Source organism: Aggregatibacter sp. oral taxon 458 str. W10330, from assembly GCF_000466335.1.
GTDB lineage: Bacteria > Pseudomonadota > Gammaproteobacteria > Enterobacterales > Pasteurellaceae > Aggregatibacter.
The window spans coordinates 1-57671 of the sequence record NZ_KE952613.1; the positions used below are offsets into that span (position 1 = coordinate 1).

The following is a 57671-nucleotide window of genomic DNA, read 5'->3' on the forward strand; positions in this document are numbered from 1 at the left end:
GGGCTTGTGAAGTATAGGCCCTTATAGGGGAGCCAAAAAACCGCACGTTTTATGTGCGGATTGTTATTGGTGTTGGTGGGAAAGATGAAAAGGCGGTCTGATTCTTTTTTGCAACGAAAAATGTCGCCAAAAAGCACCGCACTTTTCAGATCCATCGTCCCAAATGCAATTCCACAATATCTACAATGTGTTTTAAGAAGGTGGTGTCTTGTCCGTTATGGAATCGAGCCGTATCTCGGGAGGTAAATAATAAAAGTGCGATGGGTTTGTGGCTTGTTTTTGCGCCAAGCAGACAAATTGCCACGGAGCCAATGGGAAATTCCTCCGGCAGAAACATCAGGTGTTTTTCTTTGTTGCTTAAATCGCCCAAGTAAAATTGGCGCAAGCCGAGACGTTCCAAGCGAATCAGTTCAAACGCCTTGCGATCAATCCAATATTGTTCGGGAATAGATTCATTTGTTTGCCACGCATCTCGAAACAGCAATATTTTGGCGCCGTCCAATTCATAGGACTGCACCCATTGTTTCAGTTTTTCTTCGCCCCGTTGGAAATCTTCCGCTTGAAACAATTTCTTTTGTAAAGGCATGAGTGCGTAGAAAATGTCTGCCTCTTGATAGGCAAGTTGATGGAATTTTTCCAAGAATGCCGTCAGGGTTTTGATGTGTTGGCGTTGCTGTTCCAACTGTGCTTCAACCAAAGATAGCGTGCCTTTTTGCGGATGAACCACAGATAGTTTGGCGAGCAATTCGGGGTGGGTAGTGAAAAAATCGGTGTGTTCACGCAAATAAGTAATGATGTTTTGTTCCTGCTCATTCATAAAAAACTCTCCAAAAAAGAACCGCACTTTGATACTTCAAAAGTGCGGTCATTTTTCTATGTGTTTTTACGCAGCAAACGGATCTTGCAAAATCATGGTTTGTACACGATCCGGTCCGGTTGATAGGATAGAAACCGGTACGCCGGTGACTTCTTCGATACGTTTGATGTAATTACGGCAAGTTTGCGGTAATTGATTCACATCAGTGACACCGAAGGTATTTTCTTTCCAACCCGGCATAGTTTCATAAATTGGCTCAACACCTTCCCAGTCTTTCGCGGCAAGTGGTGCGTATTCTACAATGTCGCCGTTTGGCATTTTGTAGCCCACGCAGATTTTCACTTCATCGAAGCCATCTAACACGTCTAATTTCGTCATGCAGAAACCGGAAATAGAGTTTAATTGAATTGCGCGACGAATGGCGACCGCGTCGAACCAACCGCAACGACGTGGACGACCGGTGACCGCACCAAATTCGTTCCCTTTACGGGCAATTTCTGCACCGACTTCATCAAACAATTCGGTCGTGAATGGGCCGCCACCCACGCGGGTACAATAGGCTTTGATGATACCCAACACATAATCCAAATTACGTGGACCAAAACCGGAACCGGTAGCAACGCCACCGGCAGTGGTGTTGGAGCTGGTCACATATGGATAGGTACCGTGGTCGATATCCAACATGGTGCCTTGTGCGCCTTCAAATAAAATGTTGTCGCCATTTTTACGGGCGGTATCTAAAATGGTGGTGATGTCGGCGACCATGCCGGTGATAATATCAGAAACGGCGAACACGTCATCTAAGGTTTTTTGATAATCAACCGGTTCGACTTTGTAGTAGTTCACCAATTGGAAGTTGTAGTAATCAAGGATATTTTTGAGTTTTTCGGCAAAGGCTTCGCGATTAAATAAATCACCTACGCGCAAACCGCGGCGAGCGACTTTGTCTTCATAAGCCGGGCCGATACCACGACCGGTGGTACCGATGGCTTTTTTGCCAAGTGCCGCTTCACGAGCGTGGTCCATCGCAACGTGGTAAGGCAGAATTAATGGGCAAGCTTCGGAGATTAATAAACGGTCACGTACGTTCACGCCACGATTTTCTAATTCGCCCATTTCTTGCATGAGGGCAGCTGGGGAAAGTACAACGCCATTACCGATTAAACAGGTGACGTTATCGCGTAAGATACCTGATGGAATTAAACGTAAAACGGTTTTCTCACCGTTGATGATTAAGGTGTGACCGGCATTATGACCGCCCTGATAACGAACCACATATTTGACGCGGTCGGTGAGCAAATCAACGATTTTTCCTTTTCCTTCATCGCCCCATTGCGCGCCGAGAACAACAACACTTTTACCCATAGTTTTCCGCCTTTTTTAAGCTAGTTTATAAAAATCAACGGTTGCTTACTTTACTATTTTCAACGTTGAATCTCAATGTTATTCCTTTATTTATTCGCTAAAATGACCGCTCTTTTCGGGGCAGGATAGCCTTCGATGGTTTTGCTATGATCATTTGGATCGAGAAAATCAATTAAGGATTCATTTTCTAACCAATCGGTTTTGCGCTGTTCCTCTAATGAGGTGACGGCGACATCCACACAACGCACATTTTTAAAGCCGGTTTTTTGCAGCCAATGAATCAATGCAGCAACGGACGGAATGAAATACACGTTTTTCATTTTGGCGTAACGATCCATCGGCACCAATACCGTGTTTTCATCGCCGTCCACCACTAAGGTTTCGAGCACCAATTCGCCGCCATTAACCAATTGCGCGCGCAGTTGGGAAAGATGATCTAGGGGCGATTTGCGGTGATATAACACCCCCATAGAAAACACCGTATCAAACGCCGCAAGCGGTTGCATTTGCTCGATGCCGAGCGGAATCAAATTGGCACGGCGATCGTCATTTAAGAGTTTGCGAACCACTTCAAATTGACATAAGAACAATTCCGTCGGGTCGATGCCCACCACCATTTTCGCGCCTTCGCCCACCATGCGCCACATATGATAGCCACTGCCGCAACCCACATCTAAAATTGTGCGATCTTGCAACGGCGCTAAATGCGGTAGCACGCGATCCCATTTAAAATCAGAGCGCCATTCGCAATCCACATGAATACCAAGCAAATGATAAGGCCCTTTGCGCCATGGCATGAGTTGTTTTAAATGGTGAATAATGCGCTGGCGTTCGCCATCGGAAAGCGCAGAATCACACTCAGATTTGACCGCACTTTTTAGATCAATACGGGAAGCCGGCAAGTGCGGTAGAAATTCCACGACTTTTGCCCATTTGGCATATTCCCCGTGGGTTTGCTGTTGCCATTGTTTCATTTGTAATGGCAAGGTTTCCAACCAAGGGGAAAGAGGGGTCGTAGCAATTTGTTGATAAAAAGGGCGAAAATCGATCATATCGTTATCTCGGTGAATTAAGGTTACAGCGCATCATAATACGCTTTTTGGGCTTTCTCAAAGGTGTCGGTAATGGTCGCGTCCGGTTTTGCGGATAAGAGAGACACAATAATAATGGCGATGGCGGCGAACATAAAGCCCGGAATCATTTCATACACTTGCGCCCATTCGCTTTCTTGCGGTAAACATTCTTTCCAAGCAAACACCGTTATTGCGCCAGTGAGCATGCCTGCCATGGCACCGGAAGAGGTCATGCGTTTCCAAAAGAGTGAAAGTAAAACCACCGGGCCAAAGGCGCTACCAAACCCCGCCCAAGCAAATTCCACGAGTTTCAACACCTTACTGTTTTGGTCTTGTGCAATCCAAATGGCAACGGCGGCAATCACCAACACCATGATGCGACCTAACCAAACTAATTCTTTTTCAGATGCTTTCGGACGGATAAAGCCTTTGTAAAAGTCTTCCGTGATCGCACTGGAAGAAATTAACAACTGGCAACTTAAGGTACTCATCACCGCAGCAAGAATGGCGGAAAGTAAAATACCGGCAATCCACGGATTAAATAATAGTCGGGATAATTCAATAAAAACTTGCTCCGGCTCATGGTTTACCAAAGCGGCGGAAGCGGTGTTTGCATTTGCATAGAAATACGCCATGCCAAAGAAACCGATGGCAACGGCACCCACTAAGCAAAGCACCATCCATGTCATGCTGATTTTGCGCGCTTTATTGAGGGAACGCACAGAGTCTGCCGCCATGAAGCGAGCGAGAATGTGTGGTTGACCGAAATAACCTAAGCCCCAGGCTGCAAGGCTTAACAAGCCCATAATGGTGGTGCCACGGAATAAGTCGGTAAATTCTTTTTGCGCGCTCATTTCGGCTTGTTGTATGACATTTTGTAGATCATCAACGCCGCCGATAGAGATCACCACAAAAACAGGGGTAAGCAATAAGGCGAAAATCATCAGTGTGGCTTGAATCGTATCCGTCCAGCTCACGGCAAGAAAGCCACCGATAAAGGTATAGGCGATTGTGGCAAGTGCGCCGTACCAAAGTGCGGTGGAATAATCAATTGAAAAGAGGTTTTGGAATAATTTTGCCCCCGCCACCACACCTGAGGCGCAATAAATGGTGAAGAATACCAAAATAATGGAGGCGGAAACGATTTTTAACGCATTGTGACGCGTGCCAAAGCGATGATGAAAATATTCAGGCAGGGTTAAGGCATTATGATTGAATTCGGTGTAAACCCGTAAACGTCCGGCAACGAAGAGCCAGTTTAAATAGGCTCCCAAAGTCAAACCGATGGCAATCCAGCCTTCGACCAAACCGGATAAATACACGGCACCCGGCAATCCCATCAATAACCAACCGGACATATCCGAAGCACCGGCAGACATTGCTGTGACGAAACTGCCTAAGCGACGCCCACCCAAAATGTAATCGGATAAATCTTTGGTGTAATAATAGGCGGCAACCCCAATGCCAATCATGCCGAAAATATAAATAGTAAATGTAACAATTGTCGGATCTAAACCAAACATCCTATCAATCCTAAAAATAGTTCTTATATTCAAAAAAAGGGGGGCATTTTACCTTATTTGCCCCTGTTATTCTATTTTCCTTTTCGTTAGACTAATCGGCAAAATCAATAACAATGACATTTTGGATAAGATATTTTATGGATTCTGTTGAATTATTGGTCAATGTGACACCAAATGAAACGCGCATTGCCTTAGTGGAAACCGGTTTGCTCAAAGAAGTGCATATTGAACGCCAAGGCAAACGCGGTATTGTCGGAAATATTTATAAAGGCCGCGTCACCCGTGTATTACCGGGAATGCAATCGGCATTTGTGGACATCGGGCTGGAAAAAGCCGCCTTTTTACATGCGTCAGATATTGTATCGCACACCGAATGTGTAGAAGAAAGTGAACAAAAGCAATTTGTGGTGAAAGACATTTCCCAACTGGTACATGAAGGGCAGGACATTGTGGTGCAAGTGGTAAAAGATCCGCTTGGCACGAAAGGCGCGCGACTCACTACCGATATTACCTTGCCTTCCCGTTACTTAGTGTTTATGCCGGAAAATAGCCATGTGGGCGTGTCACAACGCATTGAAAGCGAGGAAGAGCGTAATCGCTTGAAAGAACTCACCTTACCTTTATGTGATGAATTGGGCGGTTTTATTATCCGTACTGCGGCCGAAGGGGCGACTGAACTGGATTTACAACAAGATGCCGATTTCTTAAAACGCTTGTGGCGAAAAGTGCTAGAACGCCGTGCGAAATACCCAACTCGTTCTATGCTTTACGGCGAATTGGCGCTGACACAGCGCATTCTGCGCGACTTTATCGGGGGCAAATTGGATCGCATTCACATTGACTCCCGACTTTGTTTCAATGACGTGAAACAATTCACCGAAGAATTCATCCCCAACCTCACCGACAAACTGATTTTATACACGGGAAATCAACCGCTCTTTGATGTTTACAGTGTGGAAAAGGGGATCCATCACGCGTTAGATAGACGAGTGAATCTCAAATCCGGTGGCTATTTGATCATTGAGCAAACAGAAGCCATGACCACGATCGACATCAATACCGGTGCATTCGTAGGGCATCGTAATTTAGAAGAAACCATTTTCAACACTAATATTGAAGCCACCAAAACCATCGCGCAACAACTTCAACTGCGCAATCTCGGCGGCATGATTATCATTGATTTCATCGATATGCAAAGTGAAGAACATCGCAATCGCGTGTTGGAATCCTTGCAAGATGCCTTATCGCGTGATCCGGTGAAAACAAATGTGAATGGCTTCACGCAATTAGGTTTGGTAGAAATGACCCGTAAACGTACGCGGGAAAGTTTGGAACATGTATTGTGTTGCGAATGCCCAACCTGCCAAGGCCGCGGGCGGGTAAAAACTGTGGAAACCGTGTGCTATGAAATCATGCGCGAAATTATCCGTGTGCATCATTTATTTTCTAGCGAACAATTTGTGGTTTATGCCTCCCACGCGGTTGCGGACTATTTAATCAACGAAGAATCCCACGGTTTGTTAGCCGAGTTGGAAGTCTTTATTGGCAAACAAATCCAAGTAAAAACCGAACCGTTTTACACACAGGAACAGTTTGATGTGGTGGTGATGTAAAAAGTGCGGTGGGAAAACAATCTATTTTTCGAACGTTTTCGTTTTTATGTCATCGAATGTTGTTTTCTCCCTCACTACAATAACCGTCCTGAGCAACGTATCGTTGTATTGGGATAACGCAATTTAATTCTTATCCCCGACAATATGTTGGGGATTTTTACATAACAACGCTGAGAAACAATATGGCAAAAGAATCCAATTCCCTATATTTACAATTAGAAATTTTACGTTTAATTCCAAAACGCAGTTACATCAGCACGCATGAAATCCAACAGAAGTTAGAGGACATTGGTTTTTTTCGAGATATTCGTAGTATTCAACGCCAGTTAAAAAGCCTGTCAGAACAGTTTGATATTGAATGTAATACCCTCAGCAAGCCTTACAGTTATCGCTGGAAAGAAAATGCTAAAGGACTCGATTTGCCGATTTTAAACGAGCAACAATCTTTGGTATTAATGTTAGCGAAGCAATATTTGAAAGGCATTTTGCCTGCAAATATCCTCAATTCCATGGAATCCTTTTTTAAGCAGGCAGAATATAATTTGGTTTATGATACCAATAAAAAATCCGGTTCCGAATGGCTGAACAAAGTGGCGATTGCGCCAACCAGTCAACCGTTATTGCCGGCGAAAATTGAGCCTGACATTTTTGCTCAAATCAGTACCGCACTTTATCAAAACCGATTTCTACAGGTGCATTACCGAAGTATTCACGGCAAAGAGCACAAAGCACAAGTTAAACCACTTGCTTTGGTGCAACAAGGCCCGAGTAGTTATTTAGTCGCGCAATATGAACATGGTGATATTTTGCATCTTGCGTTGCATCGTTTGCTTGAGGTTACTGTGAGTACCATGCAATTTGATCGCCCGGATTTTAATTTGAAAGCTTATGTTGAAAGCCAAAAATTCGGTTTTAGTTATGGCAGAAAAATTCGCTTAACGTTTAGAGTGGATAAAGCGATTGGAGGATTTTTGACAGAAACGCCGTTATCAGTCGATCAAACGGTGAAAGATTGTGGCAGTGAATATGAAATTTCAGCCACGGTCATTGAGAGTGAAATGTTGAACTGGTGGATTGCGCATTTTGGCGAAAATTATCAAGAAATTGAGCGTGTATATCTCGAGGAAATTTCCTAACGACACACATTGTCGTTTTATGTTTTATGATAAAGCCATCAACAGAGAGGACATTAAGATGAATTCTTATCAATCACCTGATAAACCGGGAATATTTTGGGGCATGGTGGCGAAAGATAGACGGATTGATAAGATTTCAAAAATGAGAGGAGAGAAAAAGCATGACAACGAAAAATAAACCAATTTGCGTCGTATTAACCGGTGCGGGGATTAGTGCTGAAAGTGGCATTCCTACCTTCAGAGCGGAAGACGGTTTGTGGGCAGGGCACAAAGTCGAAGAAGTGTGTACGCCGGAAGCCTTACAAAAGAACCGTGCGAAAGTGCTCGATTTCTATAATCAACGCCGTAAAAATGCCGCCGCAGCTAAGCCAAACGCTGCGCATCTTGCCTTAGTTGAATTGGAAAAAGCCTATGATGTGAGAATCATCACGCAAAATGTGGATGATTTACATGAGCGAGCAGGAAGCTCAACTGTTTTACATTTACACGGCGAATTAAACAAAGCGCGCAGTAGCTTTGATGAAAGTTATATCGTGGATTGTTTTGGCGATCAGAAATTAGACGATAAAGATCCAAGCGGACATCCGATGCGTCCTTATATCGTCTTTTTTGGTGAAATGGTGCCGATGCTAGAACGAGCCATTGAGATTGTAGAACAAGCGGATGTGGTATTAGTGATTGGCACCTCTTTGCAAGTGTATCCTGCCAATGGCTTAGTCAATGAAGCCCCACGCAATACGTCGATTTACTTAATCGATCCGAATCCCAATACAGGCTTTGTACGCAAGCAAGTGATTACAATAAAAGAAAAAGCCGGGACAGGCGTGCCGAAAGTAGTGGCAGAGTTATTGGAGAACGTTAAAAACTTATAGAAAAACGACCGCACTTTTCACGCAAATAGCGACTTTGGTCGCTATTTGTTGTTATTCCCCTTGCTTAAGCATATGCATAATAAGCCTAATGAGCGTTTCTTTTTGTTTGGGATCAGATTCGGCAACTAATAACGTGAGTGCAGCAAGCCCGGTATCATTGATAACCGGATGACCATTATGATCAAACAAACGGCCATTTCGATGTAAGAAATCCACAAACAAAAACGCTCCGCTACGTTTATTACCGTCTGAAAAAGGATGGTTTTTGACTACGAAATACAGTAAATGTGCGGCTTTTGCTTCAATGCTTGGGTAGGCAGGTTCACCAAACACACTTTGATCTAAATTGCCTAAAATAGCAGATAAGCCATCATCTCGTTCACGTCCAAACAGATCACTTGCTTCGCCTTTTGCCATAAGCTGTGCTTTTAACTCAGCCAGTGCAGAACAAGCTTCGGAATAGGTGCGCAACATGCCGCCTTGCTGGGTTTTCGGTTCGGCAAGTAAACCTTCATCATATTGTTGTAGCCATAAAAATGTATGCGTATAACGGCTGACAATATCCACTAATCCACGACCGCTTTCTAGCGTTAATTCCGATGAATTTGCCGTTTTTTGAATAAGCGCAAGTGCTTGTTCTAATTCGTGAGCATTTTGCTGTAAACGTTTTTGATTAATGGTATAGCCTTGAGTAAAGTACTCTTTTAAACGAGCGGTTGCCCAAATTCTAAATTTAGTCCCTAAAATAGAATTGACTCTATAACCCACAGATATAATCACATCAAGATTATAGTATTCGATTATTCGATTAATCTGTCTTTTGCCCTCAATTTGAACCGTTGCATTTTTTGCAACAGTTGATTTTCTATCTAACTCTCCATCACTATAAATATTTCGTAAATGGCGTGAAATAACAGATTTATCGCGCCCAAATAAATCAGCCATCTGTTGTAAACTCAGCCAAACCGTATCCTTTTCAAATCTAACTTCTACTTGTGTCGTGCCATCTTGCGCTTGGTAAATTTCAATTGGGTTTTGGTTATTCATATTCTTCCTTTGAAATAATAAGATATATGTATATATAAACAGGTAAAGAAATGTATTGCAATACTGTATAACCTTAATTTTCAAAAAATCTTCTCAAAAGAATTGCGCGTTAAATTTCCTAGCGACACGAATTGTCGCTTATTTCCGTATCATTTTTTATAAAAGAGAGATTTTTTACTTTTTACAATTCTCTCAATCCATTTATCGTCGCAACATAGGAGAAAAATCATGCCAATGAAAGTCACTTTTAATCGAGATCCGCTTTTTGAGGATGTAAAAAAATTTGTACAACAACAAAAAATGGCGTCTTGCTCAATGATTCAACGGCGATTTAGGTTAGGTTTTAATCGAGCAGGGCAAATTTTAGAGCAATTAGAAGAAGCCGGTGTTATTTCAACAATGAAAAATGGGCAGAGAAAAGTATTATGAAAAATGATTTGAACTATGCCGTGGAGCTTATCCGCAAAGCAGATGGCATTTTGATTACTGCCGGTGCGGGTATGAGTGTGGATTCAGGTTTACCGGATTTTAGAAGTAGTGGAGGATTTTGGAATGCCTATCCGGCATTTCGTGAACATAACTTGAATTTTCAGGATATTGCGACACCGATGTCCTTTGAAACGCACACAGAGCTGATCTATTGGTTTTACGGACACCGTCTAGTGCAATATCGTAACACTACGCCACATGAAGGTTACCAAATTCTAAAACGCTGGGCATCGGAAAAACCGTACGGTTATTTTGTGTTTACCAGTAACGTGGATGGTCATTTTCAAAAAGCCGGATTTGAAGAAAAACGGGTTTATGAAGTGCATGGCACGCTAGAACGTATGCAATGTGTTCATGATTGCCATCATCAAAGCTGGACGGCGAAGGATTTTCAACCGGAAGTGGATAACGTTAACTTGCGCTTAACGAGCCCTTATCCGCGCTGCCCTTTTTGTGGTGGTTTAGCGAGACAAAATGTCTTAATGTTTGACGACTGGTTTTACAATCGCAATTATCAAGATTTGAAACGAACCTCCTTAGATCAATGGATTAAAGGCGTGCCGAATTTAGTGGTGATTGAACTTGGTGCAGGCAAAGCGATTCCAACGGTTCGATATTTTTCCGAACGCACGGCAAAAGCCAAGAAAGCCGGCTTTATTCGCATTAATCCGCAAGACGGTGGCGTATCAAAACATCATTTTTTAGGGCTGGATATGACCGCACTTGAGGCTTTAAAAGCAATAGATGCTTTATTAAATCAATCAACATAAGGAAACCAATATGCAAAATGTCTGCCAAATCACCTTTTGTCAGCAAATTGGAAAAAATAAAAAGCACAATCAAGATGCGTTGTTTAATGGTGAAACGGTTTTTCAGTTTAAATTAAAAACAGCAGAAAAACGCCTTGAAAATCGACCGCACTTTATCATTGGCATTGCCGATGGTATTTCCAATAGCAATCATGCGGAAAAAGCCAGTAAGTGTGTCATGTCGGCGTTGCAAAAGATTCAAACATTAAGTCGAAACACCATTCCCTATTTGCAAGATAAATTATCGGAACAGTTGGCAGACTCCTATTTTGGTTCGGCAACCACATTCGTCGCCGCGGAAATTGATCAAGTCAATCAAAAAGCCAAAATTCTCAGTGTGGGCGACAGTCGTGCTTATTTAATTGATGCTCAAGGTAAATGGCGACAAATTACAAAGGATCATTCTATTTTGTCCGAATTGTTAGAACTATCGCCTCATCAAAAAGAAGAGGATTTCGCCACAATTTATGGCGGCGTTTCTTCTTGTTTAGTCGCCGATTATTCCGAATTCCAAGATAAAATTTTTTATCAGGAAATTGAAATTAAACAGGGTGAAAGTCTATTACTTTGTTCTGACGGCTTGACCGACTGGCTTTCAGATGAAATGCGCGAAAAAATTTGGCAGAAATATCCCGATGATAAAGCTCGCCTCACAGTTTGTCGTAAGATGATTGAGAAGCAATCGTTTTCGGATGATTTGTCGGTAGTGGTTTGTAGATTAAAACTGTATAATTAAACACTCTATTTTACATTTTATAAGGAAAAAATTATGTCTTATCAAGGAATTTCGATCCGCGAGGTTTTAGATAAAATTAATGCCAATACAAACGGTTGGTATTTGCCGGAAGTGCAACGCCAGTATGTTTGGGGAAATCGCAATAATTCTGAAGATTATGTGTGCTTATTATTAGATTCTTTATTGCAAGGTTATCCTATCGGCGCGATTGTTGTATGGGAAAATTCAGCTAAAGTACCTTTCCGACTATTCTTAACTGATTACGCATCAAATAAATTCAATAAGTCGGTTGAAGAAGGTAGATGGGGTCAAAGTAAATCGTTAGTTTATGATGGGCAGCAACGATTACAAACTTTATATTCTGTACTGAAATATACATTTAATGATCGGGTTTTACATTATGATTTATTTTTTGATGCTAAAAATGCAAATGCAGATGAAACAGGTTTCTTATTTAGAAATAAGGATGCAGTCCCTGAATTACGTTATTTAAAGTTGACAGAGCTTTGTTCGATATCTTGTTCAGAAGAGTCAGAAGCAAAATATATCATCGAGGATCGGTTAGTTCCTTTATATGAGAATGATAAAGAAAAAAGATCTATTGTTCGTCAAAATCTTAATAGATTATGGGATATCTTTGTAAAAGATAATGAAAAACAAATTGCTTATTTCCCAATTAAAGCAAATAGTCCTGATACGGCAAATGAAGTTTTTCGTCGATTAAATATTGGAGGAGTTTCGTTGACTTCAGTAGAATTAGTTTTAAGTAAAATAAAGGCAAAATATTATGATTTTGAAGAGAAATTATGGGAGCTTTCGAATAAAATTAAAAAATATGATATTGAATTTTCTTCAGAACAGCTATTGCAATTACTTTATCTTTTGATTAAGGGAACAATTCGCGTAGATGATCGCTACTTCAAGGGAACTGATGAGGAACTTGATCTATTTAATAGTAAATTAGAAGATGTAGAGATTCCTCTTCTTGATTTTTTTAATTATTTAAGAAGCGAGTTTAATATAAACCATAATTATATCATACCTAGATGGGCAGCTATATTGCCAATGATAATTTATTTAATTAGACGAAACGAGATTAATCATAATTATAAATGGAGTGATAATTATAATGATGAACATAAAAAGCAAATGAAAGCTGTTCATCAATACTTTTTATCTTCACAAATTTTGGATTGGAATACGCAGACAATGGTCAACGAATTTTCTCGTTTGGCTACAGAAGCAGCAAAAAATCAACATGAATTTCCTCTAAGTGAAATCAAAGCATTTGCAGTATCCAAAAATCGTGTAGGTGAATTAAATGAAAGTAACTTTACTTGGCAGCCTTGGTTTGCTTTAAAAATGTTACAACCAGGAAGAGCATTTAATTTTACGGAAAATAAACCTCATATTGATCATATATTCCCAATGAATAGAGGTAGTGATAATGAGAACTATCAAAATGAAGTTGATGTATTATGGAATTTCCAAATATTACCTGCAGGTGTAAATCTTTATAAATGGAATAAATCTCCGAAAGAGTTTTTATTAGCTCATCCAGAACTTAAAGAGAAATTTGATTTTATGCCTGATTTAGAAAGTGAAGTATGGAATAGTCATACGGACTTCATTCAATATCGCAAGAAATTAATGATTACATATTTAAAAGATAGGTATGATATCTCATTAAATCTATAACGACACCTTTTGTCGCACCCCTCACTAAAATACTCCTTACCAACCCAGTAAGGAGTATTTTTTTATGTCTGAATATAAATTAAACCCACCGACGGTGTCTTCTTATACTGAAAATATGATGCTTAAAGTTTTATTTGAGCATAAAGGTTTTTCCGAAGTGTTTCGGGAGAGCAGCTGGCGAAGTGATGAAATTGCCAGTGCATTTGGGCTGCCTGAAGAATTAGAGAATGATAAAAATTTACGCACGGTTGCTCGTCGGCTTTTAAAAGAGCGGTATAAAACACTTCAAAAATCCACCGCACTTTTACCGGAGTTATGGAAACAGGCGTATGAAAATTTGGCAACGTTGGCAGAATTTTTGCAGCTGAATCCCGTTGAACAGGAACTTCTTCGCTTTGCCATGCATTTACGCAGTGAAGGGCCTATGCGAGATTTGTTTGAGTACTTGCCGAAATCGGATTTACAAAGAACGGCTGCGATCATGGCGGATTTACTTAAACAGCCGAAAAATCAGATTTTATCTGCCTTAAAGAAAGGCAGTAAACTCGATGCTTATGGCCTGATTGATCGCGATTATCGCCCCGATAGTGTGCATGATTATTTAGATTGGGGCGAAACCTTAGATTTTGATGAGTTTGTGACACAACCATTAAACGAAAATGTCCTATTAAAATCTTGTACGGAAGTCGCTCAAGTGCCAAGTTTGCAACTGGATGATTTTGCCCATATTGCCGGCATGAAAGAGATGATGTTGACCTATTTACAACAAGCACTAAAACATCATCGGAAAGGCGTGAATCTTTTAATTTATGGCGTGCCCGGCACCGGTAAAACCGAATTTGCCGGGTTGCTTGCACAGGCATTAGGGATTTCGGCGTATAACATTACTTATATGGATTCTGACGGAGATGTTGTGAAGGCAGAGCAACGCCTGAACTACAGTCGCCTTGCTCAAACGCTATTGAACGGGAAGCAGGCACTTTTAATTTTTGATGAAATTGAAGACGTGTTTAACGGCTCGTTTATGGAGCGTTCTGTTGCGCAAAAAAATAAAGCCTGGACAAATCAGTTGTTGGAAAACAATAACGTGCCGATGATTTGGTTATCCAATTCTGTACACAGCATAGATTCGGCTTTTTTACGTCGCTTTGATTTTGTGTTTGAAATGCCGGATTTACCGTTAAAAAATAAATCGGCGTTAATTTCTCAGCTGGCAGGCGGTAAATTAACGACGGAATACGTGCAGCATTTTGCCAAAGTGCGGTCACTTTCACAGGCGATTTTAACGCGTGTATTCAATGTAGCAAATGCGGTTGATAACGGCAAAAAAGCCTTTTCTGAGGTTTTGCTTACGCTCTTTAATGAAGCCTTACAGGCACAAGGTAAAAAGAAAATTGAGCCGTTGGTGGAAAGTAAACTGAGTTATCAGCTTGAGTGGGTTTCCTGTAATGAGAATATTCATAAAATCAGCGAAGGATTAATGCGAACCAAGAAAGGTCGAATTTGTTGTTATGGTCCGCCGGGCACGGGGAAAACCGCTTGGGCTGGTTGGCTTGCCGAGCAGTTAGATATGCCGTTGTTGCTTTGCAAAGGGTCTGATTTGCTCGATCCTTATGTGGGCGGAACGGAACAAAAAATTGCGGAGGCATTTGAATCGGCGAAGCGAGATAATTGTCTGTTGGTGCTGGACGAAGTGGATACATTCTTATTTTCACGCGATGGTGCAGAACGTAGTTGGGAACGTTCTCAAGTCAATGAGATGTTGACGCAAATTGAGCGTTTTGAAGGTTTAATGGTGGTTTCAACGAATTTGATGAATGTGCTGGATCCGGCAGCATTACGGCGTTTTGATTTAAAGCTAAAATTTGATTATTTAACGCCACAACAGCGTTTGGATTTTGCTAAACAACAAGCAGAAAAATTGAATTTGGGCGTATGGGATGAACCCCATTCAAAACGTCTCCTGGAGTTGAACTTACTCACGCCGGGCGATTTTGTTGCTGTTGCCAGACGACACAATTTTTCGCCCTTTGAGAATCTAGAAGATTGGTTAGAAGCCTTGTATAGCGAATGCCGTGTGAAGCCGGAATTTTCCCGCAAAAAGGTCGGTTTTTAATCGTTGTTACGTTTTCAGACAAAGCGTGAGATGTCTTACGCCCCACTGGAAGATATTAAAGTGGTGATTGAGCGACAGCCTTAAAAAACACGGCGAAAAACACCGTGAAAAGCTACCGCACTTTCTTGCGCTAAAAACGGTAAAACAACAGGGCTGAAAAAGGAAAGCTTGTGGTATAATCCGCAAAATTTCTCGTTTTCTTAAGTTTATGAAAAAAATCGTTTTATTTTTCTTTTTATGCCTCATTCTGCTTGCCGGTGCAGGATTCTGGGGATTCCAGCAATTACAACAATTTTTGCATCAACCGGTGAATGTGCAAAACGATCAATTATTAACCATAGAACGCGGTACAACCAGTAATAAATTAGTCACGTTGTTAGAGCAAGAAGGTATTTTGGACAGTGCCGCATTATTGCCTTGGGCCTTAAAATTACACCCTGAATTGAGTAAAGTGAAAGCAGGCACATATTTATTGGATGATGTGAAAACCGTAGAAGATTTGCTGAAATTGCTCAACTCCGGCAAAGAAGCGCAATTCAACGTGCAATTTATTGAAGGCAACACCTTTAAAAATTGGCGAAAACGTCTCGAAAACGCACCGCACTTAAAACAGACCTTAAAAGATAAATCTGAACAAGAGATTTTCCAGTTATTGGCACTGCCAAAAGTCTCAGAAGCCATTGATGAATGGATGAAAATCGACGGTTGGTTGTATCCGGACACTTATAATTACACGCCGAACTCTACCGACTTAGAACTGTTGCAACGCGCTGCAGAACGCATGAAAAAGGCCTTAGACAAAGCCTGGAATGAGCGCGATAAGGACTTACCGTTAGAAAATTCTTACGAGATGTTGATTCTCGCATCTATCGTGGAAAAAGAAACCGGCATCGCCGCAGAGCGTCCCCAAATTGCCTCGGTGTTTATCAATCGTTTGAAAGCCAAAATGAAACTTCAAACCGATCCGACAGTGATTTATGGCATGGGTGAGGATTACACCGGCAATATTCGTAAAAAAGATTTAGAAACGCCGACCCCTTATAACACCTATGTGATTGACGGCTTACCGCCGACGCCGATTGCCATGCCAAGCGAAGATGCATTGCAAGCTGTGGCCCATCCTGCACAAACGGAATTTTATTATTTCGTTGCCGACGGCACGGGCGGTCACAAATTCAGTCGAAACTTAAATGAACACAATAAAGCGGTGCAGGAATACTTACGCTGGTACCGCCAACAAAACGGGAAATAATATGGCAGGCAAATTTATCGTTATTGAAGGCTTGGAAGGAGCGGGCAAAAGTACCGCCCATCAATGTGTCGTGGATACCTTAAAGGAATTGGGTGTTAATGATGTCGTGTTCACCCGCGAACCCGGTGGCACGCCCTTAGCCGAAAAATTACGTCACCTCATTAAACACGAAACGGAAGAACCGGTGACAGACAAAGCCGAATTGTTGATGTTATATGCCGCCCGAATTCAATTAGTGAATAATGTCATTAAGCCCGCTCTCGCCCAAGGCAAATGGGTGGTGGGTGATCGCCATGATATGTCTTCCCAAGCGTATCAAGGTGGTGGTCGCCAGTTAGGAGCAGCTTTTTTAACGCATTTAAAACAAATCGTATTGGGCGATTTTGAGCCGGATTTGACCCTGTATTTAGACATTGATCCAGCCGTCGGTTTAGCCCGTGCCCGTGGACGTGGTGAGCTGGATCGTATCGAACAACAAGATCTGGATTTTTTCCACCGTACCCGTGCCCGTTATTTAGAACTGGTAAAAGACAATCCGAAAGCCGTGATGATCAATGCGGAACAATCCATTGAGCAAGTGCAGGCAGACATTAAAAGTGCGGTCAAAAATTGGTGGATTTCGCTATCAAAATGAGCCTTTTACTCCCTTGGCTGACGCCAACTTATCACAAAATCACACAGGCTTTTGATGAGGCTTTAGGGCACCACGCCCTGCTGATTCTCGCCGATGAAGGTCTTGGTGTAGAACAGCTTTGCTCCGCATTGGCAAAACGTCTGATGTGCTTAACACCCAAAGGAGCGGAGGCTTGTGGCGAATGCCATGCTTGCCATTTAATGCAAGCCAACAGCCACCCCGATTTCCAGCCCATCTCGCCTATTGAGAACAAAGACATCGGCGTGGATCAAATTCGTGCCATGAACGAACAAGCGACGCAGCATGCGCAGCAAAACGGCAATAAAGTCATTTATATCGAACAGGCGCATCGTCTGACGGAAGCCGCTGCCAATGCCATTTTAAAAACACTGGAAGAGCCGCGTCCAAATACCTATTTCATTTTGCAATGCGATATGCAAAAGGCGTTGTTGCCAACCATTTACAGTCGCTGCCAAGTGTGGAACCTCTTACCACCGGACACAGACACGGCATTACAGTGGTTGCAATCACAAACATCCGCCGAAACATCCGATATATTGACCGCACTTCGGGTGAATTATGGTCGACCACTTCTCGCGCTTGCCATGTTAGAGCAAAATTTACTGGCGCAACGACGGGAATTTTTACGCCAATTTTGGCTATTCTATCGCCGTTGTTCGCCTTTAGAATTACTGCCATTTTTTACTAAAGAACTTGTCTTGCAGCAGCTGGATTGGTTGTCAGCTTTTTTGAGTGATAGTTTAAAAAATAAACTGCATATTCATGAAGACTGGATTTGTCAGGATATTGAACAGGGCGTCATTCAATTTAGCCAAGGACTTTCTGCCCCGGCATTATTAAAAGCAACACAAATTATTAGCAAAGTGCGATCGGATTTATCAGCAAATTCGGCGTTGAATTTAGAATTGATTTTACTCGACGGGTTGACCCGTTTAATTACTGAAGTATTTGAAGGATAAAATATGTTTATTGTGGATTCCCATTGCCATTTGGATGCCTTGGATTACGAAACATTACATCAAAATATTGCCGATGTCGTGGCAAAGGCAAAAGCACGCGATGTGAAACATTTATTGGCAATTGGCGTGACCTTGAGCCGTTTTGAAAAAGTGTATCCGGAATTAGCAAAATTCGATAACGTCTCTTTAGCCTGTGGCGTACACCCGCTGGATTTTGAAGAAGAACCTTATGATGCCGCGCGCTTGTTACGCTTGGCGCAAGATCCGAAAGTCATCGCCATCGGCGAAATCGGCTTAGATTATTATTACAGTGCAGAAAACAAAGCCGCCCAACAAGCCGTGTTTGCTAGCCAAATTGACGTAGCCAATCAGCTCAATAAACCGGTCATCATTCACACACGCCAGGCGCGCGAAGACACGATTCGCCTGTTGCGCGACAATCAGGCAGAAAAGTGCGGTGGCGTTTTGCATTGTTTTACCGAAAACTATGAGATGGCAAAACAAGCATTAGACTTAGGTTTTTACATTTCCATTTCAGGGATTATCACCTTTAAAAATGCGGAAGAACTTCGGGATGTGGTGCGCAAACTGCCGTTAGATCGCCTGTTGGTAGAAACCGATTCGCCTTATTTGGCACCGGTGCCTTATCGCGGTAAACAAAATCAACCGGCGTACACTCGTGAAGTGTGTGAATATGTGGCGGCATTGAAAGGCGTTTCAGCCGAGGAAATGGCACAAATCACCACACAAAACTTCGAGCGTTTATTTAAAATTCAGGTACAATAATTAACCAACCTCATTTCAATAGGACAAAAAGATGAGAAAATTTTTAAAATATTTTTTTATTTCCGTCATTTTTATTTTTCATTTATGCATTGCTACGGCGATAAATTATTCGATGCCAAGCTATGATGTCACCAAAGTGACCGGCGTTGAGGTGAAACGGGTGGATAAAGACGGACCGATTACAAAAGCCAATCCGGCAGACGGCCCGACCCGCGATGTGTATTTTATCAATACGCAACATGAAAACGGCAAAGTGATGGTATATCGCAACGAAGATACCCGCTGGGGTTTTCCGTTCTATTTCAAATTCGGCTCAGCAAATTTACAGGCATTGGCGCAAGCCTTGGGTAATGAAGAAAAAACCGTGGAAATCAAATATTACGGCTGGCGTTTAACAATGTTTGATGAATTCCCGAATGCGTTATCCATAAAAGCAATGGCTGAGACAGATTCGCCCAGCCATCCGATTGTTTCTTATATTCTTTATGTTGTTTTGCTCTTTACGCTCTTTTTCGCGATTCAATTTATCCGTGGTTGGTTTGATAGCGAAAATTAATGTGTTCAGTGGCAAAACCGGCTTTTCCTAGGAACGCGTTTTGCCATAACGCAGATGGATATAGAGAAAGAACATTAGCCCGATCGTTGCAAAGGCGGCACCGGTAAACCCAATGCTGGATAAACCGAGGTGCTGCATAACTTGATTGCCAAGTAACGCACCGCCGCCGATACCAATATTGTAGAGTCCGGAATAAATTGCCATCGCCACATCTGTAGCATCCGGTGCCAGTTGTAGCACACGAACCTGCAAACTTAGACCAATCCCTGAAATACCGATTCCCCAGACAAATGCCAACAAATACATGGAAAATTCACTGTGGCTAAAAGGTAATAGCAAGGCTAAAGAAATGGCCAAAATCGCCATGGACGTTAAAAGGAATTTTGCCGGTGCTAAACGATGTAAGCGGTTGAAGAGCAGGCTGGCGGTAATGCCGGAAAGCCCAAAAATCAATAAAATTGCCGTGGCAACGCCATTACTCATTTCTCCAATGCGAACAATAAAAGGCTCAATATAACTGTAAGCGGTAAAATGCGCCGAAACGATCAGTATCGTTAACACGTAGAGCCCCACCAAAAGTGGGCGTTTAAATAACGAAGGCACACTGCTTAGCGAACCGGCATTGCGGCTGGCTAAGTGCGGTAGGAAACGATAGAGAAGTAGAAGAAGACAAAACGCCAGAAAAGCGATAATCCCAAAGGCTTCGCGCCAACCGAGATATTGTCCGATAATCCGTCCTATCGGCAAGCCGAGCACCATTGCTAATGCGCTGCCCATAGCTAACAGCCCGATGGCTTGTGCTTTTTTGTCTTTTGGCGCGACACGCACTGCAAGGGACGTGGTGATTGACCAGAAAATGGCGTGCGTAAAGGCAATGCCAATACGGGAAAGTAGCAATATCCAGAAATTCCACGCCAAAACTGACAAAATGTGGCTGGCAATAAAAATAATGAATAATTTGATTAACAGACTACGTCGTTCTAGCTTTGCCGTCATGAGCATAAAAGGTAAGGACATCAGCGACACAATCCACGCATAAATAGTAATCATCAGCCCGGTTTTTTCTACCGGAATCTGAAAACTTTGGGCTATGTCTGAAAGCAAGGCGACCGGTAAGAATTCTGTTGTGTTAAAAACAAAGGCGGCAAATGCCAACAAAATGACGCGAAAAAATTTTAAGCGTCGTACGATTTTTAAAGTGGCCACTATTCCCGCCCTAATTTACGTTTAAGAAGATCTTTAAGTTGATTGCGCAAGTTTTTATCAAATAACACTTCATATTGTGGGGAGTAGCAATTATTAAAGAAACGCAGGGGCAGAACAAATTCCGAATATTTTTCATTATTTGATCGAAGCGTTAAATTCACATCACATTGCATGGATTTTAAGTTTACCTGACCGCTTCCTTCCCCTGAAAGTGCGGTGGTTTTTAACAGGATTTTGTCAATCTTCAATTGATTCTCTTGAAGCATAGAACTCATAACAAATTTTTTATACGGCGTTTTGATCGCGTCTTTTTGTTTAACTTCGGCATTCTGCCAATTGATTGGTAAATATTGCCCGGCAAGTTCCAATAAATTCACGCCGGATAACTCGCCATCATGCGCACTAAAATAGAATTTACCGGCTTTTATTCGCGACTGAACGAACTCGGCGGTAATGTCAAAATCCGTGTTGCCGGTGAGCGTATTTGGGAAATTAAATAACGCCAATAAACGTTCGATAGGGTAATTTTTGCCTCGAAAACTGACCGCACTTTGATCGGGATCGCTCGTATAATCTAGGTGCGCGATACAAACGAGATCGCAATCCGAAATAATATCGGCAATAACATATTTAGTGTATTTGGATAAATCGACTTCCGCACGGAGAGTGCCTAGCGGTTGTTGGTTTAGCTCAGCGTCTTCAAACACCACCGCAAAGTCGTTTTCGGCGAATCGGGAGATTTCCCCTTTATTGAAACGAAAATGGAAGCGTTGTAGATCGCCATATAATGGCTTATCCCATTCAAGCGTCAAAGACTGAGGCCCATTGAATTGCACGCGATCTTGGCGAATATTATCCAGACTGAAATCGGAGAAATGTATTTGTATATTCGCTGCATTATGTGCCTTATCGGAAAAACGAATCTTTTGAATATCTAACTGCGCAAGTTGCACATTGCCGGAAATTAACGAGGAAAAATTCAATTTCCCAGTTAACTTCCCGATAGTCACTTGGTTGTGTTTAACCCCTTCAAAAGCCACATAGGGCTGCGGGAAAACGCCAATATGAAGATCTTGAACAACCGTTTTATATTGTGCCAATTTGGTACTGACCGTACTTTCCAGCTTATTCAGTTGAATGTAAAAAAGTGCTGAGATCGCCAACATCACGACCAATGTCATCAGGGCGATCTTTTTCATTTATTTATCCTCATCAATGCGACTGGCAACCGCATTTTGTTGATTTTTGTATTTAGCGTCTTTACGGCTGTTATACGGACGCGCCGCCGTGCCACTTAACACTTCAAAACTCAAGGCGCCAATCACCATATTTGGACGCAATGCCAACGGCAACTTACCGGAATTATAAAACTCCAACACAATTTTGCCTTCCCAACCCGGATCGATACGGTGTGCCGTCACATGCACCATTAACCCCAAACGCGCTAAAGAGGATCGTCCGTCCAACCAACCGATAATATTCGCCGGCAGTTTTACCGATTCTAAGGTGGTGGCAAGGGCAAGTACGCCGGGGTGTAAAAAGAAAGCTTCATCATCGGCGATAAGAATTTCATCGCTCATGACCGATTCTAACTGCGCGGAGACTTCTTCTTTCGGGCCGCTTAAATCAATGTAAGGGGCAGAATGTTCACGAAATACGCGAAAAGAATTACCTAAACGAACATCAATCGTCGCACCGTTAATTTTATCGTTAGACGGGCGCGGATTCAGCGAAATTAAGCCTTCATCCAGATAACGTTCAATGTCAGTATCACATAATCTCATGATCTGCTCCTATTTTTTGCTTAAAAGCTGCATGATTTGCGCCTTTAACATATTGATGGCAATGCGGTTTTTCCCTCCGCGAGGGATCACAATGTCAGCATGTTGTTTAGAGGGTTCGATAAATTGCAAGAACATCGGACGCACGGTAGCACGATATTGATCAATGACGGATTGAAGGGTGCGACCACGTTCTTCCATGTCGCGTTGTAAACGGCGAATAAAGCAAATATCTAACGGCGTATCCACAAAGACGGAAATGTCCGCCAACTGGCGTACACGCTCGTCTGTGAGTAATAAAATCCCCTCTAAAATCACAATACGTTTTGGCGTGAAATGGGTCACGTCATCAGTTCGGGTATGATCCACATAGCTATACACGGGAATATCGACGGCGTTGCCGGCTTTCAACGCTTTCAAATGGGCAATGAGCAAATCGCGGTCCATGGAGTTTGGGTGATCATAATTGGTTTTAACCCGTTCAGACATCTCTAAGTGGCTTTGATCTTTGTAATAACTATCTTCGGCAATAATGCCGATTTCTTCACAACCCAGTTCATGACAAAGTTCTTTATGTACTGTAGAGGCAATAGAACTTTTTCCTGAAGCCGATGCGCCGGCAATGGCGATAATAATACAAGATGCTGTTTGATTTTCTGACATACCCTTTCCTTTTCTCATAATGTGAATAAATTGGCGGAATTATAAAGAAAAAAGCATTTTTTTGACATAACTAGATTTCTCCCTTGGCTATTTTTCTATAATTCAGACGTAACGCAACAGATTCATGCAGAAAATTCTTCGTTTTGTGAGGCTTCTCACATTAATGGCGTGGGATTTTATGTAACATGCTCACCTAAAAAGCGCATACCGAGCGATATCGGCATGTTATTTTCATCTCATGGACAATAAAGAGGTACAACATGAAGTTAAAATCACTTTCTCTTGCAATTTCCACCGCACTTTTAGCTAGTGGTTTAATGGCAAACCAAGCGGCTGTGGCAAAAGGTCGCTTAGTCGTTTATTGCAGCGCCACCAATATTTTATGTGAAACCACCACCAAAGCGTTTGGTGAAAAATATGATGTTAAAACCTCCTTTATTCGTAACGGCTCAGGCAGCACTTTTGCCAAAGTAGAAGCGGAAAAAAATAACCCGCAAGCCGACGTGTGGTTCGGCGGTACATTCGACCCACAAGCGCAAGCGGCTGAATTAGGCTTAATCGAACCTTACAAATCTAAACACATTGATGAAATCGTAGAACGTTTCCGCGATCCGGCAAAAACCAAAGGTCACTATGTTTCTGCTATTTACATGGGGATCTTAGGTTTCGGCGTGAACACAGAACGTCTGGAAAAATTAGGCATCAAAGAAGTGCCAAAATGCTGGAAAGACCTAACGGATCCACGTTTGAAAGGGGAAGTACAAATTGCAGACCCACAAAGTGCCGGTACAGCCTATACGGCGCTTGCCACATTCGTACAACTTTGGGGTGAAGACAAAGCCTTTGATTTCTTAAAAGCTTTACATCCAAACGTTTCCCAATACACCAAATCCGGTGTCACCCCATCCCGTAACGCCGCTCGCGGTGAAGCAGCCGTGGGTATCGGTTTCTTACACGATTACGCCCTTGAAAAACGTAATGGCGCACCATTGGAACTCGTAGTGCCATGTGAAGGTACGGGCTATGAATTAGGTGGCGTGAGCATCTTAAAAGGCGCACGTAATATCGACAATGCAAAATTATTCGTAGATTGGGCGTTATCTAAAGAAGGTCAAGAATTGGCATGGAAACAAGGTGAATCCTTACAAATCTTAACCAACACAACAGCAGAACAATCCCCAACGGCGTTTGATCCAAATAAATTGAATCTCATCAATTATGACTTTGAAAAATACGGCGCCGCCGAACAACGCAAAGCCTTAATTGAAAAATGGGTTCAAGAGGTTAAATTAGCGAAATAAGCACGCTAAAGTGCGGTCGAAAATTCTCGTATTTTTCTCACCGCACTTTTCTTATATTGATGGCTCGTGTCTTACGGCGCGAGCCTATCACCATTATTAGGACGCACATCAACAAAAGTGCGTTACCTCGCGCATCAAAAACACAGGAGTGTTCAAATGAAACTCTCAAAAATTGCGTTAGCGCTTTCAGGCGTTGTACTCGGTGGGATGTTATTAAGTGGCAATGCTGCGGCAAAAGGTCGCTTAGTCATTTATTGCAGCGCACAAAATACTATGTGCGAGCAAGAAGCCATGGCATTCGAGAAAAAATATGATGTAAAAACCAGTTTTATTCGTGGCGGCACAGGCACTATCTTAGCCAAAATCGATGCGGAAAAAGATAACCCTCAAGGCGACGTTTGGTATGGTGGCACCATGGATCCGCATTCCCAAGCGGGTGAAATGGGCTTGTTAGAGCCTTATAAATCACCAAATCTGCCACAAATTGTAGAGCAGTTCCGTGATCCGGCTAAAATGAAAGGCAACTATTCCTCAGCTATCTATCTTGGTGTATTAGGTTTTGGTGTGAACCCTGAACGTTTACAAAAACTCAATTTGCCAATACCAAAATGCTGGAAAGATTTAGCTGATCCAATGTATCGCAATGAAATTCAAGCGGCGGATCCGCAAAGCTCAGGAACCGGCTATACGCAATTAGCCACCTATATCCAACTTTGGGGTGAAGATGAAGCCTTCAACTACTTGAAAGCGTTAAACAAAAACGTGTCGCAATATACCAAATCCGGTAATACAGCCACCCGTAACACGGCGCGTGGTGAAACCGCAATCGGTATCGGCTTTTTACACGAATATTCCTTAGAAAAAGCCAAAGGAGCACCGGTTGAATTAGTGGTACCTTGCGAAGGTACAGGCTATGAAATTGGTGGAGTCAGCGTAATTAAGGGCGCACGCAATCCTGAAAATGCGAAACTTTTCGTGGATTGGGCGCTATCGAAAGAAGCGCAAGAATTAACATGGCAAAAAGGCGAAGCCTATTCCATTTTAACCAATACCACAGCGCAACAATCCCCTTATGCGTTGGATTTTAAATCGATTAACCTGATTAACTATGATTTTGACAAATACGGTGCCACTGACTTGCGCAAACGTTTAATCACGAAATGGGTTGATGATGTTAAACTAGCCAAATAAATTGTTGTTAAATAAAGAAGCAATGTCTATTGCATTGCTTCTCTATTTCTTCTTATGCGAGGTTGTATGAACGCAAATAAACTACCAATCACACATTCTGCGAATTTTTGGATAATTTTGTCCATTGTTGCATTTCTTGTTCTCCCTTCCCACGCCTTAGATTACGGCTTGTTTGACAGCACCGCCGATGAATTCTTCGATGCCATGGGTTGGTCATCTTTTAACATTACCGCTTTTTGGTTCTTGCCAGTGATTTTGTACGGTTTATTGCCGTGGCTAAAATTACCAACCAATACACAAGCCAAAGCGGAACTTTACTTATTAGTACTGGCGACATTATTTACCTTTATCAGCGCCAGCGTGCTGAAAATCAGCATGGGTTATTCGGTGATCGTTTTACTCATCGCTTTCACCGCACTTGCTACGCTCTCTTTGGCGAAGTTAAAGATTATGCAAGGCGACAAATTTATTATTGCCTCCTTGCTGTGCATTGTGTTGCTGATTTTCTTCTTTATCGTTTATCCGACATTGGCGATTTTTGTTTCCATGTTCTACGACGGGGACACCTTTGCACCACAACAAGTGATGCGTATTTTGACGCAAAGCTACATTGTGCGCGTCATCAGTAACTCCTTGTTCTTATCCGGCTTCGTGGGTATCGTTTCTACGGTATTCGGTTTAGCATTTGCTCTTTACACGACCCGTATTGCGCGCCGAACAGCCTTTATCGGAAAAATCTTCTCTATTTTACCGATTGTTACACCACCTTTTGTGGTCGGGTTAGGGGTAACTTTAATGCTTGGTCGCTCCGGTTATGTGACCGAGTTTTTATCAAGCAATTTCGGCTTCACCAATCACAACTGGTTATACGGTTTTAACGGTATCGCTATTGCGCAGATTTTGGCATTCGCGCCAATTTCCTTCATGATTTTAGACGGCGCATTAAAATCCGTGCATCCGTCCATTGAAGAAGCGTCTTATACGTTGCGTGCTAACCGTTATCAAACCTTCTATAACATCATTTTCCCGTTACTGCGCCCTGCCTTGGCGAACTCGTTCCTCATCGTGTTCATCCAATCGCTCGCAGACTTTAGTAACCCGTTGGTGTTGGGGGGTAGCTTCGACGTTATTGCAACGCAAATTTACTTCTACATTGCCGGTTCACAATTAGATTACGCCTCCGCCAGTACCCTTGGCTCCATGTTGTTAATCTTCTCCTTGGCGATTTTTATCATTCAATATTTATGGATTGGTAACCGCTCTTATGTGACCGTATCCGGTAAATCTTATCGCGGCGATGTACAAGAACTCCCTGCCGGCTTGAAATACACGATTATTTTCATGCTCGGCGCTTGGGTCATCTTCAATCTTGCTTTATATGGCAGTATTTTCTACGGAAGCTTCACCGTTAACTGGGGTGTGGACTATACCTTAACCTTGAAGAACTACGCTATGTTGTTCGGACAAGGATTAAGTGACGGCGCGTGGCCTTCCTTAATTAATACCTTAATTTACGCTGGTATCGCGGCACCACTTACCGCCATTTTTGGTTTGTTAATTGCCTATATCGTGGTGCGTAAAGACTTCCAAGGGAAAAAATCTCTCGAATTCTTAACCATGCTTTGTTTTGCCGTACCTGGCACCGTGGCGGGGGTCTCTTACATTCTTGCCTTTAACAATGCGCCAATGTACATCACCGGCACCAGTATTATCGTGGTGATTTCCATGGTGATGCGTGACTTGCCAATCGGTATGCGTGCGGCGATTGCAGGCTTGGGACAACTCGATAAATCCCTAGACGAAGCCTCCCTTTCTCTGAAAGGTAGCTCATGGAAAACCCTGTGGTATATCGTGTTGCCATTATTAAAACCGGCCTTGCTTTCTGCGCTTGTCACCAGTTTCGTGCGTGCCATGACGACAGTGAGTGCAATCATCTTCTTGGTAACTGCGGATACCCGCGTGGCAACCGCATACATCCTAAACCGTGTCGAAGACGGTGAGTATGGGATTGCCATTGCATACGGTTCTATCTTAATCGTAGTGATGATGGCGATTATTTTATTCTTCGACTGGATTGTTGGTGACACCCGCATTTCCCGTTCCAAAGCGAAAAAAATGAATTAAGTTGTAGGTAAAAAAATATGAGTAATGATTTCTTAGTATTAAAAAATGTCACGAAAGCCTTTGGCAAATCTGTGGTAATTGATGATTTGGATTTAACCATTAAACGCGGCACCATGGTGACGTTGCTTGGGCCATCCGGTTGCGGTAAAACAACTATTTTGCGTTTGGTTGCCGGTCTTGAAAACCCAACTTCCGGACAAATTTTCATTGACGGTGAAGACGTAACCAAATCGTCCATTCAAAACCGCGATATTTGTATCGTGTTCCAATCCTACGCGTTATTCCCGCACATGAGTATCGGTGACAACGTCGGTTACGGCTTACGCATGCAAAACGTGGGCAAGGAAGAGCGTAAACAGCGCGTTAAAGAAGCCTTGGAATTGGTGGATTTGGCCGGATTTGAAGATCGTTATGTGGACCAAATCTCCGGTGGTCAACAACAACGTGTGGCGCTTGCTCGTGCGCTTGTTCTCAAGCCGAAAGTGTTACTGTTCGATGAACCCTTAAGTAACCTCGATGCTAACTTACGTCGCGCAATGCGGGAAAAAATCCGTGAATTACAACAAAGCCTTGGCATCACCTCTTTATACGTTACCCATGACCAAACGGAAGCCTTTGCAGTATCCGATGAAGTCATCGTGATGAATAAAGGCAAAATCATGCAAAAAGCACCGGCGAAAGATCTGTATCAACGCCCGAACTCCTTATTCCTGGCTAACTTCATGGGCGAATCCAGTATTTTCCCGGCGAAATTGCAAGGAAATACCGTTAACATTCATGGCTATGAACTTGCCCTAAATAATGCTGCCCAATTCAATTTACTGGACGGTGATTGTTTGGCAGGCGTTCGCCCGGAAGCCGTTTATTTCCATGAAACCGGCACAGAAGCGCAACGTTGCACAATTAAAAGTGCGGTGTATATGGGTAACCATTGGGAAGTTGTGGCGTTATGGCATGGTCAAGATTTGTTGATTAACTGCCGCCCGGAACAGTTCAACCCGGCATCGCAAGAAGCCTATGTACATCTTTCCGAGCAAGGTATTTTCTTGTTAAAAAATCAGTAAAAATTAAAAATAATTGAAATTTTAACCGCACTTTGTATTCAAAAGAGTAAAGTGCGGTTATTATTTACGGCACTTTTAAATTTGACGTGATCAATTCGTCTAAACGTTTTTCATCTAAGTTTGAGAATAACATGAGTAAAAAAAGAAAAGTTACTTTAACCCTTGCTGCCATCCTTGTTGCACTGGGTGGGGGCGCGCAGTTTTATACCAACCAGCAAGTGGATCGGGTTTTGCAAAAATTCCCTTATTCTTTAGATAATCAGCTCAGCCTTCATGTCATCGAAACGGGAAATCATTTTTTTAGTCGAGACCTCACATTTAGTTTGGAAAATAGTGAGGGTAAGCGCACAGAGGTGATTTCAACCAAACTGACGGCGTTGCCTTTTTTTATTACGGCAGAATCTCAGCTTTCCGAACAGTTGGTGCGTCAATTAAATAAAAAGCTTAATATCACGCTTGATAAAAACACCATTAACAGCAAATTTTCTCCGGTAGGCGATTATTTGCAATCGGATCTTGTTACTGAATTTCGTGATTTTACGAACAAAACGCAAACCCTTTCTGTGCTATTTAACTTTGATCCAAGTAGCAAAAATATCAAAGTGAAATCTACGCTGAGCGGATTTAATTATGATAAAAACAGCAAATTAGAACAGCTGCAAGGGCACGCACAATTACAGCGGGTCGATGATAATGAATATGCTATTCGGCTATTAGAACTGAATGCCAAGCAAGTTGAGGTGGATTTCTTAAATGGTGAAAACACGAAAATTCAGTTAAAAAACGCCGCTTATCGTCTTGATGTCAAACCGCATCCCGAGATACAGCAACGAGATTTATTGACACAATTTAATAGTGAAACTTTCCAAATTACCGATAAAGCGCATAAGGCAGAGGAAAATCCAACGATTGTGCGTGGCTTATCACTGAACCTTGAGCAACAAGGCGTGCAAAGTGCGGTGGATTTTGCCAGTGAATTTAACGCATTGAACAAGCAGCCGAGTGTTAAAAATGCCATGAATTTTGTCATTGGTGTGCTGACCCATAATGACCGTTTTAACGGTTCGCTGTCGGTAAAATCCATTGACGTGCCGAAAGATCAGCAGCCTTATTTTTCTTTAAAGGACACTGCATTCCAGCTTGAATTAAATAATACAGACCTTGCCAAAGCCGGTATTACATTGCAATTAAAGGCCGCCGATGTCAAACAAACACCGGCAGAACCAACGAAACAATGGCAACTTAGCGGCGCGGATATTCGCTATCAACTGGATGACTATCCGTTACAAAATGAATTAGCGTTTATTCCGTTTTATTTAGAAGCGCTGGCGACCAAAACACCACCGAAAGAAATGAGTCAAGCATTATCCGCCTTGAGAGATCAATGGGTGAAGTCCATGGAAGATAAGGCACATTGGGAGATGACGCTGAAGGCTTTTCGCTATGGTGATGTAGCGTTGGAGGCGTTGGCGGTAAACGGTGATGCGAAGGTGGAAAATCAACGTTATTACGGGACATCGCACCTTTCATTGAAAACGTTAGCCTTGCCTGATTTGCAAGTGCAACTTGAAGGATTGCAGATAAATATGCCGATGGTGCTAAACAATTACCCTCAGTTAGCAATAACGCAATTCTGTATGGGAATGCATAGTCTCTTGTGTACTGCGTATTTTCCACCGGAAAGCTATAAGAAAATGTTCGATGATCTCTGGACTACGCTGGATCTGTCAACAGAGGGCACAACGGTAGCATTGAATCTCAATACCTATCCGACAACCAAAGCTTATCCTGTGAACCTTGCTCTTAAAGGGGCGGCATCTGTGCCACAAGAGAGTAAAAAGTCTGCTGGGTTGTTTAAGCAAAATCTTAAGGGAAAAATGACGTTTTCATTTGATAAGGCGCTACTAGATGATACACAGGAAGCCGCTTCAAAAATCAAAAAGGATTCGATGTTTTGGCAATCATGGCAGACGGAACTTAAACCTGAAGGTAAGCTGATCCCCCTTTTCACTGAGCAAGATGGAAAATATGTCATGACCTTGGAAAAGGATAAGGATAAGGAATGGCTTGTGAATGGTAAAACGTTAGAGGCGATTCGTCAGGAACGTCTTGCTCAGGCGGAAGCCGAACGGAAAGCCGCGGCTGAACAGGAAGCGCTTGAACAAGAAATGCTTCAGAAAGCCGAACAACATGAAACTAAAACGCCAGCGGTGTTAGAAGAGTCGAACAAAGCGGATGAAACGGCTAATCCTCCTGCGGTAGCAACAGAGGCAACGAAAGATGCGACTGCACCACAGGACTCCGGTAAACCGGAGGTAAAGGAACATTCCACGAATGAAAGTGCGGTTCAAGAAAATCCTGTTAAAGAGGATGTCGTTCAAAAATCAGAAAGCGTTGAAACCCATAAGGGAAAGGACATCAACAAGGAAAAAGCCGAAAAATCGGCGACAACGTTCCATTAAAAGAGACACTAAAAAAGGGCTTGATTCATATCAAGCCCTTTGTTTATCTCATATACGGAATAGGTATATTTAGCCCATCCAACGATTCATTATGAACGTTTCATAATTTCAAAGAAGGCTTCGTTGGTTTTTGCCACAGCGAGTTTGTCGATAAGGAATTCCATCGCTTCCACTTCGCCCATTGGGTTAAGGATTTTGCGGAGGATCCACATTTTTTGCAACTCGTCAGGGGTAGTGAGCAAGTCTTCTTTACGGGTACCTGAACGGTTAAAGTCGATAGCCGGGAACACACGTTTTTCCGCGATTTTACGGGAAAGATGTAATTCCATGTTACCGGTACCTTTAAATTCTTCGAAGATGACTTCATCCATTTTGGAGCCGGTATCTACTAATGCGGTGGCGATGATCGTCAAGCTGCCGCCTTCTTCTACGTTACGCGCGGCCCCGAAGAAACGTTTTGGACGGTGTAATGCGTTGGCGTCCACACCACCGGATAAAATCTTACCGGATGCCGGGGTCACGGTGTTATAAGCGCGTGCTAAACGGGTGATGGAGTCGAGTAAAATCACCACATCTTTTTTGTGTTCTACAGAACGTTTGGCTTTTTCAATCACCATTTCAGCCACTTGAACGTGACGGGTTGCCGGTTCATCGAAAGTAGAGGCAATCACTTCGCCTTTGACGGAGCGTTGCATTTCCGTAACTTCTTCCGGGCGTTCATCGATCAGTAACACGATAAGTTCTACATCAGGGTAGTTGTGGGTAATGCTTTGCGCAATATTTTGCAACAACATGGTTTTACCCGCTTTCGGTGGCGCGACGATCAAACCACGTTGACCTTTCCCGATAGGGGCGGCTAAATCTAAAATTCGGGCGGTTAAATCTTCGGTAGAACCGTTGCCACGTTCCATTCTTAAACGGGAATTGGCATGTAATGGCGTTAAGTTTTCGAAAAGGATTTTGCTGCGGGAGACTTCCGGTTTGTCGTCATTGACTTGGTCAACTTTAAGGAGGGCAAAGTAGCGTTCGCCTTCTTTTGGCGGTCGAATTTTCCCTTCGATTTTATCCCCGGTTTGCAAATTAAAACGACGAATTTGGCTTGGGCTGACGTAAATATCATCGGGACCGGCTAAATAGGAACTGTCTGCTGAACGTAGGAAACCGAAACCGTCCGGCAAAATTTCTAAAACGCCACCACCGAAAATATCTTCTCCGCCTTTCGCGTGTTGTTTCAAAATGGCAAAAACAATGTCTTGTTTGCGTAAACGGGCTAAGTTTTCTAAACCCATTTGTCCTTCGCCAAGTCTCACAAGATCGGAAACCGGCATATTTTTAAGTTCTGTAAGATGCATAGTTAATTTGAGAGTTGTTTAGATTTGATATTTAGATATAAATGAATGGGATGTTTGAAATTGGTGCGTAAATTAGCATTAAATTACTAGCCTGTCTAGTTTTAAACGGTCTTTTTCCAATTTTATTGAGCGGAGAAAAATCGAAAGTGCGGTTCTTTTTAGCGGTATTTTTTGAGGAATATTTCGTATTTCATAGTAGCCATTAAATTAATTGTGCCGAATTTTTGGGGATTTTTCCCGTTCATGCTATGCTTAGCGCCAATTTTTTATGATTGAATTGATGATTATGCAAGAGAATTATTTAAGTTCGGCACGTTTTGCCGATTTACCGTTGCATCCTTTGGTACTGCAAGCATTAACGATGAATGGGTTTGAATTTTGTACGCCAATTCAGGCGTTATCCTTGCCGGTAACATTGCAAGGAAAAGATGTCGCAGGGCAAGCCCAAACCGGCACAGGAAAAACCATCGCATTTTTGACCGCACTTTTTCACCATTTATTAACTCACCCAACCGAGACGGCTAAGAATCAGCCGCGTGCGTTGATTTTGGCACCGACCCGTGAATTGGCGGTGCAAATTGAACATGATGCGCAGATTTTCTTAAAAACAACGAAATTTAAGACCGCACTTGCTTATGGTGGGGATGGCTATGACAAGCAATTAAAAGCCATTGAAAACGGTGTGGATGTGCTTATTGGCACGACCGGGCGGGTAATTGATTATGTGAAACAAGGCATTATCCGTTTGGATTCCATTCAAGTAGTGGTGCTAGATGAAGCGGATCGAATGTTTGATTTGGGATTTATTCGCGATATTCGTTATTTATTGCGCAAATGCCCGTCTCCACAACAACGTCTGACCATGCTGTTTTCCGCGACACTTTCTTACAAAGTGCGTGAACTTGCCTTTGAAGATATGAATGATCCGGAATACGTGGAAATTACGCCGGAGCAGAAAACCGGACAACAAATTAAAGAAGAACTGTTTTATCCATCTAATCAAGACAAAATCCCGTTGTTGTTGACCTTATTAGAAGAAGAATGGCCGGAACGCTGCATTATCTTCGCTAATACAAAACATCAATGTGAGGAAATCTGGGGCTATTTAGCAGCGGACGGACACCGTGTTGGTTTGTTGACCGGCGATGTGGTGCAGAAAAAACGCCTTTCTTTGTTAAAACAATTTACTGACGGCGAGTTGGATATTTTAGTGGCGACTGATGTGGCAGCGCGTGGCTTGCACATTGCAGAGGTCACCCATGTTTTTAACTATGACTTGCCGGATGATCGGGAAGATTATGTGCATCGAATTGGGCGTACCGGCCGCGCAGGCGAAAGCGGGATTTCCATTAGCTTTGCATGTGAACAATACGCCATGAATCTCCCGGCGATTGAGGAATACATTGGGCACAGTATTCCGGTAAGTCAATATGATCCGAATGCATTGTTGCAGGATATTCCGAAGCCTTATCGGTTAAAACGGGAAGGTAATTTCAGTGAGCAGAATAATCAGCGTCGTAAACCGTTTCGCGCGAAACGCTAGTCAAAGGATTGGCGTTGATTTTATTCAATGCTAAAATTCGCCGTTTTTTGAATTGAGGAGAAAATATGTCGTTAGTCGAGTTTGTGGTGAATAAATTAGAGGATTTAAAAGCCACCGACATTTTACCGTTAAACGTAAAAGGGAAGTCATCCATCACCGATACCATGATTTTATGCACCGGCACCTCTTCCCGTCATGTGTCTTCCTTGGCGCAGAAATTAATCACTGAATGTAAACTTGCCGGCATCGATGTATTTGGTGATGAAGGCAAAGAAACGGCTGATTGGGTCGTTGTGGATTTAGGTGAAGCCATTGTACATATCATGCAGGCGGAAAGCCGTGAGATGTATCAATTAGAAAAACTTTGGGCATAAGGCATATTAAAACATATAAAGTGCGGTCGTTTTTTGCGTTGTTTTTTGAGGAGCTAAGGTGAAAATTCAGTTAATTGCCGTTGGAACCAAAATGCCTTCGTGGGTAACCACAGGCTTTGAGGAATACCAACGTCGTTTTCCGAAAGAGATGCCTTTTGAGCTGATTGAAATTCCTGCCGGTAAGCGGGGCAAAAACGCGGACATTAAACGGATTTTGGAACAGGAAGGCAAAGCCATGTTGGCTGCGGCAGGAAAGGGCAAAATTGTGACGCTGGATATTCCCGGCAAACCTTGGACCACCGAGCAACTTGCCCAACAATTAGAAAGTTGGAAAAATGATGGCCGCGATCTGTGTTTATTAATTGGCGGGCCGGAAGGACTTTCACCTGAATGTAAGGCGGCGGCTGAACAAAGTTGGTCATTATCGCCTTTAACCTTGCCACATCCGTTAGTGCGCGTGGTTGTCGCAGAGAGCTTATACCGTGCGTGGTCGTTAACCACCAATCATCCTTATCATCGAGAATAAATGAACTTAAAAAAATTATTGTCGCAACCACAATACGATCCGATTCGTGATAAAAAGGCCGAGCGCAATTTATTTGCTCGTCGCGCCTTGGTGTCATTTATCGGGGTGTTGGCGTTATCAGTAATTTTAATCTTAAATCTTTACGATTTGCAGGTGGTGAATTACGACAGCTATCAAACTCGTTCTAATGGCAATCGAATTAAATTGTTGCCGTTACCGCCGACACGTGGGTTGATTTATGATCGTAATGGGCAAATTTTAGCTGAAAATTTAACCTTTTTCGGATTGTATATTGTGCCGGAAAAAGTTGAAAATTTAGACCGCACTTTCGAGGAATTAAGAGCGTTGGTCGGCTTAACCGATACCGATATTGAGAATTTTAAAAAAGAACGTCAACGTTCTTCACGCTATACCCCGATTTTATTAAAGCCTAATTTGACGGAAGAGCAAATCGCGCGTTTTTCAGTAAACCAATACAATTTTCCAAGTTTGGATGTGAAACCTTATTTCAAACGGCACTATTTATACGGCGAGCCGTTAACGCACATTTTAGGGTATGTCTCTAAAATTAACGATCGTGATGTCGAACGATTAAAAAAAGAAGAAAAATTTGCCAACTATTCAGGCACGCATGATTTAGGTAAGTTAGGTATTGAGCGTTATTATGAAGATGCGTTGCATGGCACCACCGGTTTTGAAGAAGTGGAAGTGAATAGTCGTGGCAAAGTGATTCGTAAATTACGCGAACAACCGGCTGTCGCCGGCAAGAGCATTCATCTGACGATTGATTTAAATTTGCAGCTTTATATTACCGATCTCTTGGCGGGGCAAAAAGGGGCGGTTGTGGTGATGGATCCGAAGGATAACAGTGTGTTAGCGATGGTTTCAGTGCCAAGTTATGATAATAATTTGTTTGTAGATGGTATTTCCGGTGAAGATTATCGTCGTTTATTAAATGATCCGAATCGCCCCTTGTATAGTCGTGTGACCCAAGGCGCGTATCCGCCGGCATCTACGGTGAAACCGTTTATTGCGGTATCGGCGTTACAGGAGAATGTGATTACGCCGGAAATGACCATTTCTGACCCTGGTTACTGGGTGTTGCCGAATACCACAAAACGCTTCCGTGATTGGCGTCGTGGCGGGCATGGTATGACGGATTTGAATAAGGCAATTACCGAATCGTCGGATACCTATTTTTATCAAACCGCCTATAATTTAGGCATTGATCGTTTATCCGGTTGGATGAAACGGTTTGGCTTTGGTGTGCCAACCGGTATTGATATTCAAGAGGAAACCAGTGCTAATATGCCCACTCGGGAATGGAAACAGAAACGTTACAAAAAACCTTGGGTGCAAGGTGATACGATTTCTGTGGGAATCGGGCAAGGGTATTGGACGGCTACGCCACTTCAATTAGCGAAAGCCACCAGTATATTAGCGAATAACGGTAAAGTCATGACACCTCATTTAATGAAACGTATTGAGGGGACAACGATTGAACCTTATCAAGATCCAAAATTATACGCTGATATTACCGAGCCTAAGCAATATTATTGGGATGTTGCAAAACGCGGCATGTATAACGTGGTGAACTCCGCTGCCGGAACGGGGCGCAAAGCGTTTGCCGGTGCGCCTTATCGGGTGGCAGGCAAATCCGGCACAGCACAAGTATTTAGTTTAAAAGAAAATCAAAGTTATAATGCCGGTGCGCTAAAAAAAGAATTACATGACCATGCGTGGTTTACTGCCTTTGCGCCCTATGACAAACCCAAAGTGGTGGTGTCCATTATTTTAGAAAATGCAGGAGGCGGTTCAAGTAATGCCGCACCGCTGGTGAGAAAAATTATGGATTATTATTTTAGACAGACAAGTGAACCGCTCATGGGCGAACCCACTGACTTTATGCCGGCAGGAGTATCAACAAATGAAAATGAATGAGCGTCAGGTTTGGCAGGAATTATGGCGTCGCCTGCACATTGATTTGTGGTTATTTATTGGTCTGGTCGTGATTACCGGTTACGGCATGCTGGTGTTATATAGCGCGTCCGGCGCGAATGAGGCGATGTTTCAGAGCCGTATTATTCAGGTTGTTTTAGGGTTTACGGTCATGCTCGTAATGGCACAGCTTTCGCCTAATTTTTATAAGCGCATTGCGCCTTATTTATTTGGGCTTGGAATTGCGATGCTCATTCTAGTGGATTTAATTGGGGCAACGAGTAAGGGCGCACAACGGTGGTTAGATTTAGGGATCGTGCGTTTTCAGCCGTCGGAGATTGTGAAGTTAGCGGTGCCATTAATGGTGGCAGTATATTTAGGGAATCGCCCACAACCAATTAAACTGAAAGAAACCTTTATTGCCTTAATCATTATTATTGTGCCGACCCTGCTGGTGGCAGTTCAGCCGGATTTAGGGACTTCCGTGTTGGTTAGCGGCTCAGGGTTATTTGTGATATTTTTGGCGGGGATGAGTTGGTGGCTGATTTTAGCCGCAATCATCGGGCTTGCCGGCTTTATTCCTATTATGTGGTTTTACTTAATGCACGATTATCAACGTGCTCGCGTATTAACCCTTTTTGATCCGGAAAAAGATTTATTGGGAGCGGGATACCACATCTGGCAGTCCAAAATTGCCATCGGTTCAGGTGGCTTATGGGGTAAAGGCTGGATGCAAGGCACGCAATCCCAATTAGAATTTTTACCGGAACCGCATACGGATTTCATTTTTGCTGTATTAAGTGAAGAATATGGCATGGTGGGCTTTTTAATTTTACTAGCGATTTACTTATTTATTATTGCGCGCGGTCTCATGATTGGCGTGAGTGCACAAAGTGCATTCGGACGCATTTTAGTTGGCGCATTAACGTTAATTTTCTTTGTTTACGTTTTTGTGAATATTGGTATGGTCAGTGGCATTTTACCGGTGGTAGGCGTGCCCTTGCCGTTGGTGAGTTATGGCGGCACCTCTTATGTGGCGATTATGGCAGGTTTCGGACTCATTATGTCGATTCATACTCACAAAGAACACTTTCTGAAGGGAACTCATTAAGTTTTCAGTTTTCTTAGTTAGATAACTCGACAGAAGGGGATAACTTCTATGAATATAAAACAAACTGTAACATACGTGCTTTTTTTGTTTCTGTTTTTGACCGCACTTTCTGTGCAAGCGGAAACTAAAAAATTATATGGGATACAAGGGCCGAGTTTAATCTATCGTCAGTTATCTAACTCGCCTAAAACCTATGAAGTCAATGGTGAAGTCTATGTAACGCATCCACCTGAATCTGCCAAGGAATATACGAAAAAAGGTATTGCAAGTTATTATCATCATAAATTTAATGGACGCCCGACTTCAACGGGGGAGCCTTATGATTCCACCCTATACACGGCAGCCCATAAGACACTTCCGCTCAATTCCTATGCGGTAGTGACTAATATGTATAACAAGCGGAAAGTCATTGTACGGATTAATGACAGAGGGCCGTTTGCTAAAGATCGCATTATTGATTTATCCCATGCGGCGGCAAAGGAAATTGGGATTGTGAATTATGGAATGGGGTTAGTTCAGATTGAAGCCCTTCACGTGCATACCAATGGCGATATTTCCGGACCGGGGAGTGCCACATTGGCAAAATCAGCAAAAAATGTGGAGGGCTTAAAACGGTTAAAACCCAATGCTAAAAATAATGCTTCCACCGATGAAAATCGTATTGCCAAAAAGGATAAGGCAGGGAATAAAAAAGAAAGTTATAAAATCAAGATGGTGAATATTCCCAACAAAAAAGAGGCTGAAAAAATCATTAAGCAATTATCATCAAAAAATATTAAAGCGGAAATGATTGCGCAGGGTAAAAAATACAATGTTCACTTTGGCCCTTTTAAATCAAAAAACGAAATAGAAAAACTCAAAACACAATTGAGACAATGGAAACATTCCGAGCCTTTAATTGTGTATGCTTACAATAAATAATGACCTAATCTAGGATGTTTAATATTATGTTTCATCATATCGCGACAAAAACAAAAATCGCACTTCTTACCGGAATGCTCAGTGCCTCCTTTATCGCAAATGCAAATGACGTAGCCTACGATGTAACTACGCCACAAATTAACGCACAAACCTATATTTTAATGGACTACAATTCCGGTGCGGTGTTAGCGGCATTGAATCCGGATCAAAGACAATATCCCGCCTCATTAACCAAAATGATGACTAGCTATGTCGTGGGGCAGGCATTAAAACAGGGAAAAATCCATAGCACGGATATGGTAACCATTGGGGAAAGCGCATGGGGGAAAAATTTCCCGGGCTCCTCAAAAATGTTCTTAAATTTAAATCAACAGGTTTCCGTAGCAGATCTGAATCGTGGGATTATTATCGTGTCAGGAAATGATGCTTGTGTTGCTATGGCAGAGCATATTTCCGGTAATACCGCCAACTTTATTGAGAGCATGAACAAATATGTGCGTCAGTTTGGGCTAAAAAATACGAATTTTACGACAGTGCATGGCTTAGATGAAGAAGGGCAGTATTCTTCAGCACGTGATATGGCGATTATCGGGTCACATATTATTCATGATTTGCCGGAAGAATATAAAATTTATGCGGAAAAAGAATTTACCTTTAACAAAATTAAGCAACCAAATCGCAACGGTTTATTATGGGATAAAACCATTAATGTAGATGGGATGAAAACTGGTCATACAGATAAAGCCGGTTATAATCTGGTGGCTTCAGCGACGAACCCGAATAATATGCGCTTAATTTCTGTCGTGATGGGTGTGCCGACTTACAAAGGGCGAGAAGTGGAAAGCAAAAAATTATTACAATGGGGTTTTGCGAACTTTGAGACCTTTAAAACATTAGAAGCAGGCAAACCGATTTCCGAACAGCGTGTCTATTATGGCGATGAAAATAACGTGCAATTAGGTGTGCTGCAAGATGGATTTATTACCATCCCGAAAGGTAAAAATACCGAGTTGAAAGCTCGTTATGAGTTGGATAAAAAATATCTCGAAGCGCCACTTGCTAAAGGTCAAGTCGTTGGGAAAGTCGTTTACCAACTGGATGGAAAAGATGTTGCCAGTTTAAACTTGCAGGTGATGCAAGAAGTCAAAGAAGCGGGGATATTAGGCCGTGTTTGGGATTGGCTGGTCTTGACGATTAAAAGTTTATTTAGTTAGACTTAAAATCTTGGCAGAAACGACCGCACTTTTTGATTTTTTGATGTAATCAGCGGCGACGAAGTGCGGTGAATTTTTTATTTATTTTAGGAAAAACAATGACTCACGATAAAACCGTTAATTTGACGGATCTTGCACATAATAAGAAACTCAAAGATTTACTTGAATTCCCTTGTGATTTTACATTTAAAGTTGTTGGTGCGGCACGCGCAGATTTGATTGATGATGTTGTGCAAACTGTACATAAAACCATTAAAGGGGATTATACGCCAACCATGAAAGAAAGTGGCAAAGGTACGTATCATTCTGTTTCAATTAAGGTGCGTGCAGACAATATTGAACAGATTGAAACGCTTTACAAAACATTGGCAGAAATTAAAGGCGTTCGCATGGTGTTATAGCAAAATAGGCGGAATAAAATTCATTATTCCGCCTATTTTTATTTTTGTATTTTTAAATAACCACGCATTCTTTAGATATGGGAAGGGCATTATTTTTTATGTTTTTCTAAAGAGCGGTGTAAAATTTTGACGTTTTTGCCTTTGTCTTGGAAATACCTTCCCAACTGTTCGGCAATATAAACGGAGCGATGTTTTCCGCCGGTGCATCCGATAGCAATGGTTAAATAACTGCGATTATTTTGTTCCAGCAAGGGTAACCAAGTTTCGATATAAGTGCGGGTTAGATAAATAAATTGGTGTACATCATTGTGTTTATTTAAAAATTCCGCCACCGGCTCATCTAATCCTGTCAGCGGTCGCAAGGCGTGGTTCCAGTGCGGATTAGGCAGAAAGCGCACATCAAATACATAATCCGCATCAAGTGGAATGCCGTATTTAAATCCGAAAGACTCCACCACGATTTTTAATTCTTTATCAGAATGCCCACGTAAAAATTCACGTAAGCGTTCCGCAAGCTCATGGGTGGATAACGCGCCCGTATCAATAATCAAGTTGGCTTGTTGAATTAAAGGGTCAAGCTGTTTCGCTTCTTCTTCAATGGCGGCTTCCAGAGAAAGATCATGGGTAGAAAGCGGATGTAAACGACGAGAATCGCTGTAGCGGCGGACTAAAGTGCTGTTATCAGCATCTAAGAAAATAATTTTAACATTGTGCTGTTGTTGAAGATCATTAATGGTCTTTTCCAACACTTGTGGGGACGCCGGTAAATTGCGAATATCTAAACTAATCGCAGCGGCCGTTTGGCTAACTGACAGAATTTCAATTAATTTCGGCAGTAAATCCAATGGCAAATTATCCACGCAATAATAGCCCATATCTTCTAACGCTCTTAATGCGACGGATTTACCGCCACCCGACCGTCCGCTAATGATGATAATTTCCATGATGTTCCCCTTGATTCGTTCAAATGGCACTTACTCTTCCGCGTTATCCGGCATTGAGATTGGCGTATCTTCCTCATCGGATTCTGACGGCTCATTTTCACATTGATCATAATGCAGAAAAATTTTCCAAATTTCATCCGCACTTTTTGCCGAACGTAGTTGTTTGCACAGTGATTTATCCATTAAATAGTCAGCCAATTTCGGCAGACACAGGGCATAATCGCTACACATATTTTCCGGAATTAATACCGCAAAAATTAAATCCACATCCCGTTTGTCGGCAGCATCATACTCAATGGGGGTTTCTAATTGAATAAACACACCAATGGGTTTTGTACCTTGCGGAAGACGGCCTTTCGGCATCGCAACGCCACCGCCTAAACCGGAATTGCCTAATTTTTCACGATTAAATAAACAATCAAAACAATATTGTTCCCCATTTTCCATGGGTAATTGTTCTTCCACAATGCGCGCGATAGATTCAAACACCCGTTTTTTGCTGGAAGAAATCATTCCCTGACGAAGGGTTTGAGGCGTTAATAATTCGGTAAATTTCATAAGCTATAGTTGGAAATCTGCACCTAAATACACGTCTTTTACCAATTTGTTATTCATAATTTCAGTAGGTGTGCCGGTGGCAATCATTTTACCGGAACTCACAATATAGGCGCGCTCACACACATCGAGCGTCTCCCGCACATTGTGATCGGTGATCAGCACACCTAAGCCACGATCACGTAAGTCTTTGATAATTTTCTTAATATCAATCACCGAAATGGGATCAACGCCGGCAAAAGGTTCATCTAATAAAATGAACTTCGGATTTGCTGCCAAGGCACGCGCAATTTCCACGCGACGACGTTCGCCGCCGGAGAGTGATTGCCCTAGATTGTCTCGAATATGACCAATGTTGAATTCATCAATCAACTCATCAGCACGTTCGCGACGTTGAAGTGCGGTCAGATCTTTGCGTATTTCTAATACGGCCATTAAATTTTCATACACACTCAAGCGGCGAAAAATAGAGGCTTCCTGGGGTAAATAACCTACGCCTTTTTGCGCGCGATTGTGCATTGGCAACAAACTGATGTCTTCTTCATCAATTCGAATTTTGCCTTGATCATGATTCACCAAGCCAACCACCATGTAGAACGTGGTGGTTTTTCCGGCGCCATTTGGCCCGAGTAAACCGACAATTTCACCGGAGTTGACGGTTAAACTTACATCAGAAACCACTTGGCGTTTTTTGTAGCTTTTCGCTAAATTTTCAGCAGACAGAATCGCCATGTTTCACCTTATTTCTTGCCTTTAGCATTATTTAATTGGTTTGGAATTAAGACAGTTTTTACACGAGAGCCGGAAGAACCGTTCGCTTTCAACTGTTGTTTTTTCACATCATAAGTAATGACATTGCCACTAATTTTACTATCTAATTGCTTTAATTCGGCGTTGCCGGTTAAGGTTAAAAATTCTGTACTCAAATCATAAAACACTTTATTGGCTTTACCGTCCACTGGTTTGCCATCATCCATCATTTGATGAAACGTAACAGGATTGCCAAAAGCTTCAACGGTATCTTTCTTATTGGCGTTTTCTTCCGGACGGGTAATGATCACTTTATCCGCTTTGACAAGAATAGAACCCTGTGTAATCACCACGTTATCACTGAGGGTAACCACACGGTTATTCATATCCAACGATTGGTTATCGGATACGATGTTAATCGGTTGATTGGTATCGTCTTTTAACGCGAATGCGGAAAAAGCGATTAAAGTTAATGTGGAAGCAAGGAAAAGTTTATTGCTTATTAATTTCATAATGTGTTTTTACCTGTTCTTTTAAATTAGCCACTTGTTGTTGCAAATTGCCCGTTAATTTCAAGCCGGTCGAACTAAAATTTTGTCCGTTGAGCGTCACCATTTGGTCTGAACGAATATCCTGCGTTGTTAAATTTACCACCGCACTTTCGGTTTCAATTCGCTGTAAACGGGAGAGAGGCGAGAGGCTTTGTGCCACCACATTGCCCTCTAAATACAACATATTATCTTTGGTTAATCTCGCTTTATCGGCACGGAGTTCCCAGCTTTCTTTTTCTGCGGTATTGGCATTGGGGACATTCAGCTCGAGTAAGGTCACTTTAGGTTGTTGAAAGTCGGTATGCCCATCAGCCGTGTAGTATTCCACTTGCAAAGAGGTGGCGAGGTATTGCTTTTTACCGCTAGGCGAATAAACGACAGTATCCATCTTTTGTCCGATATATTCCGGCCGATCTTCTGATTTAATGAGTTCAGTTAAATGGTTATCGTCTTGATGTAAACGATAAAACCAAGCTAATAACCCCAGCGCAATGACCGATAAAATAATATTCCAGCGAATATTCATAAGCCTATGTTAAGTCAGTCTAGTTAATAAGAAGGCGCAATCATAGCACAGTTTTGCGAAAAGCATGTAAAAGTGCGGTCTGATTTTATGATGTTTTTATATAGGATACCAAGGTATCGGCAAGGAAAATCGATGGGTAAATTCAGATAATTCTATTTGACATTCAGTGGAATTTCATAGAGTATCGCAGCTTATTTTAGTTAGTGGCGATTTTATAGCCTCTTATTATTTGCAACGAATGTGTTATGAACGAATCTTTAATTGAAGTTAAACATCTGACATTTAAGCGTGGCGATCGAATTATTTATAAGGATCTTAATCTGAGGGTTCCCAAGGGCAAAATTACTGCCATTATGGGGCCTTCCGGCATTGGTAAAACCACGTTATTAAAACTCATTGGTGGGCAGTTGTTGCCGACCGAGGGGGAAATTTTGTTTGATGGGCAAGATATTTGCAAACTGTCAAATCGTGAACTTTATGAAGTGCGCAAACGCATGGGAATGCTATTTCAATCGGGCGCATTGTTTACCGATATTTCTACTTTCGATAATGTGGCATTTGCGATTCGTGAGCATACGAATTTGCCACCGTCATTAATTCGTCAGATCGTGTTAATGAAATTGGAAGCGGTTGGCTTACGTGGTGCAGCTGATTTAATGCCCTCCGAACTTTCCGGAGGGATGGCTCGGCGTGCCGCCCTTGCCCGCGCGATAGCATTAGATCCGGATTTAATAATGTTCGATGAACCGTTCACCGGGCAGGATCCGATTAGTATGGGGGTGATTCTCAGCCTCATTAAACGGTTAAACGAAGCCTTAAATCTCACATCGATTGTGGTGTCGCACGATGTGCAAGAAGTGTTAAGCATTGCGGATTATGCTTATATTATCGCGGATAAACACGTTATCGCGGAAGGCACTTCCGAGCAGCTGCTGGCAAGCCAAGATCCTCAGGTGACTCAGTTCCTACAAGGTCAAGCAGACGGTCCAGTGCATTTTCATTACCCTGCACCGAATTATATTGAGGAGTTGTTTGAATGTTAGTGAATTTCATTTCAGCCCTCGGGCGCAATGTGATTAATTTTGTACGGGCGCTAGGTCGTGCTGGCTTTTTATTGTTCGGCGCATTAGTTGGGAAACCGCAAGTGACGAAGCATTTCCCACTTCTTATTAAGCAACTGCATGTTCTTGGCGTGCAATCTTTATTAATCATCATGCTTTCCGGTTTATTTATTGGCATGGTGCTTGGGTTACAAGGCTATGTGGTTTTAGTGGATTTCTCCGCAGAAACCAGCCTCGGGCAATTAGTCGCCTTATCCTTGTTGCGAGAATTAGGCCCGGTGGTAACCGCACTTTTATTTGCTGGTCGAGCCGGTTCTGCCCTAACGGCAGAAATTGGTTTAATGAAAGCCACCGAACAATTATCCAGCTTGGAAATGATGGCGGTCGATCCGTTGCGTCGGGTGATTGCACCGCGTTTTTGGGCAGGAATTATTGCCATGCCGCTTCTTTCCATGATTTTTATCGCCATTGGAATTTGGGGCGGTTCTTTAGTCGGGGTTGACTGGAAAGGCGTGGATGCCGGGAGTTTTTGGTCTGTTATGCAAAACGCAGTCACATGGGAACATGACATTCTAAACGGCACAATCAAAAGCGTCTTTTTTGCCATTGCTGTTGTATGGATTGCGTTATTTAACGGCTATGACTGTATGCCAACGTCCGAAGGTATTAGCAAAGCCACCACGAGAACGGTAGTTCATGCGTCATTAGTGGTATTGGGTTTAGACTTTGTGCTGACAGCGATGATGTTCGGTGCAAATTAATCTCTGTTTGTAAGGAAAGAGTATGCGACAAACAATTAAATATGAATTTTGGGTGGGTTTATTTTTGCTTTTAGGCATTGCCTCGCTTGTTTTTTTAGGCCTAAAAGTTGCCAACGTACAAGGCTTTAGTGAAACAAAATCTTACCAAGTCTATGCAACTTTCGATAATATCGGCGGACTAAAAGTGCGTGCGCCACTTAAAGTAGGCGGTGTCGTGGTTGGGCGCGTATCCAATATTGAATTGGATCCGAAAACGTATTTGCCGAAAGTAACGATTGCGATTAATCAAGAATACAACAAGATTCCTGAAACCAGTTCGTTATCCATTAAAACCTCAGGATTATTGGGCGAACAGTACATTGCATTAAATGTCGGTTTTGACGACGGTGAAATTGCGATGCTGAAAGACGGCGACAAAATTGTTGATACCAAATCTGCCATGGTGCTGGAAGATCTTATCGGCCAGTTCTTATACGGTAATAAAGAAGATAAGAAAACGGAAGGCGAAGCAAATGACGCCGCCGAAAGTCACTAATTTACACAACCTACAGGAGAAGGATGTATGTTAAAACTGAATGTAAAACGCTGGTTAGCAAAAACGTTGATTATTTTCACCGCACTTTTTGCCGTGCAACAAGTGATGGCAGAAGATACGCCCTATGATTTAACGCAAAAAGTGTCGGCAAAACTGTTTAGCGATATTAAAGCGAACCAAAGTAAAATTAAACAAGATCCGAATTACCTCAGAACAATTGTACGCCAAGATTTAATGCCGTATGTTCATGTAAAGTATGCTGGCTCTAAAATTTTAGGACAAAACTATAAAACCGTAACCCAAGAAGAGCGGGATCGTTACTTTGCTGTTTTAGATAAATACATCGAGCAGGTTTATGCACAAGTGTTAACCATGTATAGCGATCAAAGTATTCAAATCGGCAAAATGAAGGAAGAATCTGCAAGCCTTGCGACCGTGAACGTTAAAGTGGCGCAACCGAATAATCAACCGCCTTTAAACGTGGATTTCTATTGGTATAAAAATAGCAAAACCGGTCAATGGCAGGTGTATGACATGACAGCCGGTGGTGCAAGCATGGTGAATACCAAACAGCAAGAATGGAGCCCAATCATTCGTAAACAAGGGCTGGATGCATTGACTGCACAGCTACAAAAATCAGCGGATACACCAATTACGTTGAGCAAATAATCCATGCAAGAGACACAAAGTTTACATTGGGAATCACAGGTAAATGATGGTAAAATGACGCTCCAATTATCAGGAGAGTTATCTCGTAACACGTTGTTGCCACTTTGGCAGCAACGTGCTTCTTTTTTATTGGAAGGGCAGTTAGACGGGCAAATGATTGTTTGGGATTTAAGCCAAATTACCCGTATTGACTCCGCCGGTTTTGCATTACTCTGTGACTTTTTACAACATAACCAAACCTTGTTAACAAAAGCGCAGAGACAAATTCTGCAAAATCCACCATCACAATTACTAACATTAGCTGATCTTTTCGGATTATCCGATTGGATTGCACAATTTATCCCGCAAAATGGAAATCGTTAATGGAAACGCAAGAAATTGAACGAATTTTAAAAGAAGCACTTCAGCTTGATGAAGTTTATGTCCAAGGTGAAAATGCCCATTATGGCGTGATCGCAGTCAGCGATCAGTTTGCCGGGTTATCTAAAGTTAAACAGCAGCAAATGATTTATGCGCCATTGTTGGGGCATATTTCCAGCAATGAAATCCACGCACTTTCCATTCGCACTTATACCGTTGAAAAATGGAAACGCGAACGTTTACTTAATCCACCGGCTTAATTCCTACAGGGTATTCTCATGCAAAAATTTCGTGTTTATGGTCAATCTTGTTTAAAAGGCACCGTAGAAATTTCCGGTGCGAAGAATGCGGCATTACCGATTCTTTTCGCTGCAATTTTAGCAACAGAGCCTGTCACATTAACCAACGTGCCTGATCTTAAAGATATTGAAACAACACTAAAAATCTTACGCCAACTCGGTGTTGTAGTAACGCGCAATGAGCAAGGTGTTGTGAGCTTAGATGCGTCTAAAATCGATCACTTTGTCGCGCCTTATGAATTAGTTAAAACCATGCGTGCCTCCATTTGGGCGCTTGCTCCTTTAGTCGCCCGTTTTAACCAAGGACAGGTCTCTCTGCCGGGCGGATGTTCTATCGGTGCCCGTCCTGTGGATTTACACATTAGCGGTTTAGAACGCCTTGGTGCTCAAATTGTTCTTGAAGACGGTTATGTAAAAGCGCATGTCAATGGACGTTTAAGTGGTACGCGTATTGTGATGGAAAAAGTGAGTGTTGGCGCCACTCTTTCCATTATGATTGCTGCAACCCTAGCCAAAGGCACAACGGTAATTGAAAATGCCGCACGTGAACCGGAAATTGCCGATACGGCAGAATTCTTAAATAAAATGGGTGCGAAAATTAGCGGTGCCGGTTCTGATGCCATTACCATTGAGGGCGTGGAACGTTTAACTGGTTGTCAACATAGTATCGTTCCCGATCGTATTGAAACCGGGACATTCCTTGTGGCAGCCGCTATTTCCGGTGGACGCATTGTCTGTAAAAATACCAAGGCGGACACCTTAGATGCCGTGATTGATAAATTACGTGAAGCCGGTGCACAAGTGGATGTAACGGAAGAGACGATTACACTCGATATGTTGGGTAATCGCCCGAAAGCTGTGAATATTCGCACCGCACCTTACCCGGGATTCCCAACGGATATGCAAGCGCAATTTACCTTGTTAAACATGGTAGCAAATGGAACCAGTATCATTACGGAAACCATTTTTGAAAATCGTTTTATGCATATTCCTGAATTGATTCGGATGGGCGGCAAAGCTGAAATTGAAGGTAACACGGCAATCTGCCACGGCGTTGATCATTTATCCGGCGCAGAAGTCATGGCAACGGATTTACGTGCTTCTATCAGTTTGGTTCTTGCCGGCTGTATTGCAACCGGTGAAACCATTGTTGATCGTATCTATCATATCGATCGTGGTTATGAACGCATTGAAGAAAAACTTCGGAGTATTGGCGCTCGCATTGAGCGTTTCTCTGAAGAAAACGAAGAAGTGTAATGATTAAATAAAAATCCCTTAAGGCGACAGTCTTAGGGGATTTTTGATGGTGTGAAGTGAGTTAAATCAAGTGATGGCGTTTAGCTGAAGATTAGTCTTCCATATACCCTAGACTTCGCAAAGCGCGTTCATCGTCCGCCCAGCCGGATTTCACTTTCACCCAAAGTTCTAAATGGACTTTATTATCAAATAAACGCGCCATATCTAAACGGGCTTCCATTCCGATTTTTTTCAATTTTTCACCTTTATGGCCAATGACGATTTTTTTCTGTCCGTCACGCTCAACCAAAATTAAGGCATTGATTTCATAAGTTCCGCGTTCGTTTACCTTAAATTGCTCGATTTCTACGGTGACAGAGTAGGGTAGTTCTTCCCCCATAAAGCGCATTAATTTTTCGCGAATAATTTCCGATGCCATAAAACGTTGAGAACGATCGGTGACATAATCTTCCGGGAAATGGTGCACACCTGGGCGCAAAGATTGACGCACGATATTCTCAATCACCTCTAAATTATTCCCTTTTTCAGCAGAAATCGGCACGATATCGGTAAAGGTAAATTTACGGCTGATTTCCGTAATAAATGGCAATAAATCGTCTTTATGCTTAATGTTATCGATTTTATTAATGGCAAGGACAACCGGCACATTGGTTTTGCGCAGTTTGTTCAGTACCATTTCATCGTCATCATTCCAGTGTGTGCCATCTACCACAAAAATGACTAAATCCACATCAGTAATCGCACTGCTGGCAGCACGGTTCATTAAACGGTTGATAGCGCGTTTTTCCTCAATGTGCAGCCCCGGCGTATCCACGTAAATTTCCTGATACAGACCTTCAGTTTTAATGCCCACAATGCGATGACGAGTGGTTTGCGCTTTGCGCGAAGTGATCGAAATTTTTTGTCCGAGAATTTTGTTCAGTAAGGTAGATTTCCCTACGTTCGGACGACCTACAATGGCAATAAAGCCACAATACGTTTCAAGTTGTTCTGTCATTTGATATTTAGCTCTTGAAGAATTTGTTCTGCTGCCGCTTGTTCTGCTTTACGGCGACTGGAACCTTTGCCGATAAAAGTGCGGTCATCATTTTTAATGGAACATTCCACAATAAATAATTGGTTATGAGCTTGCCCTTGAATATTCACAATATTGTATGTCGGCACAGGGAGTTTTTTGCCTTGCAAATATTCTTGTAAACGGGTTTTCGCATCCTTTTGGTTATCGCCCGGTTGAATCTCTTTTAATAAAGGTTGATACCAACGGATTACGATTTCAGTGGCGTGAGTGAGGCTGCTATCTAACGAAATCGCACCAATAATGGCTTCTACGCAATCAGCTAAAATAGATTCACGACGAAATCCGCCACTTTTTAATTCCCCTTGTCCCAGTGAAAGATAGTCTCCCAAATGGAAATCGCGCGCTAAAATCGCTAAGGTTGGCTCACGTACCAATGTTGCCCGCATTCGACTGAGTTCCCCTTCGTTGCACTTGGGAAATTGATGAAATAAGGCATCGGCAATGGTTAAGTTTAAAATGGCATCGCCTAAAAATTCTAAGCGCTCGTTATGTTTATGCCCTGCACTTCTATGGGTGAGGGCTTGTTTAAGAAGATCGGTATCTTGAAATTGGTAATCAATTTTTTGTTGTAAACGATCTAAATTATGGTCTCTCATATTATTGAATTTTTTGGAATAAGCGTTCAGTACGAATGCCAGTTGGCCATTCATCCTGTTCTTTCTTTAAACTCAGCCAAATATAGGTGGCTTTCCCGACGATATTCTGTGACGGTACAAAGCCCCAAAAACGGCTATCTTCACTGTTGTTACGGTTATCGCCCATGACAAAATACTGCCCTTCTGGCACAACCCATTCTGTTACATAATTTTCTTGTTTGCTAAAGGCTTTATAACGATATCCTTCGTTAATCGGCTGTGGATACCAATGAATAGCGTGTGTCACATCACCGGTTTCAATAGTTTCTAATGGTGCAGGGCCGTATTGCACTTTACCGCTGTGATCCCGTCCTAAAATAAAACGGAAATTTTCATTCGGTTGAGGCAGCGTGTAGCTAAATTCTTTGGTCTCACAATCGGTCAAACATTCTTTGCCGTCTTTGGCGTAAACCAAGGTTAAATGACGATTCGCTTCGTTATAAATTATGCGATCGCCGGGGGTGCCGACAACACGTTTAATGTAGTCGGTACTAGGGGATTCCGGTGCTTTGAACACAATGACATCACCACGTTGTGGTTCGCCTCGTTTTATCAACGTATTTTGGAAAACCGGATCTTTAATGCCGTAATCAAATTTATTGACTAAGATGAAATCGCCAATACGCAATGTGGGTTCCATGGAAGAAGAGGGGATTTGAAATGGCTCGAAAATAAATGAGCGCACAATCAATACAAAAGCTAATACCGGAAATAAAGACGCGACAAATTCAGAACTTTCTGAAATCGGTTCAATTTGAGTTTTTTCCTCGTCGTTTAATGGTTTGCCACTGCGTTGCTCCAAGCGTGCAATTTGTCTGGCACGTTTCGGTAACACGCCAAAGCGCAAATAACACCAAACGGCACCGGAAAGTGCGGTAAAAATAATGAGTAAAATGGAAAAGGTATTGGGTAACTGAAAATGATCCAATACTTTCCACAAACCATATCCGACAGCGATTAAAATAATCGTAAATACGTTCGACATGAATACTTTCCTTATTTGTCTTTTCCTACGTGTAAGATGGCTAAGAATGCTTCTTGCGGCACTTCAACATTGCCGAGTTGTTTCATTCGTTTCTTACCTTCTTTTTGTTTTTGTAGTAATTTTTTCTTACGGCTGACATCACCACCATAACATTTTGCCAACACGTTTTTGCGTAATTGTTTCACGGTAGAGCGGGCAATAATGTGGTTGCCGATTGCCGCTTGAATCGCGATATCAAATTGTTGGCGTGGAATGAGTTCACGCATTTTTTCTACCAATTCACGACCGCGATACGGTGCATTGTCTTTATGTACAATTAACGCTAACGCATCTACACGATCACCGTTGATCATAATATCCACGCGCACCATATCTGCCGTTTGGAAGCGTTTGAAGCCGTAATCTAAAGAGGCATAACCGCGCGAGGTGGATTTCAGGCGATCAAAGAAATCCAGCACCACTTCGCCCATTGGAATTTCATAAGTCAGCGCCACTTGATTGCCGTGATAAACCATATGGGTTTGCACGCCACGTTTTTCAACACAAAGGGTAATCACATTGCCGAGATATTCTTGTGGCAATAGCATATTACATTCCGCAATGGGTTCACGAATTTCAGCAATATTGTTTAACGGCGGCAGTTTTGACGGACTGTCCACATAGACTATCTCACCATTGGTTAATTCCACTTCATAGACCACGGTTGGTGCCGTCGTGATTAAATCTAAATCGTACTCACGCTCCAAACGTTCTTGAATAATCTCCATGTGCAACAGCCCAAGGAAACCACAGCGGAAACCAAAGCCAAGTGCGGTGGAATTTTCCGGTTCATAGAACAAGGAGGCGTCATTTAAACTTAATTTACCAAGCGCATCACGGAATGCTTCATAATCATCAGAGCTGACCGGGAATAAGCCGGCGTAAACCTGTGGTTTAACTTTCTTAAAGCCCGGTAAAACGGAACTTGCCGGATTATTGTGTAGCGTTAAGGTATCTCCCACCGGTGCGCCTAAAATATCTTTAATGGCACAAACGACCCAACCAACTTCGCCGCAATTTAATACAGTGGTATCCACTTGTTTCGGCGTAAAAATCCCCAAACGATCGACGTTATATGATTGGGCGGTGGACATCACTTTGATTTTGTCGCCTTTGCGTAAGGTGCCGTTTTTAATGCGAACCAAAGACACCACGCCCAAATAATTATCAAACCACGAGTCAATAATTAATGCCTGTAATGGCGCATTTGGGTCACCTTCCGGTGCCGGAATTTTGGCAACAATTTCTTCTAATACGTCTTCAATGCCCACGCCGGTTTTAGCCGAACAACGCACGGCTTCCATGGCATCAATTCCCACAATATCTTCAATTTCTTCCGCAACACGTTCAGGATCGGCCGCCGGTAAGTCAATTTTGTTTAAAATCGGCACCACTTCCAAGTTCATTTCGATAGCGGTGTAACAGTTTGCCAACGTTTGTGCTTCTACACCTTGTCCGGCATCGACTACCAATAATGCGCCTTCACAAGCCGCAAGAGAGCGAGATACCTCATAAGAAAAGTCAACGTGTCCCGGCGTGTCGATAAAATTCAGTTGATAGGTTTCGCCGTCTTTGGCTTTGTAGTTCAGCGTTACGCTTTGTGCTTTGATAGTAATCCCGCGTTCGCGCTCTAGATCCATAGAATCCAACACTTGCTCCGCCATTTCACGATCAGACAAACCGCCACAAGTTTGGATTAAACGATCCGATAAGGTAGATTTACCGTGGTCAATATGGGCAATAATAGAAAAGTTGCGAATATTCTTCATAAATCAGTCAGTTTTCTCATTCAAAAGTCATTAAATTTAACTGGCGGATTGTACCCGAAAAGCGTGGAAATCGCTAGAAAAGAAAAGGGAAGTGCGGTCAGTAATTCAAACAACATTTGATCGTTATGAGGCATTGGCGGCAAGATGATATACACCACACCATACATCGCTTTCTCGCTCAATTTTGGGGAAGCAAATAAACGCTCGCTTTCCGCCGGAAATTGCGTGATTTTCGGCAAAAATTTTGCCAAATTCGGGGGGATATTCCGTGAGCTGCGTTAAAACCGTCTTTCGTCCAGCAATTCCTCCAACTCGGTGATCGTGCGAGTTACCACTTGAAAAGACGTCGCCAAACGCTGCACAGTCTCACGAAAATTGAAGGTTTCGCAGGCGACGCAAAAAGAGCGCAGAGCATCCGGTTCATTTATATTATTCCTTTTTTCAGAATAGTTTATTCGCATTTTATGTATTTTAACTCATGATAGTCAGCGTATAATACAAGTAAATCATCAAAGAGCGGTTAGAATTAACGAGCTCTGGGAAAAACTCGGCAACGGTGAAATCGGTAAACCGATTATTCATCAAGTATTTGATTTTAAAGACGTAGCAAAAGCCCATATAGAAATGGACAAAGGCACGCATATTGGGAAAGTGATGTTGGATTTCACTTTGCTCAATCAATAAGGAGAAACACCATGAAACTTTCTATTCTCAATCTTGCCCCCGTTCGTGAAGGGCAAACTTATGCGCAAGCGGTCGATTCGATGGTGAATCTTGCAAAACACGCGGAGCGCATTGGCATTGAACGCTATTGGATTGCTGAGCATCATAATATGAAAAATTTGGTGAGTTCAGCGACCGCACTTTTAATTCAGCATACGCTAGCCAATACGAAGACCTTGCGCGTGGGCTCAGGTGGCGTGATGTTACCGAATCATTCGCCTTATGTGGTGGCTGAGCAATATGGCACACTGGAGACGCTTTATCCAAACCGTGTTGAACTCGGTTTAGGCCGTGCACCAGGAACGGATATGCAAACGGCTGCAGCACTTCGTCGTGGACGAAACAGTCTGGATTTCCCTGCGGAAATCGCGGAACTTCGGGGTTACTTTAAAGATAGCAATCCTGTTTCAGCTTACCCTTCCGCAGGCTTGGATATACCGTTTTATATTTTAGGATCCAGTACCGAAAGTGCCTATCTTGCGGCAGAGCTTGGTTTGCCTTATGCCTTTGCTTCACACTTTGCACCACGCATGATGGAAATGGCGGTGGAGATTTATCGCAAAAACTTCAAACCCTCTACCTATCTTACTGAGCCTTATGTCATCTTAGGTGTGAACGCGATTGTTGCCGAAACCGATAATGAAGCGAGACAACTGGCGACAACACAAACACTATTTTTCTTAAATGTGGTCACTAACGCGCAACAAAATTTACAACCGCCTTTGGCATCAGAGGAAGATGTTTGGAAAGCTCAAATGCACGCTCAAAAGAAACCGCACTTTGGTCCAGTCGATTTCGAGGAAATCCCGATTTACAACCAAGAACGTGCCGTAGTAGAACAAATGACCGCGTGTTCGCTTATCGGTAGTCCTGAAAGCGTAGAATTTCAACTCAAGCAATTACGCGAACGGGTACATTTTGATGAAATTATGGCAGTGAGCTATATTTTTGATGAACAAAAGCAAGCCCAATCTTACACGATGTTGAAAGCGATTGTGGATAAGCAATCGTGAAACAAAAATGGCGAGATTATCTCGCCATTTTTTATGTCTGAACTATTTTTGCTAACAAAATCTCTTTCAGCCTGTTATACACCCACATCACCCGCTCTGCGACGATCGTTTGATATGGTCGGTATAAATAAAGCTGCCATTTTTGCTTTTCAATTTCGGGGAAGAGTTCCACCAATCGATCATTTTCTAAATAGGGATCACAAACGCTGTTTATAAGATAAGAACAAGTGCGCCCAGCGAGAGCTGATTGCAATTCGCTTTGCACGTCAGAGGCGAAGAATATCGCTCTGTTGGGCATAAAACGTTGTTCAGCGTTGATTTGCCATTGCCAAATACGTTTCAGTTTGGGGTCAATCAAACCACTCAGTGGATAATTTTGGGCTAAATCTTGCAAATCTTTAGGGAAATCCAATCGCTTGAGTAAGGCGGGCGAGGCGACAATTTTTTCCGAAAAAGTGCAGATATGCTGCGCCACCCAATCCAACTCAGGTTCTTGGCAAATTCGCAAGCCAATGTCGATTTGGTCATCTACGCTTTTGAGCTTATCAATGCCCACCCGCCAATCAATCGCAATGTCGGGGTAGGGCTCAAGTGCGGTCAATAATTCAAACAGAATTTCATCGTTGTAAGGCATCGGCGGCAGGGTAATCCGAACTACACCTTGCATTGCTTTTTCTTTTACATTGTGTTTAGCAAATAGCTGTTCGCCTTCCGCCAAATATTGCGTCGCTTTCGGCAAAAATTGTTCGCCAAATTCAGTGAGCTTGATGTTTCGCGTGTTACGTTTAAACAGGCTTTCGCCTAATAACGTTTCGAGATCGGCAATCATTCTCGTGACTACTTGGGGCGAAACGGCAAGGCGTTGAGCAGTTTCACGGAAATTAAGAGTTTCCGCAGCAGAGCAAAAATAACGAAGAGCTTCTAATTTATTCACCATTATTCCTTTTTTCAGAATAGTTTATTCTTATTCTATTAATTTTTAAACTGAAAGACTAGGATATAATGCCCCCATTACAACAAACAATCTTTTTTAAACATTCTTTTAACATTAGGAGAAAAAATGGCAGATTTAAAAAGCCCAGTAGCAGACCGTGCAGAACATAACGCATTTTTCCCATCAGAATACTCATTAAGCCAATATGTGGCGAAAAAAACGGATTTCGACGGTTTTAAATTCGACAAACCTTACACAGGTGGCAAACACAAAATTTTAATGGTGGCTTCTGACGAACGCTATTTAGAAATGAAAAACGGCAAATTATTTTCAACGGGTAACCACCCTGTGGAAACGATGTTGCCAATGTTGCATATTCACCACGCTGGTTTTGAAATTGAAGTGGCAACCCTTTCAGGTAACTCGGTAAAATTTGAAATGTGGGCGATGCCAACCGAAGATGAAGCGGTGATGGGCTTATACGAAACCTACTTGCCGAAATTCAAAAATCCACACAAATTAGCGGATATTTTGGCGGAAGTCACAGCGGAAGATTCTCCATATTTAGGTGTGTTGATCCCGGGTGGTCACGCAGCATTACACGGTCTTCCATTCAGCACCGATATGAAGGCGGTGTTAAATTGGGCGTTTGCAAATGATAAATATATCATCAGCTTATGTCACGGACCTGCAGCATTTTTAGCAGCAAGCATAGGCGAAAAACCGGAAGATTTCCCATTCAACGGCTATGAAATCTGCGTATTCCCAGATGCGTTAGACGAAGGTGCGAACGTGGATATTGGCTACATTCCGGGCAAATTACAATGGTTATTAGCGGAACGCTTAGAATCTTTAGGCGTGAAAGTATTGAACGAAGGCATTACAGGTCAAGTGAACAAAGACCGCAACGTGCTCACCGGCGACAGCCCACTTGCGTCTAACAATTTAGGCATTTTAGCTGCCGAGGAGTTGTTAAAAGCCGTCGCTTAATCGCCCTTCTCCTTCTTGAAATAACATAAAGTGCGGTCGAAAAACACCATGAATTTCGACCGCACTTTTTACGTTTGTGCAAGCTTATCTGCCACTTACATTAAAAACCAAGCTGCCTTTGTAGTCCAAATAGGTCGGACGGATTTCGATACTTTGCTTATCCTGCAACATCTCATCGGTGTGCCGTATAAGTCTCATCGTTGGCGTAGATTTCAAAGAACACCCAACGATTCGATTGTTCTTTCACCGTAGCGACATACATCGCCGGCACACCCGGCTCCACTTTCAGGGATTACGTCATTTCCGGCAACACCATGGCTTTAAATTTCTCATTTTCCGACGGCTTCACGTTCACAATGACCAAATTGGGGCGGGTTTCATTCGTTTGTTGCACTTGGATTGTAAATTCAAGGGTTAAAAAGAGCGGTGGAAAAAAACAACATTTTTTACTTTAACACGTTCACACCTGTTTTGCGTCTTTGGTTTGTGTGGGGGCGGCATAACTATGGCATACTAGCCAACAAGTGAGCCAGTAACTAATAGATCATCTTCAGGAATAGAAA

General features: G+C 42.5%; 57 protein-coding genes. 36 read left to right on the forward strand and 21 right to left on the reverse strand.

Annotation, left to right across the window (positions count from 1 at the left end):
* Positions 1–145: 145 nt before the first annotated feature.
* From HMPREF9065_RS03585 to putP, 4 genes are all read right to left on the reverse strand, one after another.
* Positions 146–817 carry a DUF484 domain-containing protein gene (locus tag HMPREF9065_RS03585; protein WP_021616356.1) on the reverse strand — a complete coding sequence of 224 codons (672 nt, stop codon included), beginning with the start codon at positions 815–817 and terminating at the stop codon, positions 146–148.
* A gap of 66 nt (positions 818–883) precedes the next feature.
* The gene (purA, locus tag HMPREF9065_RS03580) at positions 884–2182 is read right to left on the reverse strand and encodes an adenylosuccinate synthase (RefSeq protein WP_021616357.1); all 1299 of its coding nucleotides are present in this window, start codon (positions 2180–2182) and stop codon (positions 884–886) included.
* A gap of 86 nt (positions 2183–2268) precedes the next feature.
* Complete coding sequence (gene cmoB / locus HMPREF9065_RS03575) at positions 2269–3234, reverse strand: tRNA 5-methoxyuridine(34)/uridine 5-oxyacetic acid(34) synthase CmoB (RefSeq protein WP_021616358.1); 966 nt, start codon at positions 3232–3234, stop codon at positions 2269–2271.
* A 23-nt stretch (positions 3235–3257) separates the two neighbouring features.
* Positions 3258–4778, reverse strand: coding sequence for a sodium/proline symporter PutP (gene putP, locus HMPREF9065_RS03570; RefSeq protein WP_021616359.1), 1521 nt, complete (start codon positions 4776–4778; stop codon positions 3258–3260).
* A gap of 137 nt (positions 4779–4915) precedes the next feature.
* On the opposite strand from putP, the gene rng reads away from it, so the two are divergent.
* The 3 genes from rng to HMPREF9065_RS03555 all read left to right on the forward strand — a co-directional run bounded on the left by rng (position 4916) and on the right by HMPREF9065_RS03555 (position 8399).
* A complete protein-coding gene (gene rng, locus HMPREF9065_RS03565) occupies positions 4916–6391 on the forward strand; it encodes a ribonuclease G (protein WP_033002605.1) in 1476 nt (491 codons plus the stop codon).
* A gap of 182 nt (positions 6392–6573) precedes the next feature.
* Positions 6574–7527 carry a helix-turn-helix transcriptional regulator gene (locus HMPREF9065_RS03560; RefSeq protein ID WP_021616361.1) on the forward strand — a complete coding sequence of 318 codons (954 nt, stop codon included), beginning with the start codon at positions 6574–6576 and terminating at the stop codon, positions 7525–7527.
* 161 nt (positions 7528–7688) lie between these two features.
* Positions 7689–8399 carry an SIR2 family NAD-dependent protein deacylase gene (locus tag HMPREF9065_RS03555; RefSeq protein ID WP_021616363.1) on the forward strand — a complete coding sequence of 237 codons (711 nt, stop codon included), beginning with the start codon at positions 7689–7691 and terminating at the stop codon, positions 8397–8399.
* A gap of 51 nt (positions 8400–8450) precedes the next feature.
* On the opposite strand, the gene rhuM is transcribed toward HMPREF9065_RS03555, so the two are convergent.
* Positions 8451–9446 (reverse strand): virulence protein RhuM/Fic/DOC family protein, encoded by a 996-nt coding sequence (gene rhuM, locus HMPREF9065_RS03550; RefSeq protein WP_021616364.1) that lies wholly within the window; start codon positions 9444–9446, stop codon positions 8451–8453.
* 228 nt (positions 9447–9674) lie between these two features.
* Here rhuM and HMPREF9065_RS03545 point away from each other — a divergent pair, with 228 nt between their 5' ends.
* The 10 genes from HMPREF9065_RS03545 (at position 9675) to HMPREF9065_RS03500 (ending at position 19502) form a co-directional block, all read left to right on the forward strand.
* Entirely contained in the window at positions 9675–9875 is a 201-nt protein-coding gene (locus HMPREF9065_RS03545; RefSeq protein ID WP_021616365.1) for a DNA translocase FtsK, read from the forward strand.
* Positions 9872–10705, forward strand: a complete 834-nt coding sequence (locus tag HMPREF9065_RS03540; RefSeq protein ID WP_021616366.1) for an SIR2 family NAD-dependent protein deacylase — start codon at positions 9872–9874, stop codon at positions 10703–10705. Before HMPREF9065_RS03545 ends, HMPREF9065_RS03540 begins: the two co-directional genes overlap by 4 nt.
* Positions 10706–10715: 10 nt before the next feature.
* The gene (locus tag HMPREF9065_RS03535; protein WP_021616367.1) at positions 10716–11480 is read left to right on the forward strand and encodes a PP2C family protein-serine/threonine phosphatase; all 765 of its coding nucleotides are present in this window, start codon (positions 10716–10718) and stop codon (positions 11478–11480) included.
* Between the two features lie 33 nt (positions 11481–11513).
* Complete coding sequence (locus HMPREF9065_RS03530; protein ID WP_021616368.1) at positions 11514–13178, forward strand: DUF262 domain-containing protein; 1665 nt, start codon at positions 11514–11516, stop codon at positions 13176–13178.
* Positions 13179–13242: 64 nt separating this feature from the next.
* Complete coding sequence (locus HMPREF9065_RS03525) at positions 13243–15294, forward strand: AAA family ATPase (protein ID WP_033002606.1); 2052 nt, start codon at positions 13243–13245, stop codon at positions 15292–15294.
* A gap of 208 nt (positions 15295–15502) precedes the next feature.
* A complete protein-coding gene (gene mltG / locus HMPREF9065_RS03520) occupies positions 15503–16546 on the forward strand; it encodes an endolytic transglycosylase MltG (RefSeq protein ID WP_021616371.1) in 1044 nt (347 codons plus the stop codon).
* 1 nt (position 16547) lies between these two features.
* Complete coding sequence (gene tmk / locus HMPREF9065_RS03515; protein ID WP_021616372.1) at positions 16548–17180, forward strand: dTMP kinase; 633 nt, start codon at positions 16548–16550, stop codon at positions 17178–17180.
* The gene (locus tag HMPREF9065_RS03510) at positions 17177–18160 is read left to right on the forward strand and encodes a DNA polymerase III subunit delta' (protein WP_021616373.1); all 984 of its coding nucleotides are present in this window, start codon (positions 17177–17179) and stop codon (positions 18158–18160) included. The genes tmk and HMPREF9065_RS03510 overlap by 4 nt, the downstream gene beginning before the upstream one ends.
* Before the next feature lie 3 nt (positions 18161–18163).
* Positions 18164–18946, forward strand: a complete 783-nt coding sequence (locus tag HMPREF9065_RS03505; RefSeq protein WP_021616374.1) for a TatD family hydrolase — start codon at positions 18164–18166, stop codon at positions 18944–18946.
* A gap of 31 nt (positions 18947–18977) precedes the next feature.
* Entirely contained in the window at positions 18978–19502 is a 525-nt protein-coding gene (locus HMPREF9065_RS03500) for a DUF1523 family protein (protein ID WP_021616375.1), read from the forward strand.
* Positions 19503–19529: 27 nt separating this feature from the next.
* Here HMPREF9065_RS03500 and HMPREF9065_RS03495 read toward each other — a convergent pair whose 3' ends face one another.
* Genes HMPREF9065_RS03495 through udk form a run of 4 tightly spaced genes read right to left on the reverse strand, consistent with a single transcriptional unit; the run spans position 19530 to position 23152 of the window.
* Positions 19530–20708 (reverse strand): sugar transporter, encoded by a 1179-nt coding sequence (locus HMPREF9065_RS03495; RefSeq protein ID WP_021616376.1) that lies wholly within the window; start codon positions 20706–20708, stop codon positions 19530–19532.
* A complete protein-coding gene (locus HMPREF9065_RS03490; protein ID WP_021616377.1) occupies positions 20708–21907 on the reverse strand; it encodes a hypothetical protein in 1200 nt (399 codons plus the stop codon). Before HMPREF9065_RS03490 ends, HMPREF9065_RS03495 begins: the two co-directional genes overlap by 1 nt.
* Positions 21908–22492 (reverse strand): dCTP deaminase, encoded by a 585-nt coding sequence (gene dcd / locus HMPREF9065_RS03485; RefSeq protein ID WP_021616378.1) that lies wholly within the window; start codon positions 22490–22492, stop codon positions 21908–21910.
* 9 nt (positions 22493–22501) lie between these two features.
* Positions 22502–23152 carry a uridine kinase gene (gene udk / locus HMPREF9065_RS03480; protein ID WP_033002607.1) on the reverse strand — a complete coding sequence of 217 codons (651 nt, stop codon included), beginning with the start codon at positions 23150–23152 and terminating at the stop codon, positions 22502–22504.
* Between the two features lie 260 nt (positions 23153–23412).
* Here udk and HMPREF9065_RS03475 point away from each other — a divergent pair, with 260 nt between their 5' ends.
* The 5 genes from HMPREF9065_RS03475 to HMPREF9065_RS03455 all read left to right on the forward strand — a co-directional run bounded on the left by HMPREF9065_RS03475 (position 23413) and on the right by HMPREF9065_RS03455 (position 31294).
* Positions 23413–24453: an ABC transporter substrate-binding protein gene (locus HMPREF9065_RS03475; RefSeq protein WP_021616380.1), complete on the forward strand. Its 1041-nt coding sequence runs from the start codon at positions 23413–23415 to the stop codon at positions 24451–24453.
* 156 nt (positions 24454–24609) lie between these two features.
* Complete coding sequence (locus tag HMPREF9065_RS03470) at positions 24610–25644, forward strand: ABC transporter substrate-binding protein (protein ID WP_021616381.1); 1035 nt, start codon at positions 24610–24612, stop codon at positions 25642–25644.
* Positions 25645–25710: 66 nt separating this feature from the next.
* The gene (locus HMPREF9065_RS03465) at positions 25711–27768 is read left to right on the forward strand and encodes an ABC transporter permease (RefSeq protein ID WP_021616382.1); all 2058 of its coding nucleotides are present in this window, start codon (positions 25711–25713) and stop codon (positions 27766–27768) included.
* 17 nt (positions 27769–27785) lie between these two features.
* Complete coding sequence (fbpC, locus tag HMPREF9065_RS03460; protein WP_021616383.1) at positions 27786–28832, forward strand: ferric ABC transporter ATP-binding protein; 1047 nt, start codon at positions 27786–27788, stop codon at positions 28830–28832.
* A 131-nt stretch (positions 28833–28963) separates the two neighbouring features.
* Positions 28964–31294 (forward strand): hypothetical protein, encoded by a 2331-nt coding sequence (locus HMPREF9065_RS03455; RefSeq protein ID WP_021616384.1) that lies wholly within the window; start codon positions 28964–28966, stop codon positions 31292–31294.
* Between the two features lie 89 nt (positions 31295–31383).
* Here the strand turns inward: HMPREF9065_RS03455 and rho are convergent, their stop codons facing one another.
* Positions 31384–32646: a transcription termination factor Rho gene (rho, locus tag HMPREF9065_RS03450; RefSeq protein WP_021616385.1), complete on the reverse strand. Its 1263-nt coding sequence runs from the start codon at positions 32644–32646 to the stop codon at positions 31384–31386.
* 286 nt (positions 32647–32932) lie between these two features.
* Here rho and rhlB point away from each other — a divergent pair, with 286 nt between their 5' ends.
* From rhlB to ybeD, 8 genes are all read left to right on the forward strand, one after another.
* On the forward strand, positions 32933–34189 hold the full coding sequence (rhlB, locus tag HMPREF9065_RS03445; RefSeq protein WP_033002628.1) for an ATP-dependent RNA helicase RhlB: 1257 nt from the start codon (positions 32933–32935) through the stop codon (positions 34187–34189).
* A 65-nt stretch (positions 34190–34254) separates the two neighbouring features.
* Positions 34255–34563, forward strand: coding sequence for a ribosome silencing factor (rsfS, locus tag HMPREF9065_RS03440; RefSeq protein WP_021616387.1), 309 nt, complete (start codon positions 34255–34257; stop codon positions 34561–34563).
* A 58-nt stretch (positions 34564–34621) separates the two neighbouring features.
* Positions 34622–35089, forward strand: a complete 468-nt coding sequence (gene rlmH, locus HMPREF9065_RS03435; RefSeq protein WP_021616388.1) for a 23S rRNA (pseudouridine(1915)-N(3))-methyltransferase RlmH — start codon at positions 34622–34624, stop codon at positions 35087–35089.
* Positions 35090–37030 (forward strand): penicillin-binding protein 2, encoded by a 1941-nt coding sequence (mrdA, locus tag HMPREF9065_RS03430; RefSeq protein WP_021616389.1) that lies wholly within the window; start codon positions 35090–35092, stop codon positions 37028–37030.
* Positions 37017–38138, forward strand: coding sequence for a rod shape-determining protein RodA (gene rodA / locus HMPREF9065_RS03425; protein ID WP_021616390.1), 1122 nt, complete (start codon positions 37017–37019; stop codon positions 38136–38138). The genes mrdA and rodA overlap by 14 nt, the downstream gene beginning before the upstream one ends.
* 48 nt (positions 38139–38186) lie before the next feature.
* A complete protein-coding gene (locus HMPREF9065_RS03420) occupies positions 38187–39059 on the forward strand; it encodes a septal ring lytic transglycosylase RlpA family protein (protein ID WP_021616391.1) in 873 nt (290 codons plus the stop codon).
* 26 nt (positions 39060–39085) lie between these two features.
* Positions 39086–40273: a serine hydrolase gene (locus tag HMPREF9065_RS03415; protein WP_033002608.1), complete on the forward strand. Its 1188-nt coding sequence runs from the start codon at positions 39086–39088 to the stop codon at positions 40271–40273.
* A gap of 98 nt (positions 40274–40371) precedes the next feature.
* A complete protein-coding gene (ybeD, locus tag HMPREF9065_RS03410) occupies positions 40372–40674 on the forward strand; it encodes a DUF493 family protein YbeD (protein ID WP_021616393.1) in 303 nt (100 codons plus the stop codon).
* An 89-nt stretch (positions 40675–40763) separates the two neighbouring features.
* On the opposite strand, the gene rapZ is transcribed toward ybeD, so the two are convergent.
* From rapZ to lptC, 5 genes are read right to left on the reverse strand one after another with little or no spacing between them, the layout of a single operon-like run.
* Positions 40764–41618: an RNase adapter RapZ gene (gene rapZ / locus HMPREF9065_RS03405; protein WP_033002610.1), complete on the reverse strand. Its 855-nt coding sequence runs from the start codon at positions 41616–41618 to the stop codon at positions 40764–40766.
* 30 nt (positions 41619–41648) lie between these two features.
* Positions 41649–42176, reverse strand: coding sequence for a PTS IIA-like nitrogen regulatory protein PtsN (ptsN, locus tag HMPREF9065_RS03400; protein WP_021616395.1), 528 nt, complete (start codon positions 42174–42176; stop codon positions 41649–41651).
* A 3-nt stretch (positions 42177–42179) separates the two neighbouring features.
* The gene (gene lptB, locus HMPREF9065_RS03395) at positions 42180–42905 is read right to left on the reverse strand and encodes an LPS export ABC transporter ATP-binding protein (protein WP_021616396.1); all 726 of its coding nucleotides are present in this window, start codon (positions 42903–42905) and stop codon (positions 42180–42182) included.
* Between the two features lie 8 nt (positions 42906–42913).
* Positions 42914–43435, reverse strand: a complete 522-nt coding sequence (gene lptA / locus HMPREF9065_RS03390; RefSeq protein ID WP_021616397.1) for a lipopolysaccharide transport periplasmic protein LptA — start codon at positions 43433–43435, stop codon at positions 42914–42916.
* Complete coding sequence (gene lptC, locus HMPREF9065_RS03385; RefSeq protein ID WP_021616398.1) at positions 43416–44000, reverse strand: LPS export ABC transporter periplasmic protein LptC; 585 nt, start codon at positions 43998–44000, stop codon at positions 43416–43418. Before lptC ends, lptA begins: the two co-directional genes overlap by 20 nt.
* A 245-nt stretch (positions 44001–44245) precedes the next feature.
* Here lptC and mlaF point away from each other — a divergent pair, with 245 nt between their 5' ends.
* From mlaF to murA, 7 genes are read left to right on the forward strand one after another with little or no spacing between them, the layout of a single operon-like run.
* Positions 44246–45043, forward strand: coding sequence for a phospholipid ABC transporter ATP-binding protein MlaF (gene mlaF, locus HMPREF9065_RS03380; protein WP_021616399.1), 798 nt, complete (start codon positions 44246–44248; stop codon positions 45041–45043).
* Positions 45037–45822 (forward strand): lipid asymmetry maintenance ABC transporter permease subunit MlaE, encoded by a 786-nt coding sequence (gene mlaE, locus HMPREF9065_RS03375; RefSeq protein ID WP_021616400.1) that lies wholly within the window; start codon positions 45037–45039, stop codon positions 45820–45822. The genes mlaF and mlaE overlap by 7 nt, the downstream gene beginning before the upstream one ends.
* A 22-nt stretch (positions 45823–45844) precedes the next feature.
* Entirely contained in the window at positions 45845–46357 is a 513-nt protein-coding gene (gene mlaD / locus HMPREF9065_RS03370; RefSeq protein ID WP_021616401.1) for an outer membrane lipid asymmetry maintenance protein MlaD, read from the forward strand.
* Between the two features lie 27 nt (positions 46358–46384).
* Positions 46385–47026, forward strand: coding sequence for a phospholipid-binding protein MlaC (gene mlaC / locus HMPREF9065_RS03365; protein WP_021616402.1), 642 nt, complete (start codon positions 46385–46387; stop codon positions 47024–47026).
* Positions 47027–47029: 3 nt separating this feature from the next.
* Complete coding sequence (locus tag HMPREF9065_RS03360; RefSeq protein ID WP_021616403.1) at positions 47030–47389, forward strand: STAS domain-containing protein; 360 nt, start codon at positions 47030–47032, stop codon at positions 47387–47389.
* Positions 47389–47646, forward strand: coding sequence for a BolA family protein (locus HMPREF9065_RS03355; RefSeq protein ID WP_021616404.1), 258 nt, complete (start codon positions 47389–47391; stop codon positions 47644–47646). Before HMPREF9065_RS03360 ends, HMPREF9065_RS03355 begins: the two co-directional genes overlap by 1 nt.
* An 18-nt stretch (positions 47647–47664) precedes the next feature.
* On the forward strand, positions 47665–48942 hold the full coding sequence (gene murA, locus HMPREF9065_RS03350) for a UDP-N-acetylglucosamine 1-carboxyvinyltransferase (protein ID WP_021616405.1): 1278 nt from the start codon (positions 47665–47667) through the stop codon (positions 48940–48942).
* A gap of 91 nt (positions 48943–49033) precedes the next feature.
* Here the strand turns inward: murA and era are convergent, their stop codons facing one another.
* The 5 genes from era to HMPREF9065_RS09785 are packed head-to-tail and all read right to left on the reverse strand — an operon-like array spanning position 49034 to position 53699.
* Positions 49034–49939, reverse strand: a complete 906-nt coding sequence (era, locus tag HMPREF9065_RS03345) for a GTPase Era (RefSeq protein WP_021616406.1) — start codon at positions 49937–49939, stop codon at positions 49034–49036.
* Positions 49936–50616: a ribonuclease III gene (rnc, locus tag HMPREF9065_RS03340; protein WP_021616407.1), complete on the reverse strand. Its 681-nt coding sequence runs from the start codon at positions 50614–50616 to the stop codon at positions 49936–49938. The genes era and rnc overlap by 4 nt, the downstream gene beginning before the upstream one ends.
* 1 nt (position 50617) lies before the next feature.
* The gene (gene lepB / locus HMPREF9065_RS03335) at positions 50618–51640 is read right to left on the reverse strand and encodes a signal peptidase I (protein WP_021616408.1); all 1023 of its coding nucleotides are present in this window, start codon (positions 51638–51640) and stop codon (positions 50618–50620) included.
* A gap of 11 nt (positions 51641–51651) precedes the next feature.
* Positions 51652–53448 carry a translation elongation factor 4 gene (gene lepA / locus HMPREF9065_RS03330; RefSeq protein WP_021616409.1) on the reverse strand — a complete coding sequence of 599 codons (1797 nt, stop codon included), beginning with the start codon at positions 53446–53448 and terminating at the stop codon, positions 51652–51654.
* 20 nt (positions 53449–53468) lie between these two features.
* Positions 53469–53699 carry a hypothetical protein gene (locus HMPREF9065_RS09785; RefSeq protein ID WP_021616410.1) on the reverse strand — a complete coding sequence of 77 codons (231 nt, stop codon included), beginning with the start codon at positions 53697–53699 and terminating at the stop codon, positions 53469–53471.
* A 244-nt stretch (positions 53700–53943) separates the two neighbouring features.
* Here HMPREF9065_RS09785 and HMPREF9065_RS10110 point away from each other — a divergent pair, with 244 nt between their 5' ends.
* Together HMPREF9065_RS10110 and HMPREF9065_RS03325 are read left to right on the forward strand one after the other, a co-directional pair.
* Positions 53944–54132, forward strand: a complete 189-nt coding sequence (locus HMPREF9065_RS10110; RefSeq protein WP_255345154.1) for a zinc-binding dehydrogenase — start codon at positions 53944–53946, stop codon at positions 54130–54132.
* A gap of 11 nt (positions 54133–54143) precedes the next feature.
* Positions 54144–55184: an LLM class flavin-dependent oxidoreductase gene (locus HMPREF9065_RS03325; protein WP_021616411.1), complete on the forward strand. Its 1041-nt coding sequence runs from the start codon at positions 54144–54146 to the stop codon at positions 55182–55184.
* A 31-nt stretch (positions 55185–55215) separates the two neighbouring features.
* On the opposite strand, the gene HMPREF9065_RS03320 is transcribed toward HMPREF9065_RS03325, so the two are convergent.
* Entirely contained in the window at positions 55216–56118 is a 903-nt protein-coding gene (locus HMPREF9065_RS03320) for a LysR family transcriptional regulator (RefSeq protein WP_051264485.1), read from the reverse strand.
* Between the two features lie 126 nt (positions 56119–56244).
* Here HMPREF9065_RS03320 and hchA point away from each other — a divergent pair, with 126 nt between their 5' ends.
* Positions 56245–57108: a glyoxalase III HchA gene (gene hchA / locus HMPREF9065_RS03315; protein ID WP_021616413.1), complete on the forward strand. Its 864-nt coding sequence runs from the start codon at positions 56245–56247 to the stop codon at positions 57106–57108.
* Positions 57109–57671: the final 563 nt, after the last annotated feature.

Bases quoted from the DNA above. Each gene is read 5' to 3' on its own strand.
- HMPREF9065_RS03535 (WP_021616367.1), top strand. From the start codon at position 10,716: ATGCAAAATGTCTGCCAAATCACCTTTTGTCAGCAAATTGGAAAAAAT.
- rnc (WP_021616407.1), bottom strand. From the start codon at position 50,616: ATGAGAGACCATAATTTAGATCGTTTACAACAAAAAATTGATTACCAA.
- HMPREF9065_RS03585 (WP_021616356.1), bottom strand. From the start codon at position 817: ATGAATGAGCAGGAACAAAACATCATTACTTATTTGCGTGAACACACC.
- HMPREF9065_RS03465 (WP_021616382.1), top strand. From the start codon at position 25,711: ATGAACGCAAATAAACTACCAATCACACATTCTGCGAATTTTTGGATA.
- rng (WP_033002605.1), top strand. From the start codon at position 4,916: ATGGATTCTGTTGAATTATTGGTCAATGTGACACCAAATGAAACGCGC.
- HMPREF9065_RS03475 (WP_021616380.1), top strand. From the start codon at position 23,413: ATGAAGTTAAAATCACTTTCTCTTGCAATTTCCACCGCACTTTTAGCT.
- HMPREF9065_RS03545 (WP_021616365.1), top strand. From the start codon at position 9,675: ATGCCAATGAAAGTCACTTTTAATCGAGATCCGCTTTTTGAGGATGTA.
- HMPREF9065_RS03455 (WP_021616384.1), top strand. From the start codon at position 28,964: ATGAGTAAAAAAAGAAAAGTTACTTTAACCCTTGCTGCCATCCTTGTT.
- HMPREF9065_RS03355 (WP_021616404.1), top strand. From the start codon at position 47,389: ATGGAAACGCAAGAAATTGAACGAATTTTAAAAGAAGCACTTCAGCTT.
- ptsN (WP_021616395.1), bottom strand. From the start codon at position 42,176: ATGAAATTTACCGAATTATTAACGCCTCAAACCCTTCGTCAGGGAATG.
- fbpC (WP_021616383.1), top strand. From the start codon at position 27,786: ATGAGTAATGATTTCTTAGTATTAAAAAATGTCACGAAAGCCTTTGGC.
- HMPREF9065_RS03420 (WP_021616391.1), top strand. From the start codon at position 38,187: ATGAATATAAAACAAACTGTAACATACGTGCTTTTTTTGTTTCTGTTT.
- rho (WP_021616385.1), bottom strand. From the start codon at position 32,646: ATGCATCTTACAGAACTTAAAAATATGCCGGTTTCCGATCTTGTGAGA.
- purA (WP_021616357.1), bottom strand. From the start codon at position 2,182: ATGGGTAAAAGTGTTGTTGTTCTCGGCGCGCAATGGGGCGATGAAGGA.
- lptB (WP_021616396.1), bottom strand. From the start codon at position 42,905: ATGGCGATTCTGTCTGCTGAAAATTTAGCGAAAAGCTACAAAAAACGC.
- murA (WP_021616405.1), top strand. From the start codon at position 47,665: ATGCAAAAATTTCGTGTTTATGGTCAATCTTGTTTAAAAGGCACCGTA.
- era (WP_021616406.1), bottom strand. From the start codon at position 49,939: ATGACAGAACAACTTGAAACGTATTGTGGCTTTATTGCCATTGTAGGT.
- mltG (WP_021616371.1), top strand. From the start codon at position 15,503: ATGAAAAAAATCGTTTTATTTTTCTTTTTATGCCTCATTCTGCTTGCC.
- lepB (WP_021616408.1), bottom strand. From the start codon at position 51,640: ATGTCGAACGTATTTACGATTATTTTAATCGCTGTCGGATATGGTTTG.
- rsfS (WP_021616387.1), top strand. From the start codon at position 34,255: ATGTCGTTAGTCGAGTTTGTGGTGAATAAATTAGAGGATTTAAAAGCC.
- cmoB (WP_021616358.1), bottom strand. From the start codon at position 3,234: ATGATCGATTTTCGCCCTTTTTATCAACAAATTGCTACGACCCCTCTT.
- hchA (WP_021616413.1), top strand. From the start codon at position 56,245: ATGGCAGATTTAAAAAGCCCAGTAGCAGACCGTGCAGAACATAACGCA.
- rapZ (WP_033002610.1), bottom strand. From the start codon at position 41,618: ATGGAAATTATCATCATTAGCGGACGGTCGGGTGGCGGTAAATCCGTC.
- HMPREF9065_RS03525 (WP_033002606.1), top strand. From the start codon at position 13,243: ATGTCTGAATATAAATTAAACCCACCGACGGTGTCTTCTTATACTGAA.
- lepA (WP_021616409.1), bottom strand. From the start codon at position 53,448: ATGAAGAATATTCGCAACTTTTCTATTATTGCCCATATTGACCACGGT.
- HMPREF9065_RS03490 (WP_021616377.1), bottom strand. From the start codon at position 21,907: ATGAAAAAGATCGCCCTGATGACATTGGTCGTGATGTTGGCGATCTCA.
- tmk (WP_021616372.1), top strand. From the start codon at position 16,548: ATGGCAGGCAAATTTATCGTTATTGAAGGCTTGGAAGGAGCGGGCAAA.
- HMPREF9065_RS03325 (WP_021616411.1), top strand. From the start codon at position 54,144: ATGAAACTTTCTATTCTCAATCTTGCCCCCGTTCGTGAAGGGCAAACT.
- mlaE (WP_021616400.1), top strand. From the start codon at position 45,037: ATGTTAGTGAATTTCATTTCAGCCCTCGGGCGCAATGTGATTAATTTT.
- lptA (WP_021616397.1), bottom strand. From the start codon at position 43,435: ATGAAATTAATAAGCAATAAACTTTTCCTTGCTTCCACATTAACTTTA.
- HMPREF9065_RS03360 (WP_021616403.1), top strand. From the start codon at position 47,030: ATGCAAGAGACACAAAGTTTACATTGGGAATCACAGGTAAATGATGGT.
- HMPREF9065_RS03560 (WP_021616361.1), top strand. From the start codon at position 6,574: ATGGCAAAAGAATCCAATTCCCTATATTTACAATTAGAAATTTTACGT.
- rhlB (WP_033002628.1), top strand. From the start codon at position 32,933: ATGCAAGAGAATTATTTAAGTTCGGCACGTTTTGCCGATTTACCGTTG.
- HMPREF9065_RS03540 (WP_021616366.1), top strand. From the start codon at position 9,872: ATGAAAAATGATTTGAACTATGCCGTGGAGCTTATCCGCAAAGCAGAT.
- mlaC (WP_021616402.1), top strand. From the start codon at position 46,385: ATGTTAAAACTGAATGTAAAACGCTGGTTAGCAAAAACGTTGATTATT.
- mlaD (WP_021616401.1), top strand. From the start codon at position 45,845: ATGCGACAAACAATTAAATATGAATTTTGGGTGGGTTTATTTTTGCTT.
- HMPREF9065_RS03530 (WP_021616368.1), top strand. From the start codon at position 11,514: ATGTCTTATCAAGGAATTTCGATCCGCGAGGTTTTAGATAAAATTAAT.
- rodA (WP_021616390.1), top strand. From the start codon at position 37,017: ATGAAAATGAATGAGCGTCAGGTTTGGCAGGAATTATGGCGTCGCCTG.
- HMPREF9065_RS03470 (WP_021616381.1), top strand. From the start codon at position 24,610: ATGAAACTCTCAAAAATTGCGTTAGCGCTTTCAGGCGTTGTACTCGGT.
- udk (WP_033002607.1), bottom strand. From the start codon at position 23,152: ATGTCAGAAAATCAAACAGCATCTTGTATTATTATCGCCATTGCCGGC.
- ybeD (WP_021616393.1), top strand. From the start codon at position 40,372: ATGACTCACGATAAAACCGTTAATTTGACGGATCTTGCACATAATAAG.
- HMPREF9065_RS03505 (WP_021616374.1), top strand. From the start codon at position 18,164: ATGTTTATTGTGGATTCCCATTGCCATTTGGATGCCTTGGATTACGAA.
- HMPREF9065_RS03415 (WP_033002608.1), top strand. From the start codon at position 39,086: ATGTTTCATCATATCGCGACAAAAACAAAAATCGCACTTCTTACCGGA.
- putP (WP_021616359.1), bottom strand. From the start codon at position 4,778: ATGTTTGGTTTAGATCCGACAATTGTTACATTTACTATTTATATTTTC.
- HMPREF9065_RS03500 (WP_021616375.1), top strand. From the start codon at position 18,978: ATGAGAAAATTTTTAAAATATTTTTTTATTTCCGTCATTTTTATTTTT.
- lptC (WP_021616398.1), bottom strand. From the start codon at position 44,000: ATGAATATTCGCTGGAATATTATTTTATCGGTCATTGCGCTGGGGTTA.
- mlaF (WP_021616399.1), top strand. From the start codon at position 44,246: ATGAACGAATCTTTAATTGAAGTTAAACATCTGACATTTAAGCGTGGC.
- mrdA (WP_021616389.1), top strand. From the start codon at position 35,090: ATGAACTTAAAAAAATTATTGTCGCAACCACAATACGATCCGATTCGT.
- dcd (WP_021616378.1), bottom strand. From the start codon at position 22,492: ATGAGATTATGTGATACTGACATTGAACGTTATCTGGATGAAGGCTTA.
- rhuM (WP_021616364.1), bottom strand. From the start codon at position 9,446: ATGAATAACCAAAACCCAATTGAAATTTACCAAGCGCAAGATGGCACG.
- HMPREF9065_RS03510 (WP_021616373.1), top strand. From the start codon at position 17,177: ATGAGCCTTTTACTCCCTTGGCTGACGCCAACTTATCACAAAATCACA.
- HMPREF9065_RS03555 (WP_021616363.1), top strand. From the start codon at position 7,689: ATGACAACGAAAAATAAACCAATTTGCGTCGTATTAACCGGTGCGGGG.